Origin of the sequence: Ensifer sp. Root142, assembly GCF_001426785.1 — a bacterium.
Classification (GTDB): domain Bacteria; phylum Pseudomonadota; class Alphaproteobacteria; order Rhizobiales; family Rhizobiaceae; genus Ensifer; species Ensifer canadensis.
This window is the reverse complement of record NZ_LMFK01000005.1, coordinates 26,961-84,631: the sequence shown is the minus strand read 5'-3', so window position 1 is coordinate 84,631 and position 57,671 is coordinate 26,961. Positions and strand designations below refer to the sequence as shown.

The window sequence follows — 57,671 nt, the reverse complement described above, 5'->3', positions numbered from 1 at the left end:
GGACCCCGGTAATCGAATGATTGTATTCGGAAACGACGAATATGTACCCGTCGTAGCCGCGTACGGTTCCCTGCCACCGAATAGCATCGGCGCTCTTGCTGGGCGCCCATGCGTTCGACGCCACTTCATCGAAGAACGGCAGCGGATGATCGCGCAGATCGACGACTTCGATATCGATATCGCTGCGTTTCTTGGCCTGCTTCAGCATCCACTGGGCAGGCTTGTCCGCGAACCGTGTCGGACGGGTGGAGCCGATTATGAGCGCGATTTTAGGCTTCTTTGACATGGTAACCTCTTTGCCTGGTTTTTGGATCAGGTCAGAACTACTTGGAAGTGAGAACGTCGGCGTATGCATAAAGTCCGGGCGAACCCCCGGTCATGATGAAGAGCACGTTAGACTGCGGTGCGATTGCTCCACTTTCAACGTCGGACAGCAACCCTGCCAAAGCCTTGCCGCCATAAACCGGATCGACGAGAAGCCCTTCTGATCTCGCGAGAAGTTCGACCGCGGCGATCATGCCGGAAGTCGGCATGCCGTATCCTTCGCCCAGTTGAGCACTGCTTATCCGGAGATCGTCCGCGGTCACGCGAGCGTCGCTGGCCAGTCGCTCAAGAACCGCGTTGACCTTGTCCGCCGTTGCGGGGAGACACTTGTCTGCAGGCGAGAGCACGGTGTATGCGGCGATTCGAGAAGGGTGAGACCCCGCAACGACCACGCCAGCAGCCAAACCCGCATGCATGCCGCCGCTGCCGTTGGGGATGATGATCTGCTCGAACGCGACACCCGTTTCAGCCGATTGCCGGGCGAGTTCGAAAGCGCAATCCACGTAACCGAGGCAACCGATTGTCGTTGAGCCGCCGAGAGGCACTAGAAGAGCTTTCCTGCGAGTTTCGGCGATCTCATCGACCCGACGCCTCGCATACGCGCCAACATCGTCACCCGGGTCCAGTATATGAACGCTGGCGCCAAACAGATGGTCGAGAAGCACATTGCCGTTGGCCTGATAAATTTCGGTCGTCCGAGGTACCATCTGGGCAAGAACGAGCTCGCAGGCGAGCCCCGACCTGGCGCACGCTGCGGCGGCCAACCGTGCGAAGTTGGATTGAACTCCTCCCGTTACGACGAGGGTGTCACATCCCTCCGCTTTCGCCTGCCCGAGGAGGAATTCAAGCTTGCGGAGCTTGTTGCCGCCGCCGCCGAGTTCCATGAGATCATCTCTTTTGGCCCAGATCGATACGCCCCTACTCCGTTCGCCCAGAACTTCTTCGAGACGCGCCAAGCGCTGGATTGGCGTTGGACCTTTCATCAGTCGCTCACGGGGAAAGCTCTGCCAAGGATCTCGGTCGGTCATCCTCGTCACCCCTCAAATGTTATCGCCAGTGCGGCTGCCGCGTCGTGGGTTAGCTCGCACCACGGCAGCCCATTTTCTGACCGCCGCTAGTGCGCCGCAGCGGGGACGTGGTAGCGCGAAGCGGGAATACTGCGAGACAGGTTCGGCATCAGTTTCTGCCGGGCCGCCTCGTAAGCGTTCCAGTCATTTTCGTCGGGCACCGACGGCAACGTGATAAGCTCACCCATGTCCAGCCCGGCCAATGCTGCATCGACAGTATCCCCGGGTTTCATGACGATGTCGGTCGGGAGCCGATCCAACGACCCGCCCGAGGCATCCCAGAAAGGCGTCTCCACGGCGCCAGGAAGCACAGCCTGGATCCTGATGTTCTTGTCCGCGAACTCCTTCTGCAGAGAGAAGGTCAAAGCGATCACGAATGCCTTGGTTGCCCCGTAGACGCCGTTGAGAATTTCGGGCGCGATCCCGAGCGCCGATGCCATGTTGATGATGGTTCCGTTGTCGCGAGCGGCAAACGATGGTGCCGCCGCGTATACGAGGCGCGTCAGTGCCGTGACATTGACCTTGATCATCCGTTCCATTGCCTCAACGTCGGACTTCAGGAGAGGTTCGACGGCGCCGACACCTGCATTGTTGACGAGCATCGTTATCGTAGGATCGCTCCGCAGAATCCCTTCGACCTTCAGCAAATCATCCCGCTGCGCAAGGTCGGCGCGGATTGTGGTCACGTTGCGTCCGGTCGAGCTCGAAAGGTCCTTCGCGACCCTGCTGAGGGCATCCTGATTTCGCGCCACCAGCACGAGATCATAGCCACGACTTGCGAGGCGGTCGGCGTAAATTGCTCCGAGGCCAGACGACGCACCAGTGATGAGCGCCGTTCCTTTTCCAATGATGGTCATTTCAGGTCTCCTGATGTTTGAGGATATGTTGCGACGGGATCCGGGTTGGCCGGATCCCGCTCCGAGGCTCGTGGGGCCGTGCTGCTACACCGAGCGGAGTGACTTGAACGCAGCCCGCAGTTCGGAGCTGAAAAGGTCCGGCTCTTCCCACGCGGCGAAATGACCGCCCTTGTCGACTTTGTTGTAGTAGATGAGGTTGTGGTAGGCCTTCTCGCTCCAGCTCCTCGGGGCCTGGTAGATCTCGCCCGGAAAGACGGTGATGGCGGCCGGGATCTTGATATCAACCGCGTTGAAGTTGTTGGCATTGTTCTCCCAATAGAGCCGCGCGCTCGAAGTGGCGGTTCCGGTGAACCAGTATAGGGAGATGTCGTCCAGCATCTCGTCGCGCGTGAGCGATTTCTCCGGATCGCCGCCACTGTAGGTCCAGTCGGCGAACTTGTCGTAGTACCATGCGGCCAGGCCGACCGGAGAGTCCGTCAAGGCATAGCCGAGGGTCTGGGGACGGGTGACCATCATCCAGGCGTATCCCGCACCCTTGGTGTAGAGCGCGTTCATCTGTTCGTAGGCGATCTTCTCCTCGGTAGACAGCCCCGCCGGAGCGGGTTCGCCATTGGTCAGCGCCTTGGCGATATCTGGAGGCACAGTAGCAGGCATACTGGTATGGATGCCGAGCAGTCCCGCCGGGGCCTGCCGGGCCATCGCATCGGAAATGACGGCGCCCCAGTCACCACCTTGGGACACGTAGCGGTCATAGCCGAGGCGCGTCATCAGCACGTGCCATGCCCGGCCGATACGATCGGGACCCCACCCGGTTTCCGAGGGAATTTCCGAGAAACCGTATCCCGGCATCGACGGCATGACGACGTGGAACGCGTCCTCCGATGCGCCGCCGTGTGCGGTCGGATCCGTCAGCGGTCCGATCGTCTTGATCAGTTCAAGGACCGAGCCCGGCCAACCGTGTGTCATAATCAGAGGCAGCGCGTTCTCGTGCTTCGACTTGACATGGATGAAATGAATGTCGAGCCCGTCGATCTTGGTCATGAACTGCGGAAACGTATTTAGCTTTTTCTCGCCTTTGCGCCAGTCGTAGTCCGTGCCCCAGTATTCTACGAGCGGCTTGAACTTCTTGAGCTGCGCGCCCTGCGAACGATCAGAGACGGTTTCCATTCCGGGCCAGCGAGCTGCACGAACGCGACGACGCAGCTCATCAACATCCTTCTGCGGAATGGCCGCTTTGAAGGGCCGAATCGCGTCTCCAGAAACCGCGGCTCTAAGGTGCCCCGGCAGAAGGCTGAGTGCGGCTGTCGCCGCAGTAGCAGCGAGAAGTTCCCGCCGGGTCGGCGCGAGAGAAATGGAATTGGCTTCAACATTTTCGGACATGACGTGCTCCGTTGTTTTCACAGCTATCAGCTGCGTCTAGGGTTCGCCGGTCGCCGCTCAGGCGCTATTGCACCATGGTATCGGCAATACCTATGGATCGGCTGAACTCGTCCAGAAGCCGACACCATCGGATAATGGACATGCGTCAACCGCAGGCTCATCGTCTCCCGCGCCACGAAGCAACCGAGGGAGAGCAACATGACCATTCAGGAAAGCATCATGCCAACGATCGAGGCAGCGAGTGATCTCGACATGAAGCTCGAGGTAGTCGTTATTCCAGTCTCCGACGTCGACCGCGCCAAGTCCTTCTATACGGGTCTCGGTTGGCGGCTAGATGCGGACGTTTCCGGTAGCGACGGCTTCCGGGTGGTTCAGGTGACGCCACCCGGATCGCCCTGCTCCGTCATCTTCGGATCCAGGATCACGTCCGCACAGCCTGGCTCGGCTCAGGGACTTCACCTGATCGTATCCGACATCGAGTTGGCGCATGCGGCGCTTGCCTCCCGCGGCGCCGAAATGAGCGGCGTCTTCCATGACGCTGGCGGTGTGTTTCACCGTCGCGAAACGGAAAACCGCCTCCCTGGCCTGCACCCGTCACGTGCCAGCTACGGTTCCTTTGCCTCATTCAGTGATCCGGACGGGAACGGCTGGATATTCCAGGAAGTCACGAACCGTCTTCCCGGCCGTATAGACGCAAAGGGGGCTGCCTACGTCTCGTCTGCTGATCTCGCGAGCGCACTTCGCCGTGCCGCCGCCGCTCATGGCGAACATGAGAAGCGAACTGGCGGGAACCACGACGAGAACTGGCCAGATTGGTACTCGCAGTACATGATCGCAGAGCAGTCCGGCTCAGAGCTGCCGACCTGATACCTACGAGCGGGATGTGGCGACGATGTTGTAGCCGCGCTCGCGATATGCCTTTACCAAGCCTTCGCTAATGCCTTGGGAGGCACCAATGATAATGGTGACCTTTTGTTGACTGCTCATAATCCGCATCCTTTCCAAGTACTCGGCCGCTTTTCTGGCCGTGCCTACGCTCTCGGCGTCGATGGGTTAGATTTAGATGCAGTCGGTGTTCGGGAGAATTGTCACCGCAAAAACGACAATCAACCGATGTTCGGCATAATTGCGCTAAGGCCCCTGACTGTGCCGCAATCTTCGCAAGCGCTGCCTTTAGTTTCGGACCTGCAAAATCGATGAAGGCCCGAACCTTCGGTACGGAAATTCTTGCCTGCGGTGTCAGAAGGTGGACGGGAAGCGCTGACGGCTCATACTCCGAGAGTATTATCGTCAAGGCTCCATCTCGGACAAGTTCAGCGATGTGATATGAATTGTGATATGAATAGAGTCGCGTTATGCCCATCCCCCAGCGGCCTACGCCGCGGCCGCACGCACGCTATTCACGACATACCTCGGTGAAAAATGCACGGTTCTGGGGATTGTACCTTCGCCGACGGGGTTGAAGGCCCAGGAATCGATCCCAAAATTCGAGAATGCGATAATGTCGTGCTGCAGGAGATCACCTGGTTCTCGAATTGCATTACGATTTGCGAGATAGTCAGGTGACGCTACAACGACACGTCGGACGTCGCCGCCGATCCGGGTTGTAATATGCGTTGAGTCCGTGAGGTTGCCTATCCGGAGCGCAATATCAACCCCCTCGTCGATCAGATTGACAAATCGGTCGAACATCAACAGTCGGACGGACACACTGGAATGCTGTTTCAGGAACTTGTCGAGAATCGGCCGAAGCACCTCCTCCCCGAGGATGGGAGGCGCCGAGATTGTCAGCACGCCGCGTGGCGACAACCGCTCGCCTCCGGCAATGATATCTGCTTCTTCGAGGTCCACGAGAACCCTGCGGCACACTTCCACGTAACGCTGCCCCGCCTCGCTGAGCTTCAGTCTTCGCGTCGTGCGTGGAGAAGTTCGACACCCACGCGCTCTTCGAGAGGACCGAGCGCCCGGCTAATCGCAGTGGGCGAACGCTTCAACTTCCTGGCGGCAGCGGCTAGGCTCCCCTCCTCCACGGCAGTGACAAAGACCTTCATCGCATCAATGCGATCCATAGCCAAGCTCCAGTGATGTCTTCGGCCTTATGCTTGCAGCACAAGCCGCTGCAAAGCCAGCTGCCGCAACAAGTCTCTACCCAATACCATTGGACAATAGACGACAGAATGCTCTTCATGCAGCGTCTACTGCATGGGCTCGGAATGACGTGCGGATGGAAAAAGGTTATAGCCAGATAGCATCGGCAGGTCTGAAAAGCGGTGTCGCATGATGGAGATGCGCCCCGATGACATTCGCTTTGCTGGCGTGAAACTTGGGCGCCATCGGCATGTTTGCGCGTTCTTCGACGGCACCCGCGGCGCGTCGGAGGTTCTCGACCCTTTCATCCATGATGGCTTTCTGTGCGGCCATAGGGCGATCCACTTGGTCGGCGCAGACAAGCGCGAAGCTCACGTCGCCCGTTTGCGCTGCGAAGGAATCGACACCGAAGATTTGCAGGGCTCCGGCCAGCTTGAAGTTCGAACTACGGTCGACGCCTACCTGAAGAACGGCGTCTTCGACCAAGATCGAATGGTGGAAGAGTTCTCGGCTATGGCGAGCGGCAACAGGCATGGCTTTCCCCTCAGCCGTATTGTCTGTGACATGGATTGGGCCGCCGAAAGCCAACAGCATCTTCAAGATCTCATTCAATTCGAATCCCGGATTAACGACCTATGGGACCAGCACGACGACGTTGTGATCTGCGTCTATGATCTGACGAGGTTTGGTGGCGACACGATCGTTGACATTTTAAGGACGCACCCGGTCGTGGTGATTGGCGGAATCCTCCGGGAAAATCCATTTTACATCCCGCCAGCGCAGTTTCTAGCGGAACTGCATGGGAGGCGTTCTGGGCGAGAGGAGCAGTCGGCAGTTGCTGAATAACGACATGCCCGACATGATCATGGTCGCGTCGGAGAACGAAAGACTTCGGCGCTGCTTGAACGATATCCTGAGTGTCACGGCTCTTCCGGCAGCTTGGACTGGCGGGACTGTCGACGGGATTTGCAGTGCCCTGCTTGCTGCATTGAGATCGATCCTTGACGTTGACTTCTTGGTCGTCAACGTTGCTGGGAGCGGCGATCAAGCCGAAGTGCTCAAGGAGCGTTCCAGGACGGACTTCGTCGACGCAGGTGCCGTAGTCATCAGCGACTTGGTGAGGACGCTGGGGTCCAACATAGCTGTCTGGCCCCGCGAAACCAACGTCGAGCACGGTGAATCCGACCTGCGGGTGCTGATCGAGAAGCTTGGCGTGAATGGAAAAGTGGGCGTTCTCGTTGCCGGATCGACGGTATCCTCCTTTCCCACCGAAGAGGACCGCATCCTCCTGCACGTCGCAGCGAGTCAGGCTGCCCTTGCGATCACGGAAGCAATCCGCTTTCGGGACGACACACGCGCCCTTGCGGAACGCGAACTTAGTAAAATCGCGGACGCCATGCCGGTCATGGCCTGGTCGACACTTCCCGACGGCCGAGCCGATTTTTTCAACGAACACTTCCTGACTTTTCTCGGGATAACGAGCGAGCAAGCGGCGGGATGGGGATGGGCTGCATCGATCCACCCGGACGACTCTCGGGCGCTACAAAGCGTATGGATGGAGCTACTCGCCTCCGGGATGCCGGGTGAAACCGAAGCGAGGCTTCGACGATGGGACGGGCAATACAGGTGGTTTTTGTTCCGGGCCAACCCAGTCTACAGCGACGAAGGAGCGGTTTTTCGGTGGTACGGGACCAACACCGACATAGACGACCGAAAACGGTTTGAAGAAGAAATGCGCCGTAGTGCGGCGCTGATGGCCCAGGCCCAGCGCCTGACAGTGACAGGCAGTGTCTGGTGGAGGCCAGCAACCAACGACATATACTGGTCCGATGAGGCATACCGTGTGGCGGGGCGGGACGTGGGGATTACCCCCTCCGTGGAGATGATGCTGGATCGCTGCCATCCCGAGGACCTACCCAGAATCCAAAAACTGATCTCAAATGCGATGAACCACGGAGAGAATGTCGATGTAGAGCATCGGCTTTTGATGACGGATGGTGCTGTAAAGTATGTCCATGTCGTCCTTCAAAACATCGGCAATAATCCCGCCGATCCGGAGTTCATCGGCGCGGTCGCAGATATCACCGAGAGGAAGCTCGCTGAGGAGCAACTGCGCCGGAGTGACGTCCTGTTACGCGAAGGGCAGCGAATTAGCCAAACAGGTACGTTTTCCTGGAACGTGGAGACTGACGAAATAGCCTTCTCGGAAGAACTGAATCGGATCTTCGGCTTCGAAAGTGGCCGCGTGGTCGATTTCGACGCAATTGGTCAGAGAGTCTACGAGGAGGATTTGCCGCTTCTTGCAATTAAAATGGCCGATGTTCGGCAGGGAGGCGACAATCCCGACTACGAGATACGACTGTTCGTCGATGGCCAAATCAAACATGTCCGGGTGGTTGGACGGATAATCAGGCACCTCGATGGCACGATGGAGTGCATAGGGGCAGTCCAAGATGTCTCGGCCCAGCGGATAGCAGAACTGGGTCGCGACAAGCTGCGCTCCGAACTGAGCCAGTTGGCCAGGGTGACGAGCCTCAGCACAATGGCAGCATCCATAGCGCACGAAGTTAATCAGCCGTTGGCTGGCATAATCATGAACGCGAGCGCTTCACTGCGTATGTTGTGCGCAAATCCTCCGAATATTACTGGGGCCGTCGAGACGGCAAAAAGAACTATCCGAGACGGCAATCGAGCATCGGACGTCATACTGCGACTGAGGAACCTGTTCAAACAGGGTGTGGCGACCGTCGAGTGGTTGGATCTCAACGACGCCATTCGAGAGTTGATAGGGCTGGCCGCAAGCGACCTGCAAAGAGGAAGGATTCTATTAATTGAGGAACTTTCCGATCCGCCGCCCTTTATCCTCGGAGACAGGGTGCAACTCCAGCAAGTAATAATGAACCTCCTTCGTAACTCGATCGATGCGATGACCGATACTGCCCAAACGCAGAAGAAGATATTCGTTCGCACGGTCGTGGGCCTTGGCGAGGTCAGAGTTGTGGTCGAGGACCATGGGGTCGGTCTCGAAGGAACGGACGTGGAGCGGCTGTTCGACGCATTCCACACGACGAAACCGCACGGTATGGGAATAGGGCTGTCGGTGAGCCGCTCGATCATCGAGGCACACAAAGGGAAAATATGGGCGGAGCCCAGACCTTCTGGTGGCGCCATATTCGGCTTCGCTTTGCCGTTCGATAAGGACTCGGTCGACAGACCATCGCCCCCGGAAATGAAGACATGATGAAGACGCAAGAGCCGCTCGTTTCAGTCGTGGATGATGACGAGTCGGTCCGAGAAGCCCTCCCCGACCTGATCCGCATATTTGGCTTCGACGTCCGTGCGTTTTCGTCAGCTAATGAGTTCCTTGCGTCCGAATGGTTGAAGAAGACCGACTGCCTCGTTCTGGACGTCGCCATGCCTGGCATGTCCGGCCCGGAATTGCAGGAAGAACTTGCCCGGCGAGGCGAGAAGATTCCCATAGTCTTCATCACCGCGCACAAGGATGAGAGCGAGCGCATTCCGCTGCTTCAGAGCGGCGCTATAGACTGCCTCTTCAAACCGTTCAGCGACGTTGCACTTCAAGACGCACTCGATCGAGCATTGCGCTAACGCCGCAGGTTGCTCGGCGCCCGCCACCACATCCAACACCTTAGAATAATATACGAATGATTGTCGAGAACGTACGCTGTCCGAGCAAGCCGAGCTCGAAAGGACAGTCATGGAAGCGGGGCTCGTTCGAGTTCTCGACACTTTGCCGGGTATGGTGTTCAGCATCAACCCCGGTGGCGTCATCGACTTTGTCAATCGGGCCCTCGCGGATTACGTTGGCATTCAATTTCAAAGCGACAGGGACTGGAGCTGGCCGATCGCCATCGAGCGTCCCGATGGCGCGACATTCCACTCGACACTTCGATCGATGTTGGAACAGAGCCAGCCGTTCCAGATGGAGATTCCCCTCAGCCTCCCAGATGGGGTTAGCCGTTCGCTTCTTCTGCGCTGCAACCCGATGGATGATGGCGCGGCCGAACGTCGATGGTACGGCATCGCTACTGAGTCTACCGTGGATAGCCGTCCCCGTGACAAAAACGACTTTCAACGTATCGTGGACAGCATTCCGGTGCCGGTGGCGGTAACAACACCGAGTGGCGATGTCGAGGCTCTCAACAATCCGGCTCTCGAATACTTTGGCATGACACTGGAGGAGCTGAAGGACTGGAAAGCGACGGAGGTTGTTCATCCGGAGGACCTCCAAGCGACCATTGAGGACCAACTTAACGCGCATCTCGCTGGGACGTTTTACAACGTCGAAAGCCGACATCTGCGGCACGATGGAATGTATCGCTGGCACAATGTTCTCGGTCTCCCCCTGAGAGATGTGGACGGCACGATTTTGAGATGGTTTCATCTCCTGGTCGACGTCGACGATCGCAAGCGCGCGGAACTGGAGCTAGCAGCGCGCGAGCGCGAAGCACGAGTGGTCCTCGAAAGCATCCCCGCTGGCATCGGCGTTATCGCCATCGGTGGAGAGGTAGAGGCGATAAACGGTCCGCTTCTGCGCTACTACGGACGAACGCTCGAAGAGCTTCGGGATTGGGGTAGCACGGACGTTGTTCATCCCGATGATATGCCCAGGATGATCGATGCAGTCGATCGTGCCGTAACACTCGGACAACCATACGATCTTGAGGTTCGGCTCCGAAGAGCAGACGGGGTCCATCACTGGTTCCAGGTCACGGGTTCGCCGCTGATCGACGACGAGGGAAAAATCGTCCGCTGGTACGCCTTGCACGTTGACATCGACGACCGCAAGCGCGCCGAGGAGGCACTTGCGGAGCGCGAGCGGGAATCAAGGTTCATCATTGATGGCATTGCCGGAATGATTGCCATTTTCTCGCCTGATGCGAAGCTAATCGGCGGCAACCAACAGATAATCGACTACTTCCGGCGTCCAATTGATGAACTCGACAACTGGGCAACCAACGGGATCACTCATCCAGACGACCTACAGCTATGCATCGACAGCTTCATGGGTTCGATCGCGACTGGCGAGCCATACGATTATGAAACCCGATTCCTGCGCCATGACGGGGTTTGGAGATGGTTCCAACTCAGAGGTCTTCCGCTCCGCAATACCGACGGTGAGATTATCCGCTGGTATGGATTGTTGACCGATATCGATGATCGCAAGCGAACGGAGGAACAACTTAGGCGAAGCGAAGCATTCCTGGCTGATGCACAGCGATTAAGCAAGACTGGCGGCTTTTCGCTGCGACTGGAAACTGGCGAGATTGTCTGGTCCGCCGAGACCTACAGAATATTCGACGTCGATCCGAGCAGTCCCGTGACCATCCAGACTGTACTCTCGCGACTGGATCCTGAGAGCGTGCTCAAAGTTTGCAACGTGATCGAAACTGCTCGCGCAGGAAATGGCGACTTTGACTACGATATTCGGCTTGTTATGACGGATCAGTCCGTCAAGCATGTTCGCGTGCTTGCATACAGTAAAAAAAACAAGGATGGCGAGCAAGAGTTAGCCGGAGCGGTTCAGGATGTCACGGAGCGTCACGAGGCGGAGGAAGCACTAAACAAAGTCCGTTCTGAACTCTCATATGTGACACGTATAACCAGCCTTGGGATACTGACCGCATCCATTGCCCACGAAGTCAACCAGCCTCTGGCTGGAATTGTGACTAACGCAAGCACATGTCTTCGTGTTCTCGACACCGAGCCGCCCAACCTCGAAGTGGCTAGGGAGACAGCTCGCCGCATGATCCGCGACGCCAACCGTGCAGCCGATGTCATCGTACGGTTGCGGGCACTCTTCAGTCGTAAGCCGCCGTTGATCGAACCCATAGACATGAACGAGGTCGCCACAGAGGTGATTGCCCTCGCGTTCGGTGAGATCCAGCGAGCTCGCGTTTCGGTCGTATCAGAATTCGGCGCAGCACTCCCCTCCGTCGCAGGTGCGCGCGTACAGCTACAACAGGTGATCATGAACGTGCTTCGCAACGCTATCGAGGCAACATCAGCCGTCGAAGGGCGCCCGGGCCGTATCGTCATCAGAACGGAGGCCAGAGACGCAGAGGTCCGATTGATCATCGAAGATACCGGGATCGGCTTCGGGATGGATGGTACAAACCGGATCTTTGACGCCTTCTACACAACCAAGCCCGATGGAATGGGCATCGGGCTGTCCGTAAGCCGCTCGATTATTGAAAGTCACAGTGGTCGCCTTTGGGCGCAGAGCAATGCCTTGCACGGAGCAACAGTCGGTTTCTCCGTGCCAATCCACCCGCCCGGGCAAGCTGAAACTCTTGAGACGAATGGCGCGGTGGCACCAAGATAAAGCCCAGAAAGGGGGAGCGATGACGAAGCGGAAACATATCTCCGTGGTCGATGACGACGAGTCCGTTCGAGAGGCGCTGCCAGACCTTCTCCGTTCGTTCGGATTTGATGTCCATACCTTCGACTCGGCCGAAGCCTTCCTGCATGCGGGTGCCTTCGCATTCAGCGATGGAATGATACTCGACATTGCCATGCCCGGCATGACCGGACCCGAGCTGTTCAAGGAGCTTACGAGACGGGGAAACCCGGTTCCGACGATATTCATCACTGCGCTCAAGGATGAGATCCTGCGAACCCGCCTGATGAAGGACGGCGCAGTAGAGTGCCTGTTCAAACCTTTTGGCGATGAGGAGCTTCAAGTGGCACTGGCCGCGATAGACTAAGTTGTTACGTTCGCCAAGTGTCGGAGTGATAGCCGCGAAAGGTTCAGCGGGGGGCCTCCTGCTTCGGAATGATGTAAGTTCAGGTATCGAGATGGGCGCGGATCGATCTTGGAACCGGATTTCGGAGACGGCTTGAATGCAATTCCAAGCATCGTCTTCACCGTCGGCGCAAACGGACGCGTTGATTTCGTTAACGGGCATTGGGAAGAATACCGATACCAAAGTGTCGTCCATACCATCGTGCAATAGTGGCAACGCTTCAGGGATGTGACGCTCCTCCTGGCTAAAACGAGCAACATCCAGGAGGATACCATGTCGCAGATACAGGCACAGGTGACCCGTCGAACTCTTCTTGCTGCGGCCGCGACCGCGGGCGCGGTGGGGATGATTCCCCAAGCTTTTGCCGCCACCGAGGCTCCGGTGATCAAGCCGTTCAAGTTCAGGGCTACCGATGAACAGCTGATTGATCTCCATCGCCGGGTGGCAGCCACCCGTTGGCCGGACGAGGAAAACGTAGCAGACGACTCCCAAGGGGTGCGTCTCGAAACGATAAAGAAGCTCGCGAAGCACTGGAAACACCATGACTGGCGCAACGTCGAGGCCCGCCTCAACGCGTTTCCGCAGTTCACTACGGAGATCGACGGTCTCGACATTCACTTCATCCATGTGAAGTCGAAGCATGAAGACGCGCTACCAATCATCATCACCCATGGGTGGCCAGGCTCCGTGATCGAGCAGCTGAAGATCATCAAGCCCCTGACCGATCCGACCGCCTATGGCGGCACCGAAGCAGAAGCCTTCCATGTCGTCATTCCGTCCCTCCCCGGCTACGGCTTTTCCGGCAAACCTCGGGAGACCGGGTGGAACCCGCCGCGGATCGCGAAGGCCTGGGCCGTGCTCATGGAGCGTCTGGGATATACGAAGTACGTCGCCCAGGGCGGCGACTGGGGTAACGCGGTGACTGAACTCATGGCCGTCCAGCAGCCCCCTGGCCTCCTCGGCATACACACGAACATGGCCGCCACCGTTCCGGCCGAGATTTCGAAGTCCTTGGCCGCAGGAACGCCCCCGGAAGGCTTGTCCGCCGACGAAAGGCGGGCGTGGGATCAGCTCGACGATTTCAACAAGAATGGCCTCGGCTACGCGATCGAGATGAACAACAGGCCGCAGACACTCTACGGCATCGTGGACTCGCCGATCGGTCTTGCGGCGTGGATGCTCGACCACGACATCCGCAGCTACCGCATGATCGCCAGGTCGATTGACGGAGAAAAAGAGGGCCTGAGCCCTGACGACGTTCTCGACAACGTTTCCCTATACTGGCTGACAAACACGGCAATTTCTTCCGCGCGTCTTTATTGGGACAATGCCCATCATCCAAGCGGCGGCTTCTTCGACCCCCGCGGCATCAAGATCCCGGTCGCTGTCAGTGCCTTTCCGGACGAAATCTACCAGGCGCCGCAGAGCTGGGCAGAGAAGGCTTATCCGAAGCTCATCCACTACAACCGCCTGCCGAAGGGCGGCCACTTCGCAGCCTGGGAGCAGCCTGCGCTTTTCACCTCGGAACTCCGTGCGTCATTCAAGTCGCTTCGCGACCAGATTTGAATCTCAAAAGCGGCGCGAAGCGCTCCGCGCCGACCTCTCATCCTCGCCAACTGAACAAGGAGAATGACTATGCGTGAAAATCAGATCGTGGACTCTAGCTTCACCGCCATCATCAACGCGCCGATCGAGAAGATCGACATCCCGGCATGGTGCTTTTCGCTGCCCGAAAAGGAATACCAGGGATGTTCGCCCGCTCATATCGCTGCTGGCTTCACGACTGCGCCGGACGGCACCCGGATGTCCATCAACGTCGAGACGATCGGCGGCAGCCTCATGGTTCAACACTATCACGAGACACTTGGCGAGAAGACCCATCTGATCCTAGACTCGGACTCCGACGTTTTCACCCCGACGGGCCGCGTTGTCATTCATGTGACCTGGGAGCTTAGCGTCAAGGCACTGGACAAGAACCGCTGCGAATTCACGAACCGGGTTCAGTCCTTCGCTACCGACGAGATGCTCGCTGGGCTGGATCGCCAGGGCATTCCGTTCGAAATCTTCAAGACCCAGCGCCAGCCGATGTCCATCGCGCACAACAAGGGCGAGACCCCCCTTTTCGCAGCAAGCATCGAGCGTTTCGCACTTCGCCAGACCCCCGCGAAGGCAGCCTGAATCCTGGAGTCCCGTAATGACCCATCTGACCGTTCCCTTCGATGTCACCAACACAGGGCTGCTGGTGGTCGACCCTTACAACGACTTCATCTCCGAAGGCGGCAAGATCTGGCCCCGGATCCAGTCCGTCGCAGAAGCCAACAACTGCGTCGAGCATATGGCGCAGATCCTGCAGGCGGCGCGCGAGGTAAAGATGCCCGTCTTCTTCGCCATGCATCATCGCTATCGCGAGGGCGACTACGAGGACTGGAAATACATCGCGCCCATCCAACGTGCCGCCTGGCACCGAAAGAGCTTTTCATACGGCACCTGGGGCGGTGAGTTCAGGGCGGAATTCGTGCCTGCCGCTGGCGAGAGCGTCGCGCAGGAACATTGGTGCTCGAGCGGATTTGCAAACACCGACCTCGACAATCTGCTCAAGCGCCGCGGAATACAGCGCGTGATCGTGATAGGGCTTATCGCGCACACATGTATCGAGGCAACCGTCAGGTTTGCGGCTGAGCTAGGATATGATGTGACTGTCATAAACGACGCGGTAGCCGATTATTCGGATGAGATGATGCGCGCCGCCTTAGAGATCAATATGCCGAATTATGCGAACGCCATCATCTCTACAGAAGAGGTCCTACAGGCGATTGCCTCCGCAGGAGCCCGTGCGGTTACTCCCGAATAAACGACTGTTACCCACGTTCGCTCGGCTAACGCCGAGCGTCTTCCCTAATGTAACCTAGAGGAGCATAAATTGGATCAGCTATCCAAAGTCCTCTATGCGGCAAAGATCCATGTCAGCCGTGGCCTCGAGCGCGCAGTGGCCCGAAGCCACCCTTGCGAAACACCATCCACCATTTTCGGCAATGCCGAGGTAACTCTCCCAGGCGTCAAAAGAGGAGATGTCCTCCGCGCTCAAAAATGGCCTGCAATCCGAGCTCGAAGCGATCATCCGCTGGATCGATGAGGAACGACCAGTCGAGCATGACCGGCCCACGCCTACACCACCGATCGAAAGCCCCCGTTCGCGACCCGCGAATCTGACGTGAAGGCGAGCAAATCTCCGAGCACACCGCGACCACACCGTCGACGCAGCCGAGGGCAAGCGTCCCACTACGGGCGATCGAGGAACATCCGGCTCTTCTGTTCAATTGGCCTGAAAATCCGTCAGATTTCCGTGAAGCGCTGAACTACCACATGCGCCGGCACGGTAACACGTACTGGCATCTCCACCGCGCAGTCGCCGACGACCATCCGACCTTCGACAATAAGACGCTACTCAGTTGGACGAACGGCACGCGCGTCCCGCGGTCAACGGGACGCTATCAGCTTCCTGCTGGATATTTTAAAGAACGACTGCCACATCAGTCGCGATCAGCGTCTGGACTCGAGAGCGACGTTAGCCCTGCCGAGCGGCGGCGCCTCGCCTAGCGCCTGCCGGATGATTTCAACAGTTTGCCCTTCAGCAAGCGCGAAGAGATCCTTGATTGGGTACGCCGCGTCATCATCTCCGGCTCGACCGACTATCGACGTTTCCAGTCGGCAGCGATCCGGCAGCTCGGAAGGAGATTAGCCAACGCGGTGACGCGCCCTGTTTGTCAATGCTTAAAGCCTCTCGACCACTCTGGCTTTGACAAAGCGGGAAAGTTCGCGCTTAGTGTCCTCAGTCCTAGGACAGAGGACGGTCACCATGAAGAGCCAACTGCTGAAGCTACTGAGCCTGCGAGGCCAGGAACTCACAAAGGGTACAGATCAACCGCGATCTGAATCCCTCGGGGGCGACCCTTATTCGGTGCGAAATCTTGAAGCTCTGCTCGGGATTAGCAAATCCGAAATTGCGCAGTCGATCAAGAGAAGCGTCGCTTCCGGGATCGCGCGGAAAGACAGTCGCACCAATGAACCACGGCCACATCGGCGAAACCTTTTCGAGTTCATCACCCATGGCCTCAGATTCGTGTTTCCCGCACAGGTAGGGCCGATACAACGCGGCGTCCCCACGGCGTTTGCAGCGTCAATGCTTCAAGAGCTTCTCGTCAGCGGCGGGACCTATAACTACGTCTGGCCCTGCTCCGCTGGACGAGAGATGGGTCAAGCGGTCGATCCCCTTTTCAAAAGCGTGCCGGAGGCCGCTTTGAAAGACGAGCGACTTTATGAGTACCTGGCACTGGTAGATGCGATTAGGCGAAGGCGCTTCCATAATGCGTCCGAATTGGCGACCAGCGGGTAACCCGCCGGCGGCTTGATTGCAGCCATTTAGCGAAAATCACCGCGGGCAACGCTTTCGGCCGCTGCAAGGATGTCGTCGTCATGGCCGCGTTTCAGCGCATCGAGCCCCGTCCGCTCATCCAGAGCGCCATGCGGCGTAATCAGGAAACGGTAAATCCACATGCGCTGCCCAGAATCGCATGCAACTTCGGGAGTACAGCATAGGGCCGTCCATCCCGGTCGAGTTGCCATGCCGGAAAGCGGAAGCCGCGTTTGGCGCCGTCGAGCCGAAAGCGAGGTGTCTGGATTAAACCTGTTTTCCATAAACTGTTGATTGCAGCGGCTAAAGAAAATGCATAAGCGGACTCACGCACGCATGTTGGTCTAACTTTCGGCAAGGCGAGTTTGCATGCCTCGATATGTATCGTTGACTGAAACCGCTAACCTTTTGGCGACAGTCGGGCGCGTTCTTGTCATTGGATGTTCTGGTGGCGGCAAGACAACGTTCTCCGCCAAGATTGCAGAGTCATTTGGCCTAGAATTTCAATCACTCGACCGAGATGTGCGGTGGCTTCCTGGCTGGGTAGAGCGTGATCGGCGGGAACAGAGAAAAATCATCGCTGATATGGTCCATCGGAGCCGATGGGTTATGGACGGCAGTGGAGCGTCTTCCTTCGACATCAGATTGCCGCAAACTGATCTAGTTCTGTGGGTGCGTGTTCCCCGATGGGTCGCGCTCCTCGGCTTATTGAAGAGGGTTTCTCGTTTCTACGGCTCCGTTCGGCCAGCGATGGCTGATGGTTGTCCTGAGCTACTGCCAAATCGCGAGTTCCTCTCCTATATCTGGAACTTCGAGAAAAAATACGCACCTATTTTCATCAAGCAAATAGCTCGTTACGGGCCGAATGTTCCGGTAGCCGTGCTCCACTCGCATCGCGAGATGGATCGGCTCCTTCAACTAGCTTCCCAACCTCACGCTCGAAAAGGCGAATGACCGCTTCGGGTCAATCCCAGACCTAGGCGGCAAGAACTCTAATGTCCTTTTTTCGTGTTGGGTGTCCTCGCAGACGGTCGGGTCTACTGGCCAAGTATCCGCGGTTGAGCGCTTCTCGGGCGTTCCGATCAAGAGCAGTAACGCGAACTCTCCACCCGACTGAGACGACCGGCAGCCGGCAACATGCCGCCCCAGGGCCGATGTGTCTCCAGCCTTGAAGGGATTCGAACCAGCTTCGATTGCCCTATCGTTAATTAAGCGAATGCGTTAATTAACAAAAATGCCATTTCGTTTATTAAGACGCCGTGCTATTTGACGTCAGCACCCATGATGTTCGGCCTCGAGCGCCTGGAACAACTACCATTATCCCTGCGCCTTATTCGGCAGATGCATCAGCGATTGTTGGACAGCGGCCGCGGTGGGACGAAGAGCCCTGGCGAATTCCGCAAGTCCCAGAACTGGATCGGTGGAACTCGGCCGGGAAACGCCATGTTTGTGCCCCCACCTCCCAATGAAGTCATGAGCTGCCTCGGGGAATGGGAGAGGTTCGTTCATTCGGACACGCCAGACATTCCACCTCTGATCAAAGCGGGGCTCATTCACGTTCAGTTTGAGACCATCCACCCTTTCCTGGACGGCAACGGCCGTCTCGGTCGACTCCTGATCACGCTGTTCCTTTGCGCCACGGGAGTACTTCGACAACCCCTGCTTTACCTCAGCCTCTATTTTAAATCCCGCAGAGCCGATTATTACCGCCTGCTGCAGGAAGTCCGCGAATACGGTACTTGGGAAGCTTGGCTCGAGTTCTTTCTTGACGGAATCGCCGAAACAGCGGAACAAGCGTTTGAGACCGCCAACCAAATCGCACGACTATTCGACGGCGACCGCGAACGCATCATAAGAGAATCTGAGCGTACGGGATCGGTCCTCCAGATCCACGAAACCATGCGCACAAGTCCTTATCTGACCGCCACCACGGCAATGAAGCGGAGTGACCTGACAATGCCGACCGTCAACGCGGCTCTCGAGCAACTCCAGAGGCTCGGGATCGTTGAAGAAGCAACAGGTCGACGGCGTGGCCGGGTATTCGTCTATCGCGCCTACATGGAAATACTCAGCGACGGAGCTGTCGGCTAACGGTTCCCCTCGATACATTATCCGATCTTAAGCCTGTCGACGAGAACACCCACGGGGGCCCAGTCTTGAGTTGAGTGCGCGCCTTGGAGTAGAGATGAGGGATCGACCGCCTACCGGGTTTTCGGAAAGGCAAAACACCGCAGTTAGCGCTGAATTCAAACGGAAATTCTTTGATATGTCCCGTTCTCACGTATCTGCGCGATTGCGATCAGCCCCGCACCAGCGAGGGTCGCAGCCTCATTATCTCCAAAGACCGTGCCCCCCGCCCTCGTCGATCTCTACACGGTTCGGCCGGATGGAGGAGGAAAGCAACTTCTCGCCAAAAATGGGGGTAAAGCGGAAAATTGGAGCATCGGCATCGATGGCGTACCGCGTGTACGCGTCGACAAGGCTGGCAACGACGATCGTATCTATGATCCGCAACTCCCGGACCTCACGCATTGGGAATGCGGGTGATCGCCAAGCGGATTAATAATAGTTGATAAACAGCCTAACTTGACCTCCATCACATTCAATGGAGTACAGCATGATAAGTGCCGATCTGGGAAAGCAGCTCGAAAGCTATATCCAGCAACTCGTCGACACAGGTCGTTATGGCTCGAAAAGCGAAGTCCTGCGGGAAGGTGTGCGACTGGTCCAGGACCGCGAGACCCGGCTTGCCGCGCTGGATGCCTCCGTGATGCGCGGAATTGCCGATGCCGACGCGGGCCGAACGAAGCCGGCGAGCGACGTTTTCGTGCGACTCGAGGCCAAATACAGTGCGATGGCTGATCAGGTCGAAAAATCGGAATGATCCTTGAGTTTTCCAACGAGGCGGAAAGCGATCTTGAGCAGATCGCCGATTATATCGCTGCGGACGATCCCCGACGCGCCCTTTCATTCGTGCGGGAGCTGCGGAGCAAGTGAGAGGATCTCGTCGATAGGCCGAACGGCTTAGGCCTCGTCCCGCGCTACGAGCACCATGGTACCCGCCGGCGCGTTCATGGCAATTACCTGATCTTCTACCGCGTCGAAACCGCGAAGGTGGTCATCGTCCATGTCCTGCATGGCGCCACCTACTATGGCGCCATCCTGTTCGGTGATTAGTTTCGGTCGGTCGATCAGAGACGATCTCACGCACGAACCACCGAGCCAAGCGGCGATCTTCTCCGCCCAGCGTCCTCCCGTGCCGATGCCGCGAGTGCCTCTTCGATCTCGCGCAATTTCTGACGCTTCTCCGCCCGGACGGCGGCTTGCGTCTGCGTATTATGCAAATATGTTTACTTGAATCCGTAGTAATAAACGGTAGGATGATGTCGCGTTTCTAAGTTGACTACTTTGTATCATCTTTAAATAGCTGTGACATTTTGGCTTAGAACGTGAAGACCTCGCAACAAGCCGTGCACGGGGCTCGTGACGAACGGCTCCCTTCGACCGCAAGCGGTCGCCAGCGAGGGGCGCAATGAGCGGCTCGAATGAGCCCATTGCAGACCTTCTCTCTACAGCTAACATGGCCTCACAAATGCTGGAGACCAACATGATCGTCCAAGCCTGCCTAAACGGTGCACGTCCTGGCGACTATCACCCGCGGCTACCGCTCACGGCGGATGCCATTGCCCTCGACGGTGCGGCGTGCGTCTCCGTGGGGGCTGCCGAACTTCACATACACCCCTGCGGCCCGGACGGACGTGAGAGCCTCCTGGCGGACGATGAGGCGATATACGCCGTGCGGCGCGCTTGTCCGGGAAGTCTTGTCGGGGTGTCAACGGGCGCGTGGATAGAACGCGACGAGAAGCAGACGCGAGACTGCATCTCTGCTTGGCGGCAGCTGCCCGACTACGCCTCCGTCAATATCTCCGAGCGGGATGCTCCAGCGGTTATCGCGTTGCTGCACCGCATGGGTGTCGGCGTCGAAGCGGGATTGGCCACGGTCGCGGATGCCGAGCGATTTGTTACGCTTCCGGGTTGCCATCGAGCTTTCCGCATCCTCATCGAGATCGAAGAACAGGACCTTGGAAAGGCTGACGCGATCGCGGATGGGATAGCGCAAGTTCTTGAGCGGGCGAATACCCTACGACCAGTCCTACTACACGGGTTCGACGCGACTGTTTGGCACTTCGTCAACCGCGCGCATCAACGGCGCTGGTCTACGCGAGTTGGATTGGAGGATGGGTGCCAACTTACGAATGGTGAAATAGCGGGTGGCAACGCCGACCTCGTGGCAGACGCGCTTCAAATCTTTCGGCCTTCCTTTCAGCACGGTAACACCTCGCTCGAATGAGAGTTTCGTCCGCATTTCGGCGGTCCCTTGTGCTGGCCATGGCCGACTTCTCACCACCCATTGCGGTCTCTGAGGTGAGTTTCGATCCTTCGCCTTGAACTCATTTGAACCCGTGACCCGCCCCATCGCGAGTCTATAGGTGGTTCCAAGGATTGACGACGGGGACTCATGCCGCCTCAAGACTCGTATCGCGTGTCGCGATTGTAAATCCCTTGGAGGCTGCAATAGCCGCAATATATCCATCAGGTGTCGGGAATCCCTTCCCCCCTGCTCGCGCGGTTGCCGCAAGGTCCGCATAGTGCCGAGCGGCCGCAGTGTCGAATGACAACACGCGATCGTCGAACAGTTCGNGGGAATCCCTTCCCCCCTGCTCGCGCGGTTGCCGCAAGGTCCGCATAGTGCCGAGCGGCCGCAGTGTCGAATGACAACACGCGATCGTCGAACAGTTCGCGCAGGCCATCAAGCGTGTCGGCCAACGCCTTTTTGCGCCGGCCCTCCGGTAGCGCAGCGATGCCAAACAGTAGCTCCGGCAGCGTTACACTGGACAGATACAAGGTTTCGGCTACCTGGTCATTCAACCAATTGCGTACAGCCAAATCCGGGGCTGAGACGACATTCGTGTCCAGGACGATCATTCAAACCTCATTGGCTCCGCCGGCGCTTTCTCTCGCATCTGGTCGAACACTTCGAAATCATCATTGGTCATCCAAGCCGCCCGCTCAACTCGGCCAAGGCATCGCCGATGCGAACACGCTGTTCGGGCTTTACCGCACGTTCCAGAATCTCGCGGACTTCCGCCTCTGTACTACGGCCGTGAATCGCCGCTCGGACGCGTAAAGCCCGGTGCACTTCATCAGGTACATTTCGTACTGTCAGGATAGCCATAGTCAGACCCTCGCAATCGCCTTCATTGACTGCAATATAGTTCCGTTGCAGTCATTCTGCGAGTTTCGGAGTTTGAGATTCTTGAGCGTTGGCTTTCAGCCCGGCTTCTATGGCTCGGTCACGGTCAAGGCCACGCCCAAGTACCCGTCGATACATTATGCGACTGTCGAGGCACTAGCGAACAGACCCCCATCAAGAAGCGTCCGCCACCTGTTGTTGGCCAACCGAGAGCCGCCTACCGCACTTCCTGAAGATGAAGCGACGCGAAGGCGCGCGCGTCTTAGTTTGCGCCAAACCGCTCAAGCATCTTTCGAAGCAGAGCATTCTCCTGTCGAACCCGCCGAGCCAGAAACCCTTTCAGTCTGCGGTTTTCCTCGAGCGCAGCGAGCTCGTCCACCGCGACTGGAACGGCAGTCGCCACCTTCTTGCTTCGTGGGCTGCGCACGAAGCGCGTTGGACGAGGACGCTTCGGAACCTGCTGCGCCTTTATCGGAAGTATCGCGTTTACGAGCGAGCCCGAAGCCTCTTCGGAGTGAGCCGGCAGGACAACAGCCTCTTCTGCCACGGCTGCAGGTCCGGCGACCGGTAGAGTTCCACTGACTGTGCCCCCGATTTGATCGCAGCCTCCGGCGCTCTGCCGCGGCGCAGGCTCGACGGTTTGACCGACAGCTGCGAAGAGATGCGGCGCTGCCCACCAGCGCCTTCAGATCGGTATCACCCCAAATGGAGGCTGGTCGGACTGCCGAACGCCGACGGCCCGACTTCACTTCGACGATAAAATTTCGCTGCTGTGGTTTCATCGATATCCAATGGTCAAGAGCGCCAGCCGATGGAATGCAAACGCGAAGCCGGTGCGTTGGCCACCTCAGTGCCGACAACAACCTTGCCTGCACTGTGACCTATAACAGCCTCTGCAATAATACTCTCGCCGCCGTGACATCCGTCGTATCCGAACCTTCATCAAACCGCTCGAAAATTGGCTGCAACAATATTCGCGCCTCACGCAGCCGGCCATCATCAAGCCAGAGAGCAGCGAGATCGGTTGCGGCCCGCAACTCCCAGGCACGGGCGCCCATGGTTGCACTTTTTCCGATCGCCAACGTCAGGCACGCCTCAACATCTTCATCTGAAGAATGCGTCGATGACAACAATCTCGCCTTAACGCGCAGCAGTTCGGGCAGGTAACACAGGTCTCCATTTTTCTCGACAGACTCGATAGTTCGGTTGATCCTGGTCAAGCCTTCGTCGAACTCACCGATCGCCACCAATCCCTTGACGAGTGCGATCTCTAGCATGGTTGTGAACACCTCGTAGGTCGCCAGATGAAGCTTCTCGATGCATCGACGAATCGTCTCGATCCCGGCTTTCACGTCTCCACGGCGGACGGCTACTTCGCCCTGGAAACCTTGAGCTACGGACACGTACGGTGAGAGGAAATGCAGTCCTGCCCGCGAGATCAACCATTCAATATGCTCTTCGGCACTGGGTAGGTCGTCGCGCCACAGGAAGACAGCAATGCCGCCCAGAAGCGCGATGCACAGGGTCAGGGAATGATCCAGCTTGGCTGCATCGCTGATCGCCTCGCGCGCCCGAAGCTCAGCCTGCTCCGGATAGCCTTGGAGCCAGAGGTTTCGAGCCAGAATCCCGCCTGCGAGGTGTTTTCCTTCGAAGCCAACATAGCTGGCAGCGGTTCTTTGCGACCGCGGTTGGCTTCTCGCTGCCGCCTCGAGCTCAATCCTGGCGTTGGCCAAATCGCCCGTGAAATGCAGCGAGTTTCCGAGAAAAAAGCGACCCAGTTCAACCGTGGCAGGATCGTCCACCGTCATGGCGATTGCAGAGCAACGGCGCGCGTAGTGAAGGGCGGCATTAAAATCGCCGATGCGCAGGCTCAACATGCTTAACGGGCCCAAGATACGCAATTGATCGAGCGCACTGCCTCGCTCTTCCGCGATTTGCAGGCTGCGAACGAGGGCGGCTTGTGAGGTTTCGCGGCCGCCTTGAAGGTACATTCGGGAAATTCCAAGACCCGCTTGCAGGTGCATCTCCTCGACGCTGCCTTTCGACTTGTCATCCAGCGCGAGAAGGGCACGTTCCGACCATCGCTGGCACTCGGGAAACAGCGACATGATCTGGAAGACCGATGCGGCCGCGGCCGCAAGCCTAACGCCAACGTTGATGTCGCCGTGTTCCCCGAAGCACCACTCCAGTGCCGTGCGTACATTGTTGATGCTTACGAAATACGGCAGCCGCTCAGGCCCTGTCGACAACGTCGGCCAATCCGGGCCGAATTGCTCGAGCCAACGTTGATAATAGATCGCGTGGCGCGCACCTAATCCGGCTTGATCCTCTTGGGTCTGGGATTGCAGGGCATAGGCCCGTGTCGTGTCCAATAGGCGGTAACGCATCGTCGCGCCGAGGGGATGGGTTGCGAGCAATGATTTGGCAACGAGATTGTCGATCGCTTCGAAGACGGACGGCGGATGCATCTCGGAGGTGGAAATCACTTCCAGTGCGGCATCAAGTGTGAAGTCACCGACAAAGACTGCCAGTCGCCGAAGTACGAGGCGTTCCACCTCCGTGAGGAGCCCGAAGCTCCAGTCGAGCGTTGCCTGCAGCGTTTTTTGTCGCGGCGGTGCTGTTCGAGATCCCGTCCATCCGAGTGTCAAATGCCGATCGAGAAGCGTGGCGGTCTGGGTGAGACCATAGCTCTCGACGCGGCGCGCGGCGAGTTCCAGTGCGAGCGCCATGCCGTCGAGCTTCCGGCAGATGCTTGCTACGACGCGAACGTCCTGGTCGCTGAGCTCAAGAGACGCCCCGCTTGCCGCAGCGCGTTCGATGAACAGCCGCGTGGCCGGAAAGGAGAGAACTGTCTCGGTGGGAAGTTCCGGATCATCTGGAGGGCAGGCGAGGGTGTCGAGGCGGTAAACGCTTTCAGCTTCGATTCTCAGTGCTTCACGGCTCGTTGCGAGGAGAAACACCTGCGGAGCGGCGTCGACAATCGCTGCCGCGAGATCCGCAATGGCATCTATCAGGTGCTCACAGGTATCGAGGATCAGCAGGATCTGCTTGTCGCGGAGATAGGCGATCAGGCTGGGGCGGACATCTTCGGATCCAACGGGCAGGCCGAGCATCGAGGCGATCCCCGCCGCGACCAGACCCGGATCGCTCAACATGCCGTAATCGGCGAACAGGACAGCTCCGTTGAAGGTCGGTGAGAGATGATGCGCGACTGCAGTGGCGACCGTGGTCTTCCCGACGCCGCCGACGCCTACGATGGTGACCATTCGCGACGTCATCACCCTTTCCGCGAGGCGCAGAACGTCCTGCTCTCGTCCGATCATTCGATCAAGTCGGCCTGGCAACAGGGCATGACGGAAATCGGGAGTGGTGGACGCTGGTCGCAGGCGGCTGGATCGCGAGATCGGTGCTACGAAACAATAGCCCCTTCCGGCAACCGTGGTGATATAGCGCGCGCCGTCCTGTCCGTCGCCCAGCGCTTTCCTCAATCCGGTCATGTGAAAACGAAGGCTGCCTTCGTCGACGATCACATCCGGCCAGACGTACGACATCAGATCTTTCTTGGCAACGACGACATTGGGCGCAAGGGTCAGGGCTATCAGCAAGTCGAGCGCACGGGCGCCCAGGTCGACTGCAACACCGTCTTTCGCAAGCAGGCGCTGGCCGATGCTCAAGCGGAAGGGACCGAAAGTCAGGTCGTCGGCATTGGCGTCGCCGAAACTGTTCATGTCGCTCGCCCCAGCCGCCCGATTGGCCGCTTATACTCCAATGGGCCAGGACGCGCTATCGAGGATGATCGTCTACTGAGACAATTGCCGCTTCACACGATATTGAAGTCGACCTGAATATTGCCTCGTGTGGCCCTCGAAAACGGGCAGACGCGGCGGGCTTCGTCTATCAACATGGCGGCGATGTCACCTTCCATTCCCGGAAGCTGAATGACCATTCGAACACCAATGACAAATTCGTCGTCGTCGTCCGAGGACAGATCCACTTCGGCATGGATTCTGACATTGGCGGAGAGGGGCATTCCGGTCTTCCGAGCGACCTGTGCCACGGAGCTTGCGAAGCTCGCGGACCATGCCGCTGCCATGAGCTGTTCGGGATTGGTGCCGATCTGGGTCGAAGCGGGATCCGAGAGCCTGATATCGAGCACGCCGTCCGTGCTGCGGACGACGCCGTTGTTGCGCCCCCCGGTCGTTTCGGTCGTGGCGGTGTAAATCTTGTTCATGGATGTGTTCCTTGGGCGGCAAGCGCCCGTTGGAAAACTCGGCGCGTACAGTGCACGCGCCGAGGCTTCAGCCTATGTTCAGCCGGATTTGCGAAGGCTGCGGAAGCCGGCGCGCACCTCGTCGGTAAAAAGCTTCGGCTGCTCCCAGGCTGCGAAGTGTCCGCCCTTTGGAAGCTTGTTGTAGTGCACGAGATTTGGGTACGCCTGTTCAGCCCAGGTGCGCGGCGTCTGGTAGAGTTCGTCCGGAAAGACGCTGACCGCGACCGGCACCTTGACCCCCTTCGCGGCGAAGAATGCGAGCTTGTTCTCCCAGTAAAGGCGCGCGGCCGATACGCCCGTGTTTGTCAGCCAGAACAGCGTCACATTGTCGAGGACATCGTCGGGGCTGAGGCCTTCATCCTGCCCGTCGAAAGAGCGGGCGATCATTTCCAGGCTCGCCCCGTCGTGATCGAGCATGTAGGTCGCAAGTGCGATCGGGGAGTCCGTCAATCCGGTGAGGGTCTGCGGCCGCGTTCCCATCAGGAATGCGTAGGAAACATGCTTGTAGAAAAAGACAAGTTGATCATACGAATGCTTTTCTTCATCCGAGAGACCTGCTGGGGTCGGGGCTCCGGAAAATGCTGCACCGTTGATGGCATCGGGTATTGCGCCCGGCATGTTGGTATGGATGCCGAGCAGTTCCGGAGGAGCCTGCACGCCGATCATGTCGGTTACGACAGCACCCCAATCGCCGCCCTGTGCGACAAACTGGGTGTAGCCCAGACGGCGCATCAGGGTAGTCCAGGCGCTGGCAATGCGTTCCGGTCCCCATCCCGTCGCTTCAGGCTTGCCAGAGAATCCGTAGCCCGGCATCGACGGGATGACGATATGGAATGCATCCGAAGCGCTTCCGCCGTGGGCAGTCGGGTCGGTCAGTGGGCCGATGATCTTCAACTGCTCGATGATCGAACCCGGCCAACCGTGCGTCACGATCAGCGGCAGTGCGTTTTCGTGCCTGCTGCGGACATGAATGAAATGGATGTCCAGCCCGTCGATCTCCGTAATGAAGTTGGGTACGGCGTTAATCCGGGCCTCGACCTTTCGCCAGTCATATTTGTTCTGCCAGTGATCCAGCAACTGCTTGGTCGTCTTCAGCGGTACGCCTTGGGTAAAGTCGCCGACGGTCTCTTTTTCCGGTAGCCGCGTGCGGGCGAGGCGGGCGCGAAGGTCGTCCAGATCCGCTTGCGGAATGTTCACCTGAAACGGGCGGATGGTGTCAGATCCCGTCGCCGCCTTGGCATATGAGGGAAGCAAACTCGCAGTGCCCAGGACGGCGATCCCGGATGCGACGGCACCCAGCAGGCGGCGGCGGTCTTCGTCGATAACGTCAATCTTGATTACGGTCATTAGCATTCTCCTCGGTAAATCGGATCGTCTGCACCCCTGTGCTGCTTTAAGGGGTACGCCGAGGCCGTCGAATGCACACGTTAGGCGTTGTTAGATGATGATAGTGACCTTGATGGTCATCGAAGACGACGCCAGCGACCGCTCGCGGTGCACTGCCCTGAGGTGCGGTTCCCATCTTGCCGCTCACAACGCTCCCGATGTCGTTAATCGCGACTATTGACGTCTAACAACGCCTAACGTGCGGTTCCTGTCCCAGCAGCGTAACTCTTGGATCAGCACAAGGTGCAGACGATCAATCCATCAAAACCTAGGACAGGAAATTCGCTATGACCCATAAGGTTCTCTTCACTGGCAAGACGCACAACACCAACGGCCGCGATGGCGGCGCTCGCAGCAGCGCCGGCTTTCTCGACGTCAAGATGAAGCAGCCGCATCCGGCCGCTGAAAATCTCTTCGGTGCCGCCTGGTCGGCCTGCTACATGGGCGCGATCGAAGTTGCCGCCTCCCAGAGGCAGATCAAGCTCGCGGCCGGGATCGCGGTCGATGCCGAGATCGATCTCAATGTCGATGACGGCAACTATTTCCTGAGCGCCCGTTTCAATGTCAGCGTACCCGGCATCGATCCTGTCATCGCTCGCGAACTGCTCGACGCCGCGCACAGCATTTGCCCGTACTCCAAAGCAACGCATGGCAACGTCAACGTTGTGACAAACCTCGTCTGAACACGATCTCTCGGGTCTGCCCGTACATGACGGGCAGACCCGGCAAATATTTTGGCGCTATTGATCGCGAAAGCAGCGCGAGAAACCTGACGGATCATAAGCCTTGGCGTTAAGAGCGCGCTTATGAGCAATCGGCCTGACCGAGAGCGCGGTCTTGAAACGAGACGAACCAAGGATCTCGTTGTTCCGCTATCGGGCCCGGCCGCCTCAAGGGGCGCTGAGATGATCCGAGCAATGGCCCTGCCGTCGGGAAGCTAAGCCGGGACATTGGACAGTTCGGCACGCCGGCGATCGATTCCCCCGATATCCGCAATAAGGGTTTCGGCTTGTTCCAGGGAGGCGAGGGGAAAAGTGACACTACCTTGTAGAGCCGCAGCGGTGCCCTCTTCGTGAAGACGGTTAAAACGAAAACCAAAGATGCGTCCTACGACCAGACGACCTTCTACGAGGCTTGGCGAATCCGTAAGTCGCGGCGCCATCAAGGGGTTGCTTCCCTTATGACCAATCAAATGAACAACCTTTGACTCAGCCGTACGCATCATGGCAAGATGTACAAAATTCTGGGCGCAACCGTCCTTCACGTACAATTAGATGGACAAAAGAGGTGCCTACCGTGCCACGCAAGAGAAGCTATTCAAGAGTGACGCGCGAAGCGCTCACCATGCTTGGCAAACTGATCCGCGTCGGCCGAGCCGAGCGCCGCCTAACGGCGCAAGAACTGGCCGACCGCGCCGGCATCAGCCGCACGACGCTGTCCAGCATCGAAAAGGGCACGCCCGGCCCTGAGATCGGCATCGTCTTCGAGGTCGCCTCCCTCGTGGGCGTGCGTCTGTTCGACTATGATGAGCGCACCCTGCAGATGCACAACGCCCGCCTTGATGAAAAACTTTCCCTGCTGCCCAAGAGCGTCCGCCACACGATGAAGGAAGTCGATGATGACTTCTAGGGCGGACGCCACTGAAGCCTTTGTCTGGATGTGGTTGCTGGGGGCAAAGGAACCGGTGGTTGCAGGCCGCCTCGACCAGGATGGCGAGCGCCTGATCTTTACCTACGGCGCCAGCTACCGGCGTCGAAAGCAAGCCATACCGATCTATGAGCCCGAACTGCCCCTTCAGGAAGGCGTAATCGCGCCCATCAACGGCCTGCGGATGGCGAGCTGTATCCGCGACGGCTCGCCCGATGCCTGGGGCCGTCGGGTGATCATCAACAGGCTGACGGGCAAAAAGCCCGACGCTGCCGGTGTGCCGGAGATCAGCGAGCTGACCTATTTGCTCCAGTCAGGCTCCGACCGGATTGGCGCTCTCGATTTTCAGGCATCGGCCACAGAATATATCCCCCGCCTTGCCGCGCAAGCATCGCTCGACGAGCTCCTTGAAGCGGCTGACCTCATCGAAAAGGGCGTTCCTCTGACCCCGGCGCTCGATCAGGCCCTCAATTACGGCACCTCGATCGGCGGAGCGCGCCCCAAGGCGCTGATCGATGACGGGACAAAAAAGTTCATCGCCAAATTCTCGGCCAGCAACGACACATACAGCGTCGTAAAGGCGGAATTCATCGCGATGAAGCTGGCAAGCGCCTGCGGGCTCAACGCGGCATCCGTGTCGATGACCCGCGCCGCGCAAAAAGACGTGCTGCTGATCGAGCGCTTTGACCGCACGCATACCAAGGCCGGCTGGACGCGGCACGCGATGGTCTCGGCCCTCACGATGCTGGGCCTTGATGAGATGATGGCCCGCTATGCCTCCTACGAGGACCTAGCCGAGCTGATCCGCCACCGCTTCACCGATCCCAAGTACACGCTCAAGGAGCTCTACGGACGGATTTGCTTCAACGTCCTGTGCGGCAACACCGACGACCATGCCCGCAACCATGCCGCATTCTGGGACGGCAAGAGGCTGACCTTGACGCCCGCCTACGACATCTGCCCGCAAAACCGCACGGGCAACGAAGCCACGCAGGCCATGCTGATCAAGGGCGAGGGCCGCACCAGCACTCTAGCAACGTGCCTTGCAGCCGCGCCGGATTATCACCTGAAAGAGGCGGAAGCCGCCGCGCTGATCGAGCGGCAGATCACGGGGATCGCCGCACACTGGCAAGAGGTCTGCGCGGAAGCCGAGCTGACCCCGGTCGATCGCAAGCTGTTCGCGGGGCGTCAGTTCCTCAATAGCTACGCTCTTGAAGGACTTGATGGTTACACGGCGCTGCAAGACGCGTTTCGCGCCGCACGTGATGCATTGATCGCCGGCGGAAGCGCCTAAAGATGACAGCGCCCAAGCAGCTCAAGAGACGCAAAGCGCCGGTTACGCCACTATGAAATTGTAGCGGCCGAATTTTCCGTCGCTCGTCGTTCTGATGTCGAGCAACAAGTCTGCATTGAACATGCGGTCACGCTCATTGTCCGGCTCATCGGCAAAATACAGCTGCGTCGTCAGCGCCTTCCCGCCGGGCCGTTGGACTTTTACGTGGTAGTGCCGAGTGCGACCAGGATAGATCCCGGGCACGATCGTCTCGAACCACCATTTGCCTTCTGCATCTGTGAATTGATGTCCGCGGAGCTTGTATCCGCTATTGTCGTAGGCGCCCATCTCATCGGCATGCCATAACTCGATCATCGCTTTTGCTACGGGCTGGCAGTCCCTGGTTAGTGCGTAACCAGCAAGCGTCATCCTTTCACCGCCCGGTGCATCGCTCGCGAAGTCCTGTTTTTCAGGGCTCTCCGGCGTAAAATACGGGCCTTCGGTCTGTGCCGGCGTCAGCTCGTGGTCATCCCCGCAACTGGCCGTAAGCGGCAGCTCCACAGGAGCGCCGGCTGCATGGCCTAGTCTCGGCAGCACAATCGGCGTTGCGACGAAGCTGATAAGGAAATGTCGCCGGGTCGGCATGGCGTTATATCTCCAAACATGGAAGCCAAGATCGTTGCGGCTCCATTGGGCGGAAGTGGGGCAGATATTACCAGAATTCGCGGCCGACAACTTCATCTGGCAGCGCGCTCGCTATTAAAGTGCCCGCTCCCTCGTCCCTCCTTGCTTCGAAACTGGCGAGTGCCTCACGGCAAACTCGCTGATGCCTGACAAGCGCCAGTGATTGATCAAAACCTGTAGCGCGGCGAATTGGGTGGGCGCCCCACCCCAGCGGCGCGACGACCCAGCAAACAGTGTCTGGCAGACAGTGCCGCGTAGCTCGTTGAATCGCATCGCCAGCCAATAGGCTCGCGATGCGTCAATACATGATCTTGAAATAATATAATTAAATCATTTGGTTATACTGACTAGTCATCAATTCGCGAAAATATTACCGAATGTTAATTCAGAAGCTGCTGCCCATCGTACCAGATGGCCTGTTTCGTCGCAGCGCGAGTGAGGTAGCCGTTTGTGGACCACCCTTGACCGGCCCTTGACAGATCAGGCGGCCAAGACCGAGATCATAGGGACCCGCAATGACGTATTTGGATAAGGGTGACATGTCGCCCATCGCGACAGCCGTACGGATTGCCGAGAGCTCCTCGACCATATCGGAATAGGCATCGACGACCATGTTCCGGTCCCAGCGCATCCAAAGCGCATTCTGGTTCAGGGGAGCGGTCCGTTCGACGAAAGGCGTTCCGCGAAACGCAACCCGCACGCCTTGAGCAGTCGTCAAACCGGTCGTGAATTTGATGTCGTCATCGACGGTTAGCACTCCTTACCTTGGCTGCCCGCCCTGACCAATGACCGCGCGATATCAATGATAATGTCTGGGTGGTTTTTAGAGATGTTTTGTACCTTGAAGCTCGAAATTGCGGTTAGGCAGATACAGTGTCCATTCGGGTGCAAAGCCGATGCAAGACCGCCGTCTAGCTCATGACTGACAGATCTGACGAACTCCCTCGTGAAAATTGGATGGAAATGGATGGATAAATAGTGCATACAGCGTCTCAGGAATTGGATGGGAATGGATGCCCAAATGGAATTTCTAAATACGGCGACCGTCCGGATCACGCCCGAAATCCTGTCGCTGATCGCCGAAATCGACGAATTTAAAGGTGCTTGGCGTGCGATCGGCCGGATCGCGCCTGAGCGGCTGTCCAGCCTCCGGCGTGTCGCCACGATCGAAAGCGTCGGTTCCTCCACCCGTATTGAAGGGGCACGCCTCACCGACCGAGAGGTCGGAAAGCTGCTGGCAAACATTCGCCTAGGGTCGTTTACGACACGCGACGAGCAGGAGGTTGCCGGCTATGCGGAGGTGATGGAGACCATCTTCAGTGCTTACGAAGCTATTTCGTTCACCGAGAATCATATCCGTCAGCTCCACCGCGACCTTCTTGCGCATTCGACAAAGGACGAGCGGCATCGCGGCGCCTACAAAACCCTCTCCAACAACGTGGAAGCGTTTAACGAACAGGGCGAGAGCCTCGGCATCGTTTTCGAAACGGCATCGCCGTTCGATACGCCGCGTCAAATGGAAGAACTGATCTCCTGGTTGGATGAGCAAGGGCGAGAAAAGCGGCTCCATCCACTTTTGGTCGTCGCGATCTTCGTTGTTGTTTTCCTCGAAATCCATCCATTCCAGGATGGCAATGGCCGATTATCGCGTATTCTGACCACCTTGCTGCTCCTGCGGGCCGGCTACGCTTACGTCCCCTACAGCTCGCTCGAAAGCATCATAGAGCAAAGCAAGGAGAGCTATTACATCTCGCTTCGGCGCACGCAGGGAACGATCCGCAGCGCGGAGCCCGACTGGAATCCCTGGATCGAGTTCTTTTTGAGAGCCCTGCATCGGCAGAAGACCCGGCTTGAGAAGAAAATGGAGCGCGAGCGTATTATCCTCGCCGACATGCCGGAATTATCCGTTATATTGCTCGAGTTGGCGCGCGAGCACGGGCGGATCACGGTCGCGGAGGCTGCACGGATCACCGATGCCAGCCGTCACACTATCAAGGATCATCTCAAGGCACTCGTGGATCAAGAGCACCTCGTCCTGCACGGTGCCGGCCGCGGCGCCTGGTACGGTCTTTCCTAATGAAGGGGTGTCAGGCCCACCTGTATGGTTCGCCTTGAACCGATTAGGACCAACGACCAGCTCTCAGACTGAATTTCAGTGAAAATTCCTGCTCTTCACCTTCAACGTATCGATATGAAGGTCAGGCACGAACATGTCGCGCGCGGCTACAACCGGCTTCGGCTTATCCCGCGGATCGGGCGCGCCGCCTCTGGCGAATTCATCGCCGCGGCCGGCCGGAAGTTTGAACTCTTCATCGCGATCTGCAAGGCCCACAAGGTCGCCTGACAAGTCGAACAGCTGCTGGGCGACAAGATGGACGACCTCCCCTTCCCGCTGGATCCGACCGTTGATCGCCATCATCGAAGAGCCGAGAACGACCCGCCGGCGTTTTTCAAAGAGTGTCGGCCAGACAACAAGATTGGCCGGCCCGGTCTCGTCCTCGATGGTGATGAACATGACGCCTTTGGCCGATCCGGGCTTTTGCCGCACCAGAACAAGACCGGCGGTATAGACCCATCGCCCGTCCCTCGAATTCATCGCCTCGGCACAGGTGATAATGTTGCGCACTGACAAATCCCTGCGCAAGAAGGCGATCGGATGCTGCCGCAATGTCAGCCCTGTATGGCTGTAGTCCTCGATGACGTTCTGGCCGTCCGTCATCTGCCGAAGCGCGACCTCCGGCTCCTGCTGCTCGGCGATTACAGCCATCTCCCGTTCGGCAGCCGCCGCAAACAGCGGAAGGGGTTGATCGCGCAGCGCCTTGATCGCCCAGAGCGCATCGCGGCGCTCAAGCTTCAGCGAGGGCAGAAATGCATCGGCCTTGGCAAGCTGGACGAGCGCCTCCGCTGGCACGCCGGATCGGCGCCACATGTCGTCAACCGAGACAAAGGCATTGTCCATGCGTGCCGCGACAATGCGCGCGGCATCAACGACCGCCAGCCCTTTCACCTGCCGGAAACCCAGCCGAACGGCGTGGCGGCCAGAATTGCCGATCCGCTCCAAGGTACAGTCCCACCGGGACCGATTGATGCAGACCGGCCGCACCTCGACGCCGTGGGCTCTGGCGTCGCCGACGATCTGCGCCGGCGCGTAAAAACCCATCGGCTGCGAATTGATCAGGGCGGCACAGAACGCTTCCGGATAATGGCGTTTGATAAAGCTCGACGCATAGGCGATCAGCGCGAACGAAGCAGCATGGCTCTCCGGGAAACCATAGGAACCAAAGCCTTCGAGCTGGGAGAACGTCTTTTCGGCGAATTCGGGCGTGTAGCCGTTCCTCACCATGCCGGACACGAGCTTGTCCTTGAACCGCGAAACGCCGCCGGTGAACTTGAAGGTCGCCATCGACTTGCGCAGCTGATCGGCCTCGCCGCCGGTAAAGCCGGCGCAGACCATCGCCACCCTCATCGCCGACTCTTGAAACAGCGGCACGCCGAGCGTCTTGCCGAGCACCGCCTCAAGCTCGGGCGTCGGATATTCGACTGCCTCCTTGCCTTCGCGCCGGCGCAGATAGGGATGCACCATGTCGCCCTGGATCGGACCGGGCCGGACAATGGCAACTTGCACCACGAGGTCGTAGAAGGTCCGGGGTTTCAGCCGCGGCAGCATCGCCATCTGGGCGCGGCTTTCGATCTGGAACGTGCCGAGCGTATCGGCCTTGCGGATCATCGCATAGGTCGCAGGATCCTCCTGCTCGATCTTCGACAGGTCGAGATCCCGATCCTTGTGCTCGCGGATCAGATCGAAGGCCTTGGCCATGCAGGTCAGCATTCCAAGGGCCAGGATGTCCACCTTCATGAATTTGAGGGCTTCGACGTCGTCCTTGTCCCATTCGATGATCTGACGGTCCTTCATCGTGGCCGGTTCGATCGGCACGAGATCGTCGAGCCGATCATGTGTTAGGACGAACCCGCCCGGATGCTGGCCGAGATGCCGTGGCGCGCCCATCAATTGCTGGGCGAGCTTCAAAGTCAGCACAAGACGCCGGTCGTCTGGATTGAGATTGAGCTCGCGGACATTGCGATCGCAGACCTCCTCCGACCAGGACCACATGCCCGACGACAGCGCCTTGATCACGTCTTCCGGCAGGCCGAGCGCCTTGCCGACATCGCGGATCGCGCCGCGCGCCCTGTAGCGGGTCGCGGTGGCGCAGAGCGCTGCCTTTTCTCTAGAATAGGTGCGATAGATCCACTGGATCACCTCTTCGCGCCGCTCGTGCTCGAAATCCACATCGATATCCGGCGGCTCGTCGCGCTCCTGGCTGACGAAGCGTTCGAACAAAAGATCGTTGGTCGAGGGGTCGATGCTGGTAATGCCGAGAATGTAGCAGACGGCACTGTTGGCGGCGGAACCCCTGCCTTGGCAAAGAATGCCCTGAGACCGGGCATAGCGCACGATCGAGAAGACGGTCAGAAAATACGGGGCGTATTTCATGGTGCGGATGAGATCGAGCTCGTGTCGCACGACCTTCAACACATCGGGCGGCAGACCTTCGGGATAGCGATCGGGCACGCATTGCCAGACATAGTGCTCCAGCGAGGCCTGGGCATCCTTGCCCGGCACGATCGCTTCCTCTGGATATTGGTAGGTGAGCTCCTCGAGCGAGAAAGTGCACCGACGGACGATCTCCATGGTTCGCGCGAGGGCTTGCCGGTACCGTGGAAACAACCGCTCCATTTCTTCCGGCGGCTTCAGATAACGATCAGCATGGCGCTCGCGCTCGAAGCCCGCCTCGTCAATCGTCGTGCGGGTGCGAATGCAGGTGACAATATCCTGCAACTGCCGACGGCTTGGCTCATGGAAGAGGACATCATTGGTGACGACCGTTCGCACCTTGAATCGCGCCGCAAGATTGGAAATCTCATGCAGCCGCAGCTGGTCGTTCTGCCGGCGCCGCAGACAAAGCGATACATAGGCCCGATCACCAAACAGTTCGGCCATCTTGCGCAGCTGGATCGCGCAGGCGTCATCCGGCAGATCCGGCACAAGAACGCAGATCATGCCGTCGTTGTAGGCAATGACATCGTCCCAGTGGAGGATGCAGTTGTTCTTGCCGCCGCGCGACTTACCGAGCGTGATGAGGCGGGTCAGCCGGGAATAGGCAGTCCGGTCGGTTGGATAGACCAGCAACGACATGCCGTCTTGCAGATCGAGCCGGCAACCGACAACGAGGCGTAAACCGGTGGCGCGCGATGCTTCAAGCGCCCGTACAATTCCGGCAAGCGAATTGCGATCGACAACGCCGACGGCTTCGATACCGAGAGCCTTGGCGGTTTCGAACAGTTCCTGCGCCGAACTCGCACCGCGCAGGAAGGAAAAATGGGTCGTGACCTGCAGCTCGGCATAACTCATGCGAAGATCCCGTGCATGAACCAGCGGTGGCTTCCGGTTTCAGGATCGATGCCATCACCGGAGCGAAACACCCAGAGACGCTCGCCAGCCTCGTCTTCGATGACGAAATAATCCCGCACCGCCTCCATCTCGGCGTCTCGCTGCCACCACTCGCCGAAGATCCGTTCCGGACCGTCGGCGCGCTTGACCTTCCGGCGCGTGCCACGCCAGGTAATCGAGACCGGTGGACGGTCCGGCAGCAAGGCAATGGCCTCGATCAGCTCGGGACGGGCCAGCAGCCGGACCGGCCGGCGCCAATGGCTGACCCAGGTGACCTCGACCGGATTGGCCGCGGCGCTGATGCGATGGACGGAGCGCTCGGGCACGTCGGAGGCAACGGGTGCCACCCGATAAACACGCTGGCCACGGTTGCCGTAGATATCGATCAGCGGCGTCACGTCCGTGACCTCGTCCTCGACCAGCGATGAGGATTTCTGACGCTCCTCCAGCGGCTCGGCCATGACGGCGACGAGTGTCAGCTTCTCGATCCCGAAACCGGGCTCGATCTTCTCCGTCCGATCGCGAAACAGTTTCGTCAGCCAGGCGACATCGCGCACTGGCTTCACCGTGCCGGCGCGGATTGCCTGCCGCGAACCGTCGACCTTTTCGACGATCAGATCGGCGCGCCGAACACCAAGGCCAAGCCTTTGCAGCTCGTCGATCAGTTGCACGACCAGCCGGCCGACATATTTGTCGATGGTTTCGGCAGCACCGATCGGTTCGGCGAAGGCGCGGCTCACCTCGACGAGCTCGGCGGTGCGGATCGGATCGATCGGTTCGCAGATGCGGCCGAACATCTGGTCCAGCCGCCGGCCAATCTCCGGACCGAAACGGAGCGTCAGCGGCGCGCGCGGCGTGTTGGCCAATTCGCCGATCGCCTGGAAGCCGAGCGTGCGCAGATCGCTGACGACTTTCCCGGGAAGGCGCAGCAACGATATCGGCAGCTTTTCGACGGCACGCGCGGTCTCGCCGGTCGGCGCGATGACCGTCTCGCGGCTGATGGCGCGGGCGCAGGCGTGTGCCGCACCCCAGGTGTCGGCGACCGCTACTCGGGGGGTGAGTTTTTTTGCCAGGAACTGATTGGCGATCTTGGTCACCATGGCGAGCTCGCCGCCCTGGAGGTGATCGGCACCCTCGGTATCCATGACGATCCCATCGATCCCATCGACCGCGACGATCGGCGAATAGAGCGTCAGCGCCCAGAGGGTAATGCGTTCGAGTGCTGCGGCATCCTTTGCAGGATCCGCCTCGACCAGCATCAGGCCGCGGAACAGCGCCTGTGCTTTGGCCGCCGGCATTCCGACATGCACGCCGGCTTTCCTGGCGGCCGCGTCGGCGGCCGACACCCAGCGTTTCGAGCCGCTCCTCGCGATCACGGCGATCGCCTGTTCAGGCGGAATAGACGGATCGGCCCGACGAATGCGATCCGTCGGCAGATCCGGAAGATAGATCGAGACGACCCTTGTCATCGCACGCCCTCACGAGAAACTCAGCACATTCACCCGCTTTCACGCGCATCAATTCCAGCAACCATTGGGCCCTCCCCACACCCGGCACCGGCAATTCCTCCGACGGCATCACGCTCACCCGCCATCGGGTGATCGACGCTGTCGGCTGCCCGAAATCATTCGCCTCCGTCTGTCGCCGCCAACGTCGCACGGCAAGCGCCATCGTGCCCGTTCGCTCAGCCGCCAGCTGCAGCCGGCGCGAGCTGACCATCGGCAGGCGAACAAGTTCGCCGACGACTGCGCCGAGCCCACCAAAGGAAAGCCCTTCCTCCATATTTGCCAGAACGTCTTCCTCCCTATCGGATTCGACAAAGATCACCCGGTCGGGATGGAGGCCGACCTGGGCGAGCGCCGGAAAAAACAGATCGGGGCGCGTCAGGCACCAGACGATCGGGCCTTTGGTGCGGGCCGCGATGCCCGCCGCACACAGGGCTGCTGCCGCACCATCCACCGTCCCCGACCCGCCGCCTGCAAATTCGTGCAGGGCGCCATAGGCCAGACCACCTCCCGGGAGCACTGCATCGATTTCCGGCACCCCAAAGGAGAGACAGCCGGCTTTCCTTGCTGATACGCCTTCCAGCAATGCAATGCGTTCGCGCAAATCGGAAATCACCCTTTCACGGGCAGCAGTCATCGTTCACGGCTCCCTTCAAGGTCGTGTAGGTGGCCGACATCATGTCGAACAAAATGCGGATGTTCTCTTTCTGTTCCGACCCAATAAAAGAGTCAAGCAACCGGAGGGATGGGAATATTATCCTGATCATTAGAAATGAGCAGAATACCCATAGGAATCAGCCCAATAGCGTCCTACGAATTTTTTCCGGGCGCCTGCGAGCGCTAACCCCTTTGTGTGAATTGCGAGGACAAGTCGGGATCGTCACAGTGTCTTTAAGATTTTTCTGCTGAACTCCCGGCATGACGAAGCCTCCGAGATCAAAACCCCTCCTTCGTGACACCGAGGCCCCGATCCGTTCCCGGCCGCGAGGCAAGCGAAATCCAGCCCAACCACAGCTCCTGTTCGATCCCATGCCTGAGCGCGTCGAGCCTGCGCTGGCGGAATTGAAGACCCGTCCCCCAAAGGGAAGCGAGTGGAGCTGGGAGCTGAAATTGGATGGCTATCGCCTTGCCGTTCACATTGAACCGCGGGGGATCCGGATCCTCACGCGTGGCGGCCATGACTGGACGCACCGGTTTCCAGCGATAGAGCAGGCCGCCCGAGCGCTCGGGCCGGCGACGATGATCATCGATGGCGAGGCCGTTGTGCTCGACGAAGAGGGTCGTCCGGATTTTGGGCTGCTGCAGCAATCGCTGGGCGCATCCGGCAAACAAGCTGGCAACCGTGCCTCCGAAGCCGTCCTCTACGCTTTCGATCTTGTTTATCTGGACGGGCACGATCTGCGCGGAATCGAATACCGGTCCCGCCGACACCTTCTCGAGGACACGTTAAACGGCCCAAAGAGCGACCAAGCCGGCGCCGTCAGGCTATCGGAAACACTCGATGCCGAACCAGCCGTCCTGCTGGAGCATGTCTGCCGCCTCGGCCTGGAAGGCATCGTCGGCAAGCACCTCGACCGGCCTTATCGCTCGGGCCGGACCGGCGATTGGGTAAAAGTCAAATGCATTCAGGGCGAGGCCTTCTTCATCGTCGGTTATGAGAAGTCGGCAGCGTCCCCAGCCGGCTTCGGCTCGTTGGTGCTTGCTGCGTATCGTGGGGATGATCTCGTCCACGTCGGAAGCGTCGGCACTGGATTCAAAGAAGTCGAGGCGAGCAGGTTACGGAAGATGCTGGACACGCTCCGCTGGAAGCGAAAGCAGCCGCCCCTGCCCTATTCCGGAAGTGCCGATGTCATCTGGGTCGAACCGACCTTGATTGCTGAGATCGAGTTTCGCGCCTGGACGGCGGACGGGAAACTCCGCCACCCATCCTACAAGGGCTTGCGAGAACGCCAGGACAATGCCGAGGTCTTCCGGCTCGACTAGCGAAAACAGCGCCGTCCGCTAGATTGTCCGCCATTCGAGCTCAATCGGAGTAGATGGCCTGCTATGTGCAACCTTTATCGCATGGAAGACAAGGACTGGGTCGCAAAGTGGGCCCAGGACGCGGAAAGCCTGATCAATCTGATGCCAGCCTACCAGATGAACCCGGATCAGATGGGACCGATCGTCCGCAACACCGCCGACGGAAAGAAGCAACTGGTCCATGCGCGCTGGGGACTGCCTTCCCCGCGTTTCGCGCTCGAGAAGGCGGCCAAAGCGAAGGCCGAGAAACTTGCGGCCAAGGGCAAGGCTTTCGATCTCGAAGAGCTCATCCGCATGGAGGCCGACCGCGGCACGACCAATGTGCGCAAGCTCAGTTTTCCGCACTGGAAACGATGGTTTGGTGTCGAAAATCGATGCCTCGTCCCGGTCACCAGTTTCGCGGAACCGGATCCGGCCAGCCAGAAGGTTGGCGGAAACGTGCCAAATGCCTGGTTCGCCCGCGATGAGCAGAAGTCGCTGATGTTCTTTGCCGGTCTGCATGTGCCGCAATGGCAGAGTGTCCGAAAGGTCAGGGATGGCCTGACCACCGACGACCTCTATGGGTTCTTGACTACGGATCCCAACGACCTGGTGAAGCCGATCCATGAGAAGGCCATGCCGGTTCTGTTGCTGACGAAGGAAGAGACCGACATCTGGATGCGCGCGCCCTGGGATGAAGCAAAGGACCTTGCCCGGCCGTTACCGGATGACGCGCTGATCATTTCGTCGCGCGAACCGTACGGGTCCACGATCGTGTCGAAATCCGGAGAGCCGGTGGAACAGGGCAGTCTGCTTTGATGCCTGAATTCAGGGCTTGAATATCTCGGAGAAACGAAAAAGCCTGCCGCGGGAGGAGGTGCGGCAGGCTTCTCGAAAGATTGAACAACGGCTGGGAGGAGGAGTGCCGCTGTTCTGTCAGGCTCCCCTTGGGAGGAGGAGTGGGTCGCCTGAACACGAAGCTCTGCGGGAGGAGGTGCATTGCTTCGTTGACCTCAAAATATCAGAGGCTGCCTCGACCGCCAGCGCTTAAATCGCAGTGCAGTTATGCACATGTTGCAATGCAATATAGGCCTTGTGCTCATTCTTCGGCCATTATGGTTGAGACGCAGCCTTCTCTATGCTGGGCTCAAAGCCGAGAACGAATTCGATCACCTTGGCGCAGGACATTTCGCACGGCTTCAGTATAGGTCCATGTCCAGCCAGTCGATAGAGGTTGAAGCTGACGATATCACTTCCGCTAAGCTCCTCGCCATAGAGCCAAGTCCGTTTGCCATCCCGCGACCGCTTGACGGTCACGCCCCATGGTCGATTACCAAAATATCCGTCGACATAGCCGTCCGGCAGTTTCGCTAGCGCGTCTTCAAATATCGCCTGGATCGATGGAGGTTTCGTGCCGTCGGCGGTCATGGTGCCAGGCATTCGTCGCAGATCCCGCAGCCATCGTCACCCATGCTCGAGGCCGGACGTAAACCTTCGACAGCAAGCACATGCCGTTGCATCCAACGCACACTTCTCAATCGCGGTCCGGCGGAAGAATTTCGTTTCATACTTTCGGCATATCAGCCGCGCTTCGATCCATGGCCATGCTCCAGTGTTGGGGTACACTAGAGATAGTGAGCCTCGAAGGCTGCACAAGCCGAGAGAGATTGCTGTCGGAGATTGGCAACGCGTTGCTGCTGGCGCCCGTCTCAAAATTAACTGCCAAGGGCTGCTCTAACCGGCCATTCCCACGATTAGCTTCCAAACTTGGCCACCGTGCTCAACGTTCGTAACATCATGGCCAATCGGCGCCTAAACGCAGGCGATCAGCTTGACAGGAGATTAGCGGTTTGGACATACCCGCAGGGCCCGTTCTAACAGTGAAAATGACGTTGCTGCAAGTTCTGAGGCCATCGTGGGCGCAGGGAGCAAGCGCCAAACACATGTCCTTCTCAAGGCACATAAGGAAGCAAGACTTTGATCTATGAGCTCAGAATTTACGACTGCCTGCCCGGCCGATTGCCCGCGCTGCTCAACCGCTTTGCCGAACACACGCTGGCAATATGGGACAAGCACGGCATCAAGCAGGCGGGTTTCTTCACCACAATCGTGGGCGAAAACAGCCAGCGTCTCACCTACCTCATCGCCTGGGAATCGCTAGCCGATCGCGAGGTGAAATGGAAAGCTTTCACCACTGATCCCGCATGGCTTAAGGCCCGCGACGAGTCAGAGCGCGACGGGCAAATCCTCTCCAATATCTCTAACCAGTTGTTGTCACCGACCGCCTTTTCGGCAGTAAAGTAAGACACCACGGATCGCCGCTTGCCGCCAGTCGACCGTTTTCGCCTCCGTATTTCGCGGCCCTTGCATGTCAGAAAAAGATATCATATTTTCTGACACATGAAAGTCGACGTCACATCAGTTCCGGATCGGATCATGCGACGCGCCCGCGCAGGCGGGCGTGGCGGCGTCTTCACGCCTCGTGACTTCCTGGACGTGGCGGCGCGCGCAGCGGTCGATCAAGCCCTTTCCCGCCTGGCGAAGACCGGAAAGCTCCGCCGCCTGGCGCGTGGCCTGTATGATTACCCCAAGGTCCATCCCAAGCTCGGCCCGCTTTCTCCAACTCCCGACGACGTTGCGCAGGCGCTTGCACGCGAGACCGGCTCACGGGTGCAGATCGCTGGCGCGCGCGCGGCGAACGCGCTCGGCCTCTCGACTCAGGTTCCGGCGAAGAGCACGTATCTGACTGATGGCCCCTCCCGCCGCGTCGTGCTGGGCAAGCGCGTGGTCGATCTGCGTCACGCCTCGCCCAAGCATCTGATTGCTCCGGGCAGCGCGGCCGGCACGGTCGTCCAAGCCCTTCGTCATGTGGGGCAGGTGCGCGCCGCCGACGTTGCACAGATCGCAGCGCGGCGTCTGTCGGCCAGCGACAAGAAGACACTTGCCTCCACCGCGGTCCAAGCCCCCGCTTGGATGCGGCCGACGCTCGTCTCGATCGCCAACGCAGCGTCGGGCGACATAGATGGATAAGGTCGCTCTTCTCCCAGCCACCGATCGGGCGGCCCTGTTTGGCGAGACCGGCGCGGGCCGAGGGGTCGCCGACACGATCATCGAAAAGGACTTCTGGGTCTGCTGGACCTTGAAGCGGCTTTTCGGCCTGCAAGGGAAGGACGCTGCCACTTTGGTCTTCAAGGGCGGCACGTCCCTCTCAAAGGCCTTCGGCGCGATCCGCCGCTTTTCCGAAGATATCGATCTTTCCTTTGATCGTGCCGACCTCGGCTACGTCGGCGACCGTGATCCCGAGAAAGAGGGAATTAGCCGAAAAAAAGCGGCTCAACTCATCCAAGATCTCGTGGGCGACGTCGAGGCGCATATCGCCGAGAAGTTGCTTCCGGCGCTTCGCGCCGCCATCACAGAGCAACTCGGCGAACCGACCGATGGCGCCTGGTCGCTGGAGATCGATGCCGGCGACGCGCAGAACGTGAACTTCCACTATCCGACCGCGCTACCCACCGCCGAATATGAGGGCATGGCCTACATCACGCCGCGGGTGAAGCTCGAACTCGGCGCGCGCGGCGATCCCTGGCCGACGGAGCAGAAGGTCATGCGCCCCTATGCGGCGGAGGATTATCCCGACTTCTTCGAAAATCCCGACGCAGCTGTCACCGTTCTCGCTGCGCAGCGGACCTTTTGGGAGAAGGCCACGGCGTTGCACGCGGAGGTCCATCGCCCTGCTGAATCCGCGACGCCGCAATACTTTTCACGACACTATTACGACCTCGCCATGCTTCTCGATACCGACGAGGGCAAATCCGCAGCAAGCGATTTCGACCTTCTGGCGACGGTGGCGAAGCACAAGGCGACCTTCTTCCGATCGGGCTGGGCCAGCTATGACACCGCGCGGCCAGGGACGCTGCGCCTGATGCCGAGCGAGGCGCGGGTCAGGGATCTGCGTGCAGACTATCGTGCGATGGCGCCGATGATGTTCGATGACAGTCCGCCCACCTTCGACGTCATACTTGCAAAAATCGAGAAGCTCCAAGAAACGATCAATAGCTAGCGCAAATCTACAGGCCGGGGTACTTGGTATCTCGAAGCTGGCTCCCAGTGATGTAACGCTGCCATCTCCATCGCGCTAGGATTGTCTCCTCTTGCCCTCGTAGCGCGAATAAACGGTTGCCTGCCCCTCGAGCGATGCATAAGCTCCCATAGCGGCGCGCCGCGTTCTACCGATAACGGTCCGATGCCGCTGAAAACCGCCTCGCCGAATTTCCCAAGGGCCAAGAACAACAATCATGACCGTCGCCATTCCCACCATGACGCGTCCCAAGACGCATCTCGCTGTGCTAGTCATTCTGGGTCTCACCCATCTCCTCAACGACCTGATGCAGTCGCTGATCCCGGCCGCCTATCCGATCCTGAAGGACGCCTATGCGCTGGATTTCGTGCAGATCGGCTTGATCACCATGACCTTCCAGATCGCCGGGTCGCTGCTGCAGCCGATAATCGGCATGGTGACGGACAAACATCCCGCGCCCTATTCACCGGTCGTGGGGATGATGTTTACACTCTCTGGCCTGGTTAGCCTTGCCTTCGCCCATAGCTACGCGGTGATTCTGGTATCAGTTGCGCTGATTGGCATTGGATCGTCCATCTTTCACCCGGAAGCGACGCGCATGGCGCGCTATGCCGCCGGCGGGCGCCAGGGGTTGGCGCAGGGACTGTTTCAGGTCGGCGGTCAGGCGGGGGGCGCGCTCGGCCCGGTCTTCGCTGCGCTGATCATCGTTCCCTGGGGACAGCCGAGCCTCGCCTGGTTTGCCGTTCTCGCGTTGATGGCCATGGCACTTCTTGTATGGATCGGTAGCAAGCAGCGGGAGATCAGCGCCGCATTCATGGCGATGCGGGCAGACGGCAAGAAGGCGGGCGGCGCCGTTCGTCACGCGCCAGCGACGATCGGGGTAGCCCTGGTGGTCCTGATGCTGCTGATGTTTACTAAGAATGCCTATGGTGAGAGCTTCCGCTCATTCTACACCTTCTATCTCATGGAGAAGTTCGGCCTCTCGATCCCCTCCGCACAGATGATGTTGTTCATCTTCCTGCTGGCTTCGGCGGCGGGCGCGCTGATCGGCGGCATCGTCGGTGATCGCATCGGGCGTTATCGTATCATCTGGATTTCGGTTCTGGGGCCGCTTCCGCTGACGTTGATCCTGCCACACGTCGACCTCTTTTGGACCGGCGTGCTGACGGTGATGATCAACCTGATCATGGCGAGCGCCTTCGCATCCATCCTGATCTACGCAATTGAGTTGCTGCCGCACCGGATAGGACTCATTGGTGGGCTGTTCTACGGCCTGAATTTCGGCCTTGGCGGTATAGCCGCAGCGCTTCTCGGGCTGCTGGCCGACAGCTATGGTGTCGAAACGGTTTACTACGTCTGCTCCTTCCTCCCACTTGCAGGGCTTCTCGCGTGGTTCCTTCCGAGGATTGAAGAGGGCCACGCTTGAAGACATCGGTCCTATGGCCGGAGGCCCCGTGGTCATAAGGTCCTGTCGATACATTCTGCGATACTGGACGCACAAATCGGAAACAAACACAGCACAATGCTCGTGAAGCTTTCCCAACAGTGTCGAACTCCCGAGTTGGGAGGAGCAACGTGCCGCGCGGGTTCCCCGATCAAGCATCGTTTCCGTTGGCATCAGCAGCCACGCCTGCGCCGGCTGGAGGAGAGTATGGGCGTTCGTCTTCTCGCGAGAACAACGCGCAATGTCGTTGCGACGGAGGCCGGAGAGCGGTTGATGGAAACGCTGCGGCCGGCCTTCAACGACACTCGGAGCCGGATCGAAGAGCTGGAGCGCCATGCGCCAAAAACCAGGAGGGTCGGTCCGTATTACATCCAGCCGGCAAGCCGCGGAAACGATCATCATGCCCGCCGTCAAACGGCTGATGGCGGACTATCCGGAGGTCAAGATCGAAATCTCAATCGACCAAAGGTTCGTGGATCTGGTTGCCGAGCGCTATGACGCCAGTGTCGAGAAGGACATGATCGCGGTGAAGATCGGTCCCGAAATGCGAATGGTCGTGGCGGGTTCTGAAGGGTATTTCGAGCGGCATCCGAGGCCGGTGACCCCGCACGACCTGACGCAGCACAACTGCATCAACCTGAGGCTTCCGACGCTCGGTGGACTCTACGCCTGGGAATTCGAGCAGGACGGGCGCCCCATCAACGTCCGGGTCACGGGGCAATTCATCTGCAACGACGTCGCCATGATCGTCGACGCCGCTCTCGATGGGCAGGGCGTTGCCTGCCTGCCCTGCGATCACTTAGATCCGCTCGTGAAGGAAGGACGGCTGATCCAGGTTTTAGCCGACTGGTGCCCTTCGTTTCCCGGATACCATCTCTATTACCCGAGCCGCCGTCTCGCATCGCCTGCCTTCACACTGCTGGTCGACGCCCTGCGCTATCGATGACTCTAAGGTGAGGAACTCGGATTTGGAGGCAGGTGACAGGGGAGTTTGTAACACTCAAGGCTCATCCGAACGCCCCCGAGCGGGACGCTGCCACATCCGCGAGGATTGAAAGTGCCAGGGAAGCAGAATCGCGGGCGGGGCCGAACAGACCTATCGGTGCTTTGATGCGTTCCAGTTCGGGTTGATCGTGTCCTAGCCTCAGCAACCGATTGAGGCGCAGTTGATGTGTCCGCCTGCTCCCCAGAGCGCCAAGGTAGAAGCATGAGGTTCGCAGCGCCAACTCTTGTTCGAGGTCATGGTGTAGAAGCAGGACGGCGGAAAACGGATCGACCACTTCTTCTATCAAACGCAGTCCCCTCTCCGGTGCCAGAACGGTAACCTCGAACCCCGAACATTCTGCCAGACGCGCAACGCTTCGCACTTCGATCGTCTGCCCTGAGATGACGATTTTCGTAGAGGGGCGATAGATGATCAAGAAGTCGTCACCGAGCCATCCCGCGCGCTGCACCGGTTCGACCAGGTCCAGCGTTTGTTTGGCGGGCGAGTATCTGAGAGCGGTCGCCTGTCGTAGCCTCAAGAATTCGAGCGCCCTTTCGACTTCTTCCATCCTCCGCATGACGTGGATAGCGACCGTGATCCCTCCTCCGCACGGAAGCACAACGTCGAGGAACGGGGATCCATCGCCGAAGCGCACAGTTCGATCGCGACCCTCTGCCATGGCAAGCAGTGCTTCAGCGGCGACGGCAGCTTCGACGCACCCTCCAGAAACGTACCCGGCAAAGCGACCATCGCTGAGCACAATCACCTGTGAGCCGAGTGATCGCGCAGCACCGCCCCGAATTTCAACGAGTGTTGCGATCGCTACCTGCGAGTCCTTGAATGCTTCAGCGGCAAACTTGAGGAGTTCAATGGGGTCGTCCGTTAGAAGCGCCCTGGCTGGTGTCGGCAAAATGAGAAGCGGATTGTCGTTCACATCAGTTCCCTGAATTGGACGGCCACCGCCCCTGGGCGCCAGGTTAGAGTGCCAGGCGGAGCAGCCCGCCCGGCTGTATGCCTCGCTCTCAGACTCGTAGGAGGGTCTTAATCGCGCGACGTTCATCCATCGCGCGGTAACCTTCGGCGACGTCAGCGAGAGGAACCTCGAGATCGAAGACCTTTCCCGGATTGATCTCACGGTTCAGTACAAGTTCCATGAGATAGGGGAGATAGCGGCGGACGGGAGCCGGGCCGCCCATCAGGCTCTTCTGGGCGAAGAACAGGGTCTGACCATCGATCTGGACACCATGCGGTACGCCGACAAAGCCGATGTGTCCCCCGGGACGAGCGCAGTTCATCGCCTGCGTCATCGCCTCCTGCGTTCCGACGCATTCAAGAACGGATTCAGCCCCGACGCCGCCTGTCAACTCTTTGACCCGTGCGACACCTTCGTCGCCTCGTTCCGATACGATATGCGTGGCACCGTATTCGAGCGCGAGATTCTGACGAGTCTTGTGCCGGCTCATGGCGATAATCTTTTCAGCCCCCATTTGTTTGGCCGAGAGCACGCCCATCAGACCGACCGCGCCGTCGCCGACGACGACGGCCGTCGACCCGGACTGTACCCGCGCCGCATCGGCCGCATACCAGCCGGTACCAAGGACATCCGAAACGGCCAGCAAGCTCGCGATAAGGTCGTCAGACGGTATTTCGGGGGTCGCTACCAAGGTGCCATCAGCGAGCGGAATTCGGGCATAGGGCGCCTGCGCACCAGACATGAACTCACGCTGTTCGCAGGAGGATGGAAAACCGAAACGGCAGTGGGGGCACGTATTGTCGGAAATGCAGAATGATCCCACCACGAACTGGCCTGGCTTCACCGTCTTGACGTCTTCGCCGACTTCGACGACGACGCCGCAATATTCATGGCCCATGTGTGTCGGCCCACCCACCGGCTGGAGCCCACGGTAGGGCCATAGGTCAGAGCCGCAAACACAGGACGCCGCCAATTTGATGATAGCGTCGGTGGGCTTGAGAATTTTTGGTTCGGCGACCTCCTCGCAACGTATATCGCCTTTGCCGTGCAGAACAGTAGCCAGCATGATTCACTCCCTTTCGATGGCTTCAGGACAGGCGTTCGATGCGAAGCGGAAACTCGCCGCGCGTGAGCAGCGGCTCGATGGCGCCATCAATGCGACCGAGCCGGATGAGATCTCTCGTTGAGATGTAATCGCCGTGGAAGAAGGCAAGATTGCCCCACGGGATGTAGTAGCAAAGGTCGCCTGCAGCCGCGTTGGGGAAAGATCCTCTTGCTCCAAGATGGAGCTTGCGCGGCAGATAGGCGATTTTCTCGTTGGAGAAATCCGAGAACGTCAGATCCAGCGGAAGCATCGAGGCGAAGTCACGGGCAGACGGACTGTCATTTAGTGTCACCGTAAAGTCGTGATCAGCGAAGATGAAACGTGGCTTCATGTGTGTATGCTCCTCAGCCCATGCGAGATGCGGCAAGGCCGTGCCGACGCTACCCGCGCCGAGCAGAGTGCGGCGCGTCATCGAGGTGGCTTGCCGTTTCATTTTGAACGCTCCCAATCCATCCACGCCGCAAAAGCTGCCGCCGACGATCCAAGCAGGAGAATGGCTGCCAATGCGAACGAACTCCACCATCCGCTCCAGTCGAACAGTAGCCCACCAGCAGCCGCACCAACGGTAATGGCAAACTGGATGACGGTGACCTGCAGACCCCCGCCTGCCTCTGCATCATCGTGGAGTACCCTGCTCAACCAAGTTCCCCAGCCGACGGGCGCGGCGGTGCCAAAGAAGCCCCAAGCAATCAGGAGGGCCGCAACGGCAATCTTCGCCGAGCCAAATGCAATCAGCATTGCAGCTATCGCTGCCATGACAAGGGGAATACCAACCACGATCGGGTAAAGGCGCGTCGAAAGCAGCGAACTGATGCTCCAGGTTCCTACCACGCCAGCGAGTCCCATTAACAAGAGCACCAGAGACAAGGCGGAAACGGAGTAGCCGGAGACGGACTCGAGGAAGGGTCTGAGATAGGTGAAGAGCGCAAATTGCCCCATGAACAGCAGCAGGATTGCTGTCATGCCGATCGCGACTTGTCTGCGCTTGAGCAGGCGGAAAACATTGCCGGCGGCGCTCCGTCGACGCGGCGGCAGCGAGGGCATGCTCAGCCACTGCCAGACAAGCGCGATCAGCGCCAATGGCACCACGAAGAAAAATGCTCCGCGCCATCCAATGTAGTCGCCCAGAAAGCTGCCCAGCGGTGCGGATATCGTCGCCGCAATCGCGTTCCCAGCGTTCAATATCGCAAGCCCCTTCGGCACAGCGGTGGCGGGCAGGAGGCGCATGACAATTGCGGTGGACATCGACCAGAAGCCGCCAATTGCAATCCCAAGCAGTGCACGACCGATCATCAAGACTGTGTAGTTCGGGGCAAATGTGACGATGAGGCCTGAAGCGACCAGCAAGACCGAGAACGATGACAGGACAACCTTGCGATCGATGCTCCGGGTGATCCCTGCAATGAACAGGCTCGTCACCACGGCGAACAGCCCGGATATCGAAATTGCCTGTCCTGCCTGGCCTTCCGTCATGACAAGATCGCTTGCAATCGGCGTCAGGAGACTGACGGGCATGAACTCTGAAGCGATCAGAACCGCGACACAAAGTGCCATCGAGACAACGGCGCCCCAGGCCGCGGCGGGTTTTGTCAGTGTCTCTTCGTACGTCACGTGGGTCATTCGTTTCGCCCTTCAATTCTGCGAGTTTTCTCCCGTGCGAAACGGATTAGCACGGTGGAAGAAATCGAATTAGCCGACATCGTTCACTTGCATTAATCGAAGAGGCGCATAAATCCGCGAACCAACGAAGTGCGTGGTGGCGGCGCCGAGCAATGCCGCCGCCACCCCGCATGCTTGCCTGTGCCTAGCGCGAGCCGAGGAACTCGATGATCGCACGCCGCTCTTCCGCGTTGTTGAAGCGTTGCGTCATCCGCGTGCCCCGGACCATCGCGCCCGGGTTTGTCAGAAACGTATCCAGCGTTTCCGTCGTCCAGGTCACTCCCGATGCCTTGAGGGCGGGAGAATACTTGAAGCCCTCATCACTTCCGGCCGTCCGTCCGACGACCCCCTGCAGATGGGGCCCAACGCCGTTGCGAGTGGTGGCGATCTGATGGCATGTGCCGCAGCGTTGCTGGAACAGCCGCGCTCCAGGCGCGGCATCCGTCTCCTGGGAATAGGCAGGCGCAACACTACCGGCCACGATGAGAGAAGCCAAAGAGGCCAGAACGAGTGTCTTCAACCGTCACCCTCCTTGAGATCAAATTTGGACATTGGCAGGCTTCGAACACGCTTGCCGGCCAGGACTGAGAGGGCATTGGCTACGGCCGGCGGAACGCCGGGCAGACCTGGCTCGCCAATACCACCCATGGGCGCACCGCTCTCCACGATCCGGACATGAACCCGCGGCATGCGGTCTGGCGTTAGGATCTGATAGCCGTCGTAGTTTCGTGCTTGCGGCACGCCGTCTACATAGACGACTTCCTCAAGCAGAGCCGATGAAAGTCCAAGGGCAACGGCCGAGTTCATCTGCGCTTCGATAATTGCAGGGTTGACGATGCTGCCGGGATCGATCGCCACCCAAACGTCATGCACGGCGATTTCACCATCGCGCAACGACACCTCGGCGATCGTCGCCACTTCGCTGCCAAACGGCGAGGCCATAGCGACGCCTCTCGCGCGCCGGGTGCCGTCTTCGGCAACAAACGGTCCACGCTTCCACCCGCCGGAGAGATCAGCCACGGCCTCCAGCAGTGTCTTGTGACGTGGACCGCCAGCCAGGAGACGGAGGCGCAGTTCGTAAGGATCCTGCTGACCTGCATCCGCCATCTCATCGAAGAACGTCTCGTAGAAAAAGTCGTTCATCGAATGGCCGACAGAACGCCAAAAGCCGATGATCGCGGGGTCGTCAACATGGATCTGGCCGACACGTCGATTAGGGATCGCATAGACCTTGCCGGCTATCCCCTCGACGGCGGAACTGTCGACCTTGTCGGGTTGGCGACCGAACCACCGGCCCGTGGGCCCCTCTCCGACCGCAACGGCTGAGAGTGCCACCGGCGTGCCGCTGGCATCAATTCCGCCGCGGAAACGGACTGCAGCCATCGGCCGGAGCGCATCGCGCAGGAATTCCTCCTCTCGGCTCCAGAGGAGCTTGATCGGGCGTCCAACCGCCTTGGCAAGCAGAATTGCCTGGGGATACGGGTTCGCCGTCTGATAGAGAAAGTGGCGTCCGAAGAAACCGCCCAGCATCGGTGAGTGGATAATGACCTTTTCTGGTGCGATGCCGGCGACCTTCGCGGCATCGGCCTGGAACATCTCCGGTGCCTGGTTGGGGAGCCATAGCTCGAGAGATCCGTCCTCGTTCCAGCGCGCGAGCGCCGATGGCGGTTCAAGCTGTCCATGCACGAGATAGGGTGCGTCATAGACCGCTTCGATCACACGCGCCGCTCCCGCAAGCGTGCCAGCCGCATCGCCCTCCGTTTCGAAGGCTACGCCATCGCCGGATGTGGCTTTCAACTTCGCCATATGCCCTTCGGAAGAGAAGTCCGCCGGCATGGGGTGCGACATCCCGGAAGCAGCCTCTGTCCAACTCACCTGCAAAGCCTCGACAGCGCGGCGCGCACGCCACCAACTGTTGGCGACCACTGCAACAGCGCCGGGTAGCTTATGGATGGAGTGAACGCCGGGCATCCCACGCACGTCCGCTTCGTTCTGCATCATCTCGGGCTCGCCGCCCAGGCGCGGGCTGTGCTGGACGGCCGCATAGAGCATGCCGTCGATCGTCTGGTCGATCGAGTACTTCGCCTTTCCCGTCGATTTATCGCGCGCGTCAAGCCGCGCGAACGGTTTGCCAATCCAGCGGAAGTTTGCCTGATCACGGAGCGCGACATCAGCAGGCAACGGCAACTTCGATGCGTCGTCGGCTATCTCGCCATAGGGAACTGCGCGACCCGAAGCGGCGTGGACCACTCTTCCCGGTTCCGTCGAAAGCTCGGACGCAGGCACACCAAGCTTTGTCGCGGCCGCCTGCAGCAGCATTTGCCGAGCGGATGCACCGAGCTTGCGCATCGTGTCGTAGCTCATGCGGACCGACATGCTGCCGCCCGTGAACCGCCCGCCACCGGTCAGGAGATAATCCGGGCCGGGGGGAGCGCCTTCCACGACGAAGTTCGCCGGATCGACGTCCAGTTCCTCGCCGACGATCTGCGCCATGGCGGTAAAGATCCCCTGGCCTCCTTCAATGAAGGCACTGCGGAAAAGTACCGTGCTGTCGGGCCGGATTTCCAGGAATGCCGCAACCCGGGAACCTGGCGTGACGGACGCCGGAGCGGCCGCTAGTGCGCGGGTTCGAGCCGCCGGAAGCGTCACGCCAAGAACAAGCGCGCCGAGCGATGCGCCAAGAAAGCCGCGTCGGGATACCTTGAAGGGTTTGCCGTTCTCGGTGGCCTGAGCTTCGGGAATGATGGGTGTCATGTCGTTCATGGTTCACCTCCGATCAAGCTTGCGCGGCATCGCGGACAGCCGCCGCGATCGCGTTGTAGGTGCCACAGCGACAGAGGTTGACCATCGCACCGGCAATGTCCTCGTCCGTCGGCTTCGGGGTTTGTTTCAAGAGCGCCGTTGCCGCCATGACCTGACCGGACTGGCAGTAGCCGCATTGGGCGACCTGGTTGGCCACCCAGGCCTCAACGACCTTTTGACCAACCGGGTCATCAGCAACCGCCTCGATCGTCATGATGTCGGCGCCGGCGACGCTCTCAACGGGAGTGACGCAAGACCGCGTCGCTTGTCCATCGACAAGCACGGTGCAGGCGCCACATTGGGCGAGTCCGCAACCATACTTTGTGCCCGTCATCGCGAGTTCGTCGCGAAGGACCCAAAGCAGCGGTGTGTCGGGTTCGATGTCGACCTGTTGTTTGGTCCCATTGATGGTGAGTTCCATGGCGGTCTCCTTAGGATGCGCACGACGATCTCGAACGAAACTGTCTCAGCACAGACGCTAACAAAGGAGACGGCTATGGATTAGACGCCATGCTTCGCTTACATTTATCGACACGCACCATAAATCGACCGAGGCGGACCAAGCGAAAATCGATGGCCAAAGAAGACTTCAATGACCTGTTATGGTTCCTCGCCGTTGCCGAGGAGCGCAACTTCACCAAGGCAGCCGCCAAGCTTGGCATAACCCAGTCGACGCTCAGTCACACGATCAAGCGGCTCGAAACCCGGATGGGGCTGAGACTGCTGACTAGGACGACGCGAAGCGTTGCCTTGACTGAAGCCGGGGATCGCTTGTTTCATTCGTTGTCGCCGAGAATATCCGCAATCAGGAGCGATCTGGCGGCACTTACGGCGTTGCGCGACACGCCGTCGGGTACGATCAAAATCACCCTGTCGGATCATGCGCTCGAAACCGTCGTCTGGCCCAAGCTGAAGCCGATCCTGTCGAAATATCCTGATATCAAGATTGAGCTCAGTCGTGACAATGGCCTGCGCAACATCGTCGACGACGGCTTCGACGCGGGAGTTCGGCTCGGCGAAAGCATCGAAAAAGACATGATCGCGGTCAGGATCGGGCCCGACTGGCGGATGCTTGCCGTGGCCTCTCCGGAGTATCTTGCAGATCGGTCGATCCCAGAGCACCCGCAGGATTTGATGCAACACAACTGCATCAACATGCGCCAGGCAACCGGCGGAGGTCTCTATATCTGGGAGTTTGAAAAGAACGGCCAGGAGCTTCGCGTCAGGATCGACGGGCAGCTCACGTTCAACACGTCCTATCCCATGGTAGACGCCGCGCTTGCAGGTCATGGGATAGCCTTCTTGCCGGAGGACTTGGTGACCGATCATATCGAGGCGGGACGTCTGGTCGCGCTGCTTTCCGACTGGTCACCGCCCTTCCCCGGCTACTATATCTACTATCCGAGCCGGCATCAGAACTCGCCGGCATTCAAGGTGGTGGTAGACGCCTTGAGATATCAAAGGTCGTAATTCCGGTCCCAGAAAGGATTCGATCCACTTGCCTAGACTGTGCTGGGACGGAGGGTTGACGGCGGCTCGCTACGCTTCGCCTATCCTGCCTGTGCGCCCGCGGAAGGTACCAGACGACGATCGGTCGCCGACGCCCGCGCACGAAGTGCATCTGATCGGGCTGCAGCTCCTCGATTGTGGGCGCTAGATTCGTCGCGCTTTGCGCCCGTGCCGCGATCAGCAGATCCTCGCTGACCGCAAGGGACGTCCCGATTGTGCGCGTCAACCGTTCGAGCCTGCTCGCAACATTCACCGTGTCGCCCAGCACCGTGTATTCGAGGCGCCGCTCGTCTCCGATGTTTCCGACGATGACCTCGCCGTAATGGACGCCGATGCCGACCTCGATTGGGTATTCGCCAGAAGCGAGCCGCTGCTCGTTCCACTGCCGGACCTGCTCCAGCATGTCCCGCGCGCAAGCGAGCGCTCGCGCGGCATCGTCCTTCCGGGGACGAGGGGTGCCAAAATGCACCATGATTTCGTCTCCGATGTACTTGTCCACGGTCCCGCCGTGGGCAAAGGCAACCGTCGCCAGACGTGCGTGATACTCCTTCAGCAGTTTAACGAGATCCTCTGGTGCAAGCCCCTCCGAAATCCTGGTGAAGCCCACCATATCGGCAAAGAGGATCGCTGCCGTCTGGAGCGAAGGCTCTCCAAATCCGCTCGTCCCGCTGGACAACTCGCGGACGATGTTCGGGGAGAAGTAGCGCGACAAGGCGCTGCGCTGGGCCTCCGCCGCGACCTGCTTGCGAACAAGCCGGCGCGAGCGCCAAACAGCGATCGCGAGAATGATCGTCACGAGCACCAGGAACATCGTCTGATATGAGAGATTGATCAGGCTCACGGAGCGCGGATCGAGCACCAGCGCGATGATGTCAGCATCACTCAACCCGCCATCGAGCAAATCTCTCCCATATGCGATGGAATCGGGCCGCGTGGCGACCCAGCAGTAGGCGATGTTCCAGACGATAATGGTGACCGCGCCGCTCCAGACGACGAGAGCTGGCGAGTAGCTGAGCGCCATGCTCACGAGGAACACACCCAGATACAGGAAATTCGGCAGGCGAAGATTGAGCTGGGACGTCCAGCCTTCGACGGCGAACGGCGAAGGCGTGACAAAGATGTAAGTCAATATCGCTGCGTCGATGACGACGAACGACCATGTCGCCACTGTCGCAAAGCGACTGCTGCGGGCAAGGCCAAAGGAAAGAGCATTGAGCAACCCGAAAGCCACGATGGCAGCTACATATAGGCCCGAACGGTCGAGTGGCACGGCAAGGACCGCCCCCAGGGCGAGCGTTCCCAGCGCGACCAGCCGGCCCCAGAACATGTAGGCCAGGCCCTCTTTTACTTCACGATCGATAGCATCGCCGAGCGCCTCCGCGGAGACCAAGGGGTCGGTTGCCTTGCCAGCCAGGCGGCGTCGGGCGCGCCCCAGGAAAAGCGCAACGCATCGCGACGTTGTCTTCCAGGGCTTCGACACTGGCTCAAAATGGGTTCTCATCGATCATCTCGTGGGTCGCATGGCTTCGCGGCGATTGCTGGCGGTCAACGATCAACCTGGTAGAGACAGTACCTTCGATCTGGCTGCGCGATTAGCGCCGGAAATGCGCATGCGCTTATGAAGCGCATCGATCAGTCGGCTGATGATCTTCGCCCGACTGAGCGGGACTCATGAACTAGGCCCATGACGGCAAGCGAAGTGGCAGAGGTAATCGGATGCTGCTCGACCGTTTATATTGGTCGGTGTCGAAAGGCTTGAGCAGGAACGAAAGCCCCTCGATCCCGATCATGTCGCGCCGGAAACAGTGAGCCGGTGCCAACCGAGAGAACGAAAGAATGTCGCGCTTCAATCGTCAAATGGTTGCACTCTTGCTCGCAGCCCATTCGGTCGCAATGCCCACCATGTCCTTTGCTCAAACAAAGGATCGCAATCCGACTTCAGTGATCGGTACGGTCGTGCGGTTCACCGATGGTGCAACGACGGTAGACGTAACAGTCGGCGAAGACAGTCCAGCAGTGCGCGACTTCCTTTCGATGCTGCCGCTCACACTCAAGCTTGAGGAATTCGCCGGCCGCGAAAAAATCAGCTATCTGCCCCGTAAGCTCAAGCACATCGGCTCGCCCGGATCCGACCCCGAAGACGGCGACCTCATCTACTTCGTCCCGTGGGGAAACCTCGGCTTTTACTACAATACAGCCGGCATCGATTACTCAGACCAGACGCTTCACATCGGGACCTATAAGGCGTCGCCGGCAACTCTCGAGAAGCTTGCGGACCGGCCGGTTACGGTCGAAGTTCTCCCATAGCAAATTGGTTGGGCCGCCGCGCATACGACGAGGAAAAACGGAAGCAGCAGACGCCGTAGTGCACGGTGCGCCAAACCTTTGCTGGCGGGACATCAAACTGGCAACTGCCCTGACTGGCACCGCGGAATGCCCGCTCCGGGTTGCCACACCCACGGCTCGCCTCCTCCAGCTGAACTGCACGAGGCCAAATCGCCTTCGCGAAATTGCCCACCGGAAGAACGCGAAGGGCTACGTGCCCAAGGCATGCCCAGGAAGCTCACAGTACAACATCGAGTGTCCGACATCTGGGACAACAATCGATAAACTGCGACTTGCGGCGGCGCGCTCACAGGCCGAACAGATATCGCCAAATTGACACCCGTCCCCGGATAGTCCGAGGGCGAGGTTAGCTGGCTTTTTTCAATCCCGCGACCTTTCTAAGGTCGTCGTTCAATCGACTTTGCCAG

At 59.2% G+C, this 57,671-nt stretch carries 49 protein-coding genes and 8 pseudogenes (1 of these 57 only partly in view); 30 read left to right on the top strand and 27 right to left on the bottom strand.

What is annotated here, in order from left to right; all coding sequences use genetic code 11:
• The 4 genes from ASD52_RS08470 to ASD52_RS08455 all read right to left on the bottom strand — a co-directional run.
• On the bottom strand, positions 1-286 hold the 5' end (the start) of the coding sequence (locus tag ASD52_RS08470; protein ID WP_057215915.1) for an NADPH-dependent FMN reductase. Its footprint begins 308 nt before the window's first position; 286 of the gene's 594 nt are visible here — the first part of the coding sequence; it begins with the start codon at positions 284-286; its stop codon lies beyond the left edge, outside the window.
• A 37-nt stretch (positions 287-323) separates the two neighbouring features.
• Positions 324-1,352 (bottom strand): D-cysteine desulfhydrase family protein, encoded by a 1,029-nt coding sequence (locus ASD52_RS08465; RefSeq protein WP_057215912.1) that lies wholly within the window; start codon positions 1,350-1,352, stop codon positions 324-326.
• A gap of 86 nt (positions 1,353-1,438) precedes the next feature.
• A complete protein-coding gene (locus tag ASD52_RS08460; RefSeq protein WP_057223897.1) occupies positions 1,439-2,248 on the bottom strand; it encodes an SDR family oxidoreductase in 810 nt (269 codons plus the stop codon).
• Positions 2,249-2,332: 84 nt separating this feature from the next.
• Entirely contained in the window at positions 2,333-3,628 is a 1,296-nt protein-coding gene (locus tag ASD52_RS08455; protein ID WP_057215906.1) for an epoxide hydrolase, read from the bottom strand.
• Between the two features lie 198 nt (positions 3,629-3,826).
• On the opposite strand from ASD52_RS08455, the gene ASD52_RS08450 reads away from it, so the two are divergent.
• The gene (locus ASD52_RS08450; RefSeq protein ID WP_057223895.1) at positions 3,827-4,495 is read left to right on the top strand and encodes a VOC family protein; all 669 of its coding nucleotides are present in this window, start codon (positions 3,827-3,829) and stop codon (positions 4,493-4,495) included.
• A 6-nt stretch (positions 4,496-4,501) separates the two neighbouring features.
• Here ASD52_RS08450 and ASD52_RS38245 read toward each other — a convergent pair.
• A pseudogene (locus tag ASD52_RS38245) lies at positions 4,502-4,615 on the bottom strand (3-oxoacyl-ACP reductase); the annotation flags it as partial.
• 145 nt (positions 4,616-4,760) lie between these two features.
• Positions 4,761-5,697 (bottom strand): annotated as a pseudogene (locus tag ASD52_RS08445) (LysR family transcriptional regulator); the annotation flags it as partial.
• 208 nt (positions 5,698-5,905) lie between these two features.
• On the opposite strand from ASD52_RS08445, the gene ASD52_RS08440 reads away from it, so the two are divergent.
• From ASD52_RS08440 to ASD52_RS08400, 10 genes and pseudogenes are all read left to right on the top strand, one after another.
• Positions 5,906-6,562, top strand: coding sequence for an MEDS domain-containing protein (locus tag ASD52_RS08440; protein WP_082557370.1), 657 nt, complete (start codon positions 5,906-5,908; stop codon positions 6,560-6,562).
• 4 nt (positions 6,563-6,566) lie between these two features.
• A complete protein-coding gene (locus ASD52_RS08435) occupies positions 6,567-8,957 on the top strand; it encodes a PAS domain-containing protein (RefSeq protein WP_057215900.1) in 2,391 nt (796 codons plus the stop codon).
• Positions 8,957-9,325, top strand: coding sequence for a response regulator (locus tag ASD52_RS08430; RefSeq protein ID WP_057216098.1), 369 nt, complete (start codon positions 8,957-8,959; stop codon positions 9,323-9,325). Before ASD52_RS08435 ends, ASD52_RS08430 begins: the two co-directional genes overlap by 1 nt.
• 109 nt (positions 9,326-9,434) lie before the next feature.
• Positions 9,435-12,062, top strand: coding sequence for a PAS domain-containing protein (locus tag ASD52_RS08425; RefSeq protein WP_057215896.1), 2,628 nt, complete (start codon positions 9,435-9,437; stop codon positions 12,060-12,062).
• A 19-nt stretch (positions 12,063-12,081) separates the two neighbouring features.
• Positions 12,082-12,444 (top strand): response regulator, encoded by a 363-nt coding sequence (locus ASD52_RS08420; RefSeq protein ID WP_057223992.1) that lies wholly within the window; start codon positions 12,082-12,084, stop codon positions 12,442-12,444.
• A 312-nt stretch (positions 12,445-12,756) separates the two neighbouring features.
• Complete coding sequence (locus ASD52_RS08415) at positions 12,757-14,049, top strand: epoxide hydrolase family protein (RefSeq protein WP_057215893.1); 1,293 nt, start codon at positions 12,757-12,759, stop codon at positions 14,047-14,049.
• A gap of 63 nt (positions 14,050-14,112) precedes the next feature.
• On the top strand, positions 14,113-14,661 hold the full coding sequence (locus tag ASD52_RS08410) for a hypothetical protein (RefSeq protein ID WP_200954018.1): 549 nt from the start codon (positions 14,113-14,115) through the stop codon (positions 14,659-14,661).
• 16 nt (positions 14,662-14,677) lie between these two features.
• Positions 14,678-15,334: an isochorismatase family cysteine hydrolase gene (locus ASD52_RS08405; protein WP_057215887.1), complete on the top strand. Its 657-nt coding sequence runs from the start codon at positions 14,678-14,680 to the stop codon at positions 15,332-15,334.
• A 512-nt stretch (positions 15,335-15,846) separates the two neighbouring features.
• Positions 15,847-16,206 (top strand): annotated as a pseudogene (locus ASD52_RS39855) (hypothetical protein); the annotation flags it as partial.
• A 133-nt stretch (positions 16,207-16,339) separates the two neighbouring features.
• Positions 16,340-16,876, top strand: a complete 537-nt coding sequence (locus ASD52_RS08400) for a hypothetical protein (protein ID WP_057223991.1) — start codon at positions 16,340-16,342, stop codon at positions 16,874-16,876.
• Between the two features lie 26 nt (positions 16,877-16,902).
• On the opposite strand, the pseudogene ASD52_RS37070 reads toward ASD52_RS08400, so the two are convergent.
• Positions 16,903-17,141: pseudogene (locus ASD52_RS37070) on the bottom strand (XRE family transcriptional regulator); the annotation flags it as partial.
• Between the two features lie 122 nt (positions 17,142-17,263).
• On the opposite strand from ASD52_RS37070, the gene ASD52_RS37065 reads away from it, so the two are divergent.
• From ASD52_RS37065 to ASD52_RS08375, 5 genes and pseudogenes are all read left to right on the top strand, one after another.
• The gene (locus ASD52_RS37065; RefSeq protein WP_082557369.1) at positions 17,264-17,848 is read left to right on the top strand and encodes an AAA family ATPase; all 585 of its coding nucleotides are present in this window, start codon (positions 17,264-17,266) and stop codon (positions 17,846-17,848) included.
• 327 nt (positions 17,849-18,175) lie between these two features.
• Positions 18,176-18,985 (top strand): annotated as a pseudogene (locus ASD52_RS08395) (Fic family protein); the annotation flags it as partial.
• 526 nt (positions 18,986-19,511) lie between these two features.
• Complete coding sequence (locus tag ASD52_RS08385; RefSeq protein ID WP_057215879.1) at positions 19,512-19,778, top strand: type II toxin-antitoxin system ParD family antitoxin; 267 nt, start codon at positions 19,512-19,514, stop codon at positions 19,776-19,778.
• A pseudogene (locus ASD52_RS08380) lies at positions 19,775-20,071 on the top strand (type II toxin-antitoxin system RelE/ParE family toxin). The gene ASD52_RS08385 and the pseudogene ASD52_RS08380 overlap by 4 nt, the downstream one beginning before the upstream one ends.
• Before the next feature lie 430 nt (positions 20,072-20,501).
• On the top strand, positions 20,502-21,245 hold the full coding sequence (locus tag ASD52_RS08375) for a 3-keto-5-aminohexanoate cleavage protein (protein ID WP_057223989.1): 744 nt from the start codon (positions 20,502-20,504) through the stop codon (positions 21,243-21,245).
• A 166-nt stretch (positions 21,246-21,411) separates the two neighbouring features.
• Here ASD52_RS08375 and ASD52_RS39520 read toward each other — a convergent pair.
• The 6 genes and pseudogenes from ASD52_RS39520 to ASD52_RS08350 form a co-directional block, all read right to left on the bottom strand.
• Positions 21,412-21,595 (bottom strand): annotated as a pseudogene (locus ASD52_RS39520) (PIN domain-containing protein); the annotation flags it as partial.
• Between the two features lies 1 nt (position 21,596).
• A partial coding sequence (locus ASD52_RS38235; protein ID WP_156612946.1) for a PIN domain-containing protein occupies positions 21,597-21,880 on the bottom strand: 284 nt, incomplete at its 3' end.
• Positions 21,877-22,130, bottom strand: a pseudogene (locus tag ASD52_RS39850) (plasmid stabilization protein). The gene ASD52_RS38235 and the pseudogene ASD52_RS39850, both read right to left, overlap by 4 nt.
• Positions 22,131-23,029: 899 nt before the next feature.
• Positions 23,030-25,876, bottom strand: a complete 2,847-nt coding sequence (locus ASD52_RS08360) for a winged helix-turn-helix domain-containing protein (RefSeq protein ID WP_057223891.1) — start codon at positions 25,874-25,876, stop codon at positions 23,030-23,032.
• A 92-nt stretch (positions 25,877-25,968) separates the two neighbouring features.
• On the bottom strand, positions 25,969-26,379 hold the full coding sequence (locus ASD52_RS08355; protein ID WP_057215867.1) for an Ohr family peroxiredoxin: 411 nt from the start codon (positions 26,377-26,379) through the stop codon (positions 25,969-25,971).
• A 78-nt stretch (positions 26,380-26,457) separates the two neighbouring features.
• Positions 26,458-27,765 (bottom strand): epoxide hydrolase family protein, encoded by a 1,308-nt coding sequence (locus tag ASD52_RS08350; RefSeq protein ID WP_082555479.1) that lies wholly within the window; start codon positions 27,763-27,765, stop codon positions 26,458-26,460.
• A 326-nt stretch (positions 27,766-28,091) separates the two neighbouring features.
• On the opposite strand from ASD52_RS08350, the gene ASD52_RS08345 reads away from it, so the two are divergent.
• The 3 genes from ASD52_RS08345 (at position 28,092) to ASD52_RS08335 (ending at position 30,745) form a co-directional block, all read left to right on the top strand.
• Positions 28,092-28,487, top strand: a complete 396-nt coding sequence (locus ASD52_RS08345; RefSeq protein ID WP_057223889.1) for an Ohr family peroxiredoxin — start codon at positions 28,092-28,094, stop codon at positions 28,485-28,487.
• A gap of 661 nt (positions 28,488-29,148) precedes the next feature.
• Positions 29,149-29,433 (top strand): helix-turn-helix domain-containing protein, encoded by a 285-nt coding sequence (locus ASD52_RS08340; protein ID WP_057211187.1) that lies wholly within the window; start codon positions 29,149-29,151, stop codon positions 29,431-29,433.
• Positions 29,423-30,745 carry a type II toxin-antitoxin system HipA family toxin gene (locus ASD52_RS08335; RefSeq protein WP_057215858.1) on the top strand — a complete coding sequence of 441 codons (1,323 nt, stop codon included), beginning with the start codon at positions 29,423-29,425 and terminating at the stop codon, positions 30,743-30,745. Before ASD52_RS08340 ends, ASD52_RS08335 begins: the two co-directional genes overlap by 11 nt.
• A 42-nt stretch (positions 30,746-30,787) precedes the next feature.
• On the opposite strand, the gene ASD52_RS08330 is transcribed toward ASD52_RS08335, so the two are convergent.
• On the bottom strand, positions 30,788-31,369 hold the full coding sequence (locus tag ASD52_RS08330) for an intradiol ring-cleavage dioxygenase (RefSeq protein WP_057215855.1): 582 nt from the start codon (positions 31,367-31,369) through the stop codon (positions 30,788-30,790).
• A gap of 424 nt (positions 31,370-31,793) precedes the next feature.
• Positions 31,794-32,165, bottom strand: a complete 372-nt coding sequence (locus ASD52_RS08325) for a hypothetical protein (RefSeq protein WP_057215852.1) — start codon at positions 32,163-32,165, stop codon at positions 31,794-31,796.
• Between the two features lie 252 nt (positions 32,166-32,417).
• On the opposite strand from ASD52_RS08325, the gene ASD52_RS08320 reads away from it, so the two are divergent.
• Positions 32,418-33,485 carry a Fic family protein gene (locus ASD52_RS08320; protein ID WP_234908023.1) on the top strand — a complete coding sequence of 356 codons (1,068 nt, stop codon included), beginning with the start codon at positions 32,418-32,420 and terminating at the stop codon, positions 33,483-33,485.
• A 75-nt stretch (positions 33,486-33,560) separates the two neighbouring features.
• On the opposite strand, the gene ASD52_RS08315 is transcribed toward ASD52_RS08320, so the two are convergent.
• The 3 genes from ASD52_RS08315 to ASD52_RS08305 are packed head-to-tail and all read right to left on the bottom strand — an operon-like array spanning position 33,561 to position 38,999.
• Entirely contained in the window at positions 33,561-36,818 is a 3,258-nt protein-coding gene (locus tag ASD52_RS08315; protein ID WP_057220449.1) for an error-prone DNA polymerase, read from the bottom strand.
• The gene (locus tag ASD52_RS08310; protein WP_057220448.1) at positions 36,815-38,326 is read right to left on the bottom strand and encodes a DNA polymerase Y family protein; all 1,512 of its coding nucleotides are present in this window, start codon (positions 38,324-38,326) and stop codon (positions 36,815-36,817) included. Before ASD52_RS08310 ends, ASD52_RS08315 begins: the two co-directional genes overlap by 4 nt.
• Positions 38,247-38,999, bottom strand: a complete 753-nt coding sequence (locus tag ASD52_RS08305; protein ID WP_057220447.1) for an ImuA family protein — start codon at positions 38,997-38,999, stop codon at positions 38,247-38,249. The genes ASD52_RS08310 and ASD52_RS08305 overlap by 80 nt, the downstream gene beginning before the upstream one ends.
• A 281-nt stretch (positions 39,000-39,280) precedes the next feature.
• Between ASD52_RS08305 and ligD the strand changes: the two genes are divergently transcribed.
• Both ligD and ASD52_RS08295 read left to right on the top strand, forming a co-directional pair.
• Positions 39,281-40,345, top strand: coding sequence for a non-homologous end-joining DNA ligase (gene ligD / locus ASD52_RS08300; RefSeq protein WP_057215837.1), 1,065 nt, complete (start codon positions 39,281-39,283; stop codon positions 40,343-40,345).
• Between the two features lie 63 nt (positions 40,346-40,408).
• Positions 40,409-41,182 carry an SOS response-associated peptidase gene (locus ASD52_RS08295; RefSeq protein WP_057220446.1) on the top strand — a complete coding sequence of 258 codons (774 nt, stop codon included), beginning with the start codon at positions 40,409-40,411 and terminating at the stop codon, positions 41,180-41,182.
• Between the two features lie 294 nt (positions 41,183-41,476).
• On the opposite strand, the gene ASD52_RS08290 is transcribed toward ASD52_RS08295, so the two are convergent.
• Positions 41,477-41,803 (bottom strand): hypothetical protein, encoded by a 327-nt coding sequence (locus ASD52_RS08290; protein ID WP_057223887.1) that lies wholly within the window; start codon positions 41,801-41,803, stop codon positions 41,477-41,479.
• Positions 41,804-42,340: 537 nt separating this feature from the next.
• Between ASD52_RS08290 and ASD52_RS08285 the strand changes: the two genes are divergently transcribed.
• From ASD52_RS08285 to ASD52_RS39845, 6 genes are all read left to right on the top strand, one after another.
• Positions 42,341-42,667: an NIPSNAP family protein gene (locus ASD52_RS08285; RefSeq protein ID WP_057210717.1), complete on the top strand. Its 327-nt coding sequence runs from the start codon at positions 42,341-42,343 to the stop codon at positions 42,665-42,667.
• Positions 42,668-42,763: 96 nt separating this feature from the next.
• On the top strand, positions 42,764-43,393 hold the full coding sequence (locus ASD52_RS08280) for a DUF6088 family protein (RefSeq protein WP_234908022.1): 630 nt from the start codon (positions 42,764-42,766) through the stop codon (positions 43,391-43,393).
• Positions 43,386-44,423, top strand: coding sequence for a nucleotidyl transferase AbiEii/AbiGii toxin family protein (locus tag ASD52_RS08275; RefSeq protein WP_057220444.1), 1,038 nt, complete (start codon positions 43,386-43,388; stop codon positions 44,421-44,423). The genes ASD52_RS08280 and ASD52_RS08275 overlap by 8 nt, the downstream gene beginning before the upstream one ends.
• A 235-nt stretch (positions 44,424-44,658) precedes the next feature.
• The gene (locus ASD52_RS08270; protein ID WP_156408375.1) at positions 44,659-45,867 is read left to right on the top strand and encodes an MFS transporter; all 1,209 of its coding nucleotides are present in this window, start codon (positions 44,659-44,661) and stop codon (positions 45,865-45,867) included.
• A gap of 96 nt (positions 45,868-45,963) precedes the next feature.
• Positions 45,964-46,383 carry a LysR family transcriptional regulator gene (locus ASD52_RS40715; RefSeq protein ID WP_337797736.1) on the top strand — a complete coding sequence of 140 codons (420 nt, stop codon included), beginning with the start codon at positions 45,964-45,966 and terminating at the stop codon, positions 46,381-46,383.
• The gene (locus ASD52_RS39845; RefSeq protein WP_234908021.1) at positions 46,286-46,831 is read left to right on the top strand and encodes a LysR substrate-binding domain-containing protein; all 546 of its coding nucleotides are present in this window, start codon (positions 46,286-46,288) and stop codon (positions 46,829-46,831) included. Before ASD52_RS40715 ends, ASD52_RS39845 begins: the two co-directional genes overlap by 98 nt.
• Before the next feature lie 61 nt (positions 46,832-46,892).
• Here ASD52_RS39845 and ASD52_RS08260 read toward each other — a convergent pair whose 3' ends face one another.
• From ASD52_RS08260 to ASD52_RS08230, 7 genes are all read right to left on the bottom strand, one after another.
• Positions 46,893-47,804: an XdhC family protein gene (locus ASD52_RS08260; protein ID WP_057223886.1), complete on the bottom strand. Its 912-nt coding sequence runs from the start codon at positions 47,802-47,804 to the stop codon at positions 46,893-46,895.
• Positions 47,805-47,892: 88 nt separating this feature from the next.
• Entirely contained in the window at positions 47,893-48,909 is a 1,017-nt protein-coding gene (locus tag ASD52_RS08255; protein ID WP_057223884.1) for a zinc-dependent alcohol dehydrogenase family protein, read from the bottom strand.
• A 22-nt stretch (positions 48,910-48,931) separates the two neighbouring features.
• Complete coding sequence (locus tag ASD52_RS08250) at positions 48,932-49,381, bottom strand: cyclophilin-like fold protein (protein ID WP_244497440.1); 450 nt, start codon at positions 49,379-49,381, stop codon at positions 48,932-48,934.
• Positions 49,378-50,568: an MFS transporter gene (locus ASD52_RS08245; protein ID WP_057223882.1), complete on the bottom strand. Its 1,191-nt coding sequence runs from the start codon at positions 50,566-50,568 to the stop codon at positions 49,378-49,380. Before ASD52_RS08245 ends, ASD52_RS08250 begins: the two co-directional genes overlap by 4 nt.
• A 184-nt stretch (positions 50,569-50,752) precedes the next feature.
• Entirely contained in the window at positions 50,753-51,127 is a 375-nt protein-coding gene (locus tag ASD52_RS08240; protein WP_057210708.1) for a cytochrome c family protein, read from the bottom strand.
• Positions 51,124-53,370, bottom strand: a complete 2,247-nt coding sequence (locus ASD52_RS08235) for a xanthine dehydrogenase family protein molybdopterin-binding subunit (protein WP_057223880.1) — start codon at positions 53,368-53,370, stop codon at positions 51,124-51,126. The genes ASD52_RS08240 and ASD52_RS08235 overlap by 4 nt, the downstream gene beginning before the upstream one ends.
• Positions 53,371-53,383: 13 nt before the next feature.
• Positions 53,384-53,830, bottom strand: a complete 447-nt coding sequence (locus tag ASD52_RS08230; protein ID WP_057223878.1) for a (2Fe-2S)-binding protein — start codon at positions 53,828-53,830, stop codon at positions 53,384-53,386.
• Between the two features lie 152 nt (positions 53,831-53,982).
• Between ASD52_RS08230 and ASD52_RS08225 the strand changes: the two genes are divergently transcribed.
• Positions 53,983-54,879: a LysR family transcriptional regulator gene (locus tag ASD52_RS08225; RefSeq protein WP_057210701.1), complete on the top strand. Its 897-nt coding sequence runs from the start codon at positions 53,983-53,985 to the stop codon at positions 54,877-54,879.
• Here the strand turns inward: ASD52_RS08225 and ASD52_RS08220 are convergent.
• Positions 54,839-56,308: an adenylate/guanylate cyclase domain-containing protein gene (locus ASD52_RS08220; protein WP_162249763.1), complete on the bottom strand. Its 1,470-nt coding sequence runs from the start codon at positions 56,306-56,308 to the stop codon at positions 54,839-54,841. The genes ASD52_RS08225 and ASD52_RS08220 overlap by 41 nt on opposite strands.
• Positions 56,309-56,754: 446 nt before the next feature.
• Between ASD52_RS08220 and ASD52_RS08215 the strand changes: the two genes are divergently transcribed.
• Complete coding sequence (locus ASD52_RS08215; RefSeq protein WP_057223873.1) at positions 56,755-57,225, top strand: cyclophilin-like fold protein; 471 nt, start codon at positions 56,755-56,757, stop codon at positions 57,223-57,225.
• Positions 57,226-57,671 lie beyond the last annotated feature (446 nt).

Coding starts and splice junctions, on each gene's coding strand:
- ASD52_RS08330 (WP_057215855.1), bottom strand. CDS start 31,369: ATGCCGACCCGGCGACATTTCCTTATCAGCTTCGTCGCAACGCCGATT.
- ASD52_RS08235 (WP_057223880.1), bottom strand. CDS start 53,370: ATGAACGACATGACACCCATCATTCCCGAAGCTCAGGCCACCGAGAAC.
- ASD52_RS08315 (WP_057220449.1), bottom strand. CDS start 36,818: ATGAGTTATGCCGAGCTGCAGGTCACGACCCATTTTTCCTTCCTGCGC.
- ligD (WP_057215837.1), top strand. CDS start 39,281: ATGACGAAGCCTCCGAGATCAAAACCCCTCCTTCGTGACACCGAGGCC.
- ASD52_RS08350 (WP_082555479.1), bottom strand. CDS start 27,765: ATGACCGTAATCAAGATTGACGTTATCGACGAAGACCGCCGCCGCCTG.
- ASD52_RS08360 (WP_057223891.1), bottom strand. CDS start 25,876: ATGAACAGTTTCGGCGACGCCAATGCCGACGACCTGACTTTCGGTCCC.
- ASD52_RS08245 (WP_057223882.1), bottom strand. CDS start 50,568: ATGACCCACGTGACGTACGAAGAGACACTGACAAAACCCGCCGCGGCC.
- ASD52_RS08340 (WP_057211187.1), top strand. CDS start 29,149: ATGCTTGGCAAACTGATCCGCGTCGGCCGAGCCGAGCGCCGCCTAACG.
- ASD52_RS08310 (WP_057220448.1), bottom strand. CDS start 38,326: ATGACAAGGGTCGTCTCGATCTATCTTCCGGATCTGCCGACGGATCGC.
- ASD52_RS08320 (WP_234908023.1), top strand. CDS start 32,418: ATGGATGCCCAAATGGAATTTCTAAATACGGCGACCGTCCGGATCACG.
- ASD52_RS08415 (WP_057215893.1), top strand. CDS start 12,757: ATGTCGCAGATACAGGCACAGGTGACCCGTCGAACTCTTCTTGCTGCG.
- ASD52_RS08275 (WP_057220444.1), top strand. CDS start 43,386: ATGGATAAGGTCGCTCTTCTCCCAGCCACCGATCGGGCGGCCCTGTTT.
- ASD52_RS08255 (WP_057223884.1), bottom strand. CDS start 48,909: ATGCTGGCTACTGTTCTGCACGGCAAAGGCGATATACGTTGCGAGGAG.
- ASD52_RS08435 (WP_057215900.1), top strand. CDS start 6,567: ATGCCCGACATGATCATGGTCGCGTCGGAGAACGAAAGACTTCGGCGC.
- ASD52_RS08280 (WP_234908022.1), top strand. CDS start 42,764: ATGAAAGTCGACGTCACATCAGTTCCGGATCGGATCATGCGACGCGCC.
- ASD52_RS08455 (WP_057215906.1), bottom strand. CDS start 3,628: ATGTCCGAAAATGTTGAAGCCAATTCCATTTCTCTCGCGCCGACCCGG.
- ASD52_RS37065 (WP_082557369.1), top strand. CDS start 17,264: ATGCCTCGATATGTATCGTTGACTGAAACCGCTAACCTTTTGGCGACA.
- ASD52_RS08385 (WP_057215879.1), top strand. CDS start 19,512: ATGATAAGTGCCGATCTGGGAAAGCAGCTCGAAAGCTATATCCAGCAA.
- ASD52_RS08250 (WP_244497440.1), bottom strand. CDS start 49,381: ATGAAACGGCAAGCCACCTCGATGACGCGCCGCACTCTGCTCGGCGCG.
- ASD52_RS08405 (WP_057215887.1), top strand. CDS start 14,678: ATGACCCATCTGACCGTTCCCTTCGATGTCACCAACACAGGGCTGCTG.
- ASD52_RS08410 (WP_200954018.1), top strand. CDS start 14,113: ATGACTATGCGTGAAAATCAGATCGTGGACTCTAGCTTCACCGCCATC.
- ASD52_RS08225 (WP_057210701.1), top strand. CDS start 53,983: ATGGCCAAAGAAGACTTCAATGACCTGTTATGGTTCCTCGCCGTTGCC.
- ASD52_RS40715 (WP_337797736.1), top strand. CDS start 45,964: ATGCTCGTGAAGCTTTCCCAACAGTGTCGAACTCCCGAGTTGGGAGGA.
- ASD52_RS08450 (WP_057223895.1), top strand. CDS start 3,827: ATGACCATTCAGGAAAGCATCATGCCAACGATCGAGGCAGCGAGTGAT.
- ASD52_RS08215 (WP_057223873.1), top strand. CDS start 56,755: ATGTCGCGCTTCAATCGTCAAATGGTTGCACTCTTGCTCGCAGCCCAT.
- ASD52_RS08460 (WP_057223897.1), bottom strand. CDS start 2,248: ATGACCATCATTGGAAAAGGAACGGCGCTCATCACTGGTGCGTCGTCT.
- ASD52_RS08440 (WP_082557370.1), top strand. CDS start 5,906: ATGATGGAGATGCGCCCCGATGACATTCGCTTTGCTGGCGTGAAACTT.
- ASD52_RS08400 (WP_057223991.1), top strand. CDS start 16,340: ATGAAGAGCCAACTGCTGAAGCTACTGAGCCTGCGAGGCCAGGAACTC.
- ASD52_RS08465 (WP_057215912.1), bottom strand. CDS start 1,352: ATGACCGACCGAGATCCTTGGCAGAGCTTTCCCCGTGAGCGACTGATG.
- ASD52_RS08430 (WP_057216098.1), top strand. CDS start 8,957: ATGAAGACGCAAGAGCCGCTCGTTTCAGTCGTGGATGATGACGAGTCG.
- ASD52_RS08425 (WP_057215896.1), top strand. CDS start 9,435: ATGGAAGCGGGGCTCGTTCGAGTTCTCGACACTTTGCCGGGTATGGTG.
- ASD52_RS08335 (WP_057215858.1), top strand. CDS start 29,423: ATGACTTCTAGGGCGGACGCCACTGAAGCCTTTGTCTGGATGTGGTTG.
- ASD52_RS08295 (WP_057220446.1), top strand. CDS start 40,409: ATGTGCAACCTTTATCGCATGGAAGACAAGGACTGGGTCGCAAAGTGG.
- ASD52_RS08290 (WP_057223887.1), bottom strand. CDS start 41,803: ATGCCTGGCACCATGACCGCCGACGGCACGAAACCTCCATCGATCCAG.
- ASD52_RS08375 (WP_057223989.1), top strand. CDS start 20,502: ATGATCGTCCAAGCCTGCCTAAACGGTGCACGTCCTGGCGACTATCAC.
- ASD52_RS08270 (WP_156408375.1), top strand. CDS start 44,659: ATGACCGTCGCCATTCCCACCATGACGCGTCCCAAGACGCATCTCGCT.
- ASD52_RS39845 (WP_234908021.1), top strand. CDS start 46,286: ATGCCCGCCGTCAAACGGCTGATGGCGGACTATCCGGAGGTCAAGATC.
- ASD52_RS08345 (WP_057223889.1), top strand. CDS start 28,092: ATGACCCATAAGGTTCTCTTCACTGGCAAGACGCACAACACCAACGGC.
- ASD52_RS08230 (WP_057223878.1), bottom strand. CDS start 53,830: ATGGAACTCACCATCAATGGGACCAAACAACAGGTCGACATCGAACCC.
- ASD52_RS08305 (WP_057220447.1), bottom strand. CDS start 38,999: ATGACTGCTGCCCGTGAAAGGGTGATTTCCGATTTGCGCGAACGCATT.
- ASD52_RS08420 (WP_057223992.1), top strand. CDS start 12,082: ATGACGAAGCGGAAACATATCTCCGTGGTCGATGACGACGAGTCCGTT.
- ASD52_RS08355 (WP_057215867.1), bottom strand. CDS start 26,379: ATGAACAAGATTTACACCGCCACGACCGAAACGACCGGGGGGCGCAAC.